The organism is Psychrobacillus sp. FSL K6-1464, assembly GCF_038003145.1.
Taxonomy (GTDB): domain Bacteria; phylum Bacillota; class Bacilli; order Bacillales_A; family Planococcaceae; genus Psychrobacillus; species Psychrobacillus psychrotolerans.
In genome coordinates this window covers 106,298-161,244 of record NZ_JBBOOP010000002.1, presented here as the reverse complement: position 1 = coordinate 161,244, position 54,947 = coordinate 106,298, and the positions used below count along the sequence as shown (strand labels likewise).

Sequence of the window (54,947 nt, the reverse complement as noted above, 5' to 3'; positions counted from 1 at the left end):
CAGCCACCGTGCAAAATCATCGAATAATCGAGGAAATAAAGTCAATTCAAGTAAGATTGATGAAATCTCCAGAAGAGCATCTTGCTATGACGAAAAAGGAGCAAATGCCTGCATAGCTGAGTCTATGGAGGCTAATTTTTTTTCAAAAAAATGAGACGGACATAGGAGCCCGCCTTTTACAACCCCATTTTTACCCGATACATCTTCTCTTGCTCTTCCAAGTGCCGTCGTTTGATCTTTCGATTCCCGTCAATAAACACGACATCTGGGTACGAATCCTTCAAAAAGGAGGTAATGGTCTTACTTCCCTTGAAACGTCTAACTGTTTTGTCTATTTTTTGCTTGCCTAAGAATTCTTTGGCACTTTGTTCAGAAGTGAACAAGAAACAAGTTGACTGTGTTGTTTCTCCAGCTCGACGATTCCAGATCCACATGCCTTTCCCTTCACTCAGATAATATACATGGTCGAGCTGCACCAACTTAATATAGAATTTGGCCGTCGCTAGTTCATGCTCATGTTTCGGAATTATGCGTTCGACATAGCCAAAAATGCCATTCGTTAATTGCACGCGAACTCCTTTTTGAGCAGAACCCCCTTTAAACTCCGCAATAAAACCGCTAGTCATGTCTTCTTTTTTATCAATTCTGATTTCCACCAACATGCCAATCTTCAGGTGTTTTTTATCTATACTCATACATTTTGCTCCTTTCCATTAAAGCTTCTATCTATCGTATGCAAATTTACAAAATTCACGGGTATTCGACGTGCTACCACTGCACTTTCGTTTTGCTTGCTGTTAGGACTGCATAGGATAAGTGAAAGGTGGAGTAAACGTGAAAAAGAATAAGAATGCAAAAAAAATATGGAAGATAATTGGCCTTTTACTAGTATTTATTGGTTTAGTTAGTTTTTTAACGCTGTGGTATCAAGTAAATCGATATGAAGAAGTTGAAATAGAGAAAACTAATGAAGCCCTAGGGATTAAAGAGATAAATGTACCGGTGCAAATCCCAGATGTTATTGATGTTGAAGGGGAAGAACCGTTACCAATATTACAAGTGGCGATATTTGGTCTCGATAATAGAGCTAACGAAACGCCTAGATCAGATGCTATTTTGGTTGCTCAATTCGATCAAGCTGCAGATGACGTGAAAATAATTTCGCTTATGCGGGATATGGACGTTCGGATTGATGGCCACGGAACGGACAAATTGAATCATGCCTATGCATATGGCGGACCGCAATTAGCAATAAAGACCATAAACCAAAACTTTGGCACCGCCATTAAAAACTATGTGGCGGTAGACTTTAAAGAAATGGCGAATGCTGTAGATGCGATAGGTGGCGTAACTGTAAATATCACGTCTGAAGAGAAAACGGAAATTAATAAGAATACAAACAATAAAATTGGACAACTTCTAAACGAAGGAGATGTATTACTAAACGGGGAGCAGGCGGTAACTTATGCAAGAATCCGTTCTATCGATAGCGACTTCAAACGTACAGAAAGACAGAGAAACCTAATGGAATCTCTTCTGACATCAATTAAAGGAGCAGATAAATTGGAACTCGTTCAATATTGGATGAAGATTGCACCAAATGTGGAACTCTCGATGTCGAAAGAGGAATTGCTAGACTACGGGATGGCCTATGTAACAGGTAATTATGGATTCAGTGAGAAACGTATACCGGAAGATGGTCATTGGAGCAGTGGGAGAAAAGAGAATGGGGCATGGATAATGAAAGTAGATGAATCCTATGTGCGTGATTCTATCAAGCATTTCTTTGGGCCTGCAAAAAAGCCGGGATTATTAGGTCCACAGGATATGAGATAAGGGGGAGCAATCCCTCTTTTTTTTTGTACATAAAAAAGACCCGAGCACACAACGGGTCTGTTTTTGTGTTATTTTCTCTTCGCAACCACGTAAGAATTCGCAATTAAGTCATGAAGAGCTCTCTTTTGAGAGTGGAAAGCAACCATCAGGTAGCCAATGTTGAGTATGATGCCAGAGAGGATCGAACCGATATAGCGGACGAAAGACTTTCTGTAAGTTAATCCTTCTCCTGCTTCGTCAACTACTTCGATACTCATCGCCATCTTCCCTAGTGTTCCTTTATGCTTAGAGCCAGTCATGAGCACGTAGTACGCACCAGTTATCAGGTAGCCAATCAGTAAATAAAGACCTAAGTAGGAATGCATATCCGTGTTGGTCGTGCCATAATTCATAGTGCCTTGACCTTGCATAAGGAATTTAGGCATTAGTGCAAATTGTAATAGCATGAGTGGAACCATAAGTACGAGGCCGTCGATAAAGTTAGCAACGAATCGAATCCAAAAACCTGCATAGTTCATTTGTTGTTCGTTCTCCTTTCAGTGTTTCTCTATAGTATTCAACTTGAAATGGTTTGATTCGAAAACTTCCTTGTTAATTTGTCGAACATTTCAGATATCTGAATAGAGACCAGAAATAGCGGAAATTTATCTATTTTTTTAAAAACTTTTTTTTCGACTGGTTGTTGTGTTTGTGAGGAGTTCGAACACATTTTGCAAGTTCTGATTCATTCGCATCAGTACGTTAATAAATGTATTTAAATGTGCCTTCAGTTGAATATAATAGACAGATTTAATGTTCAGGACATATACAAATGAACAGAAAGGCGGAAAAACAAATGAATGGTATTAAAGCGATGAAAATAGCGATGCAGACCTTGTTGGTCTTAAAGAAAGGTTCTTATAAAAATGAGAAGATGCAAGTCGTGGAGATTGCAAAAGAATTACAGGAAAGTGTGCGATCCACGGTACTTTACACTCCAGAAATATTAGATAACATGCTAGAACAAATCACACCAGGAGAGGCAAGAGAAACGATTTTGGAGATAACAAAAGAGACAACTTTGGAAGCATCTACTAGATTAGTTAACGAAGGGTATGCGAATATTGCTTGTTTAAACTTTGCAAATGCTCGTGTTCCTGGAGGCGGATTTTTAGCAGGAGGTTTAGCTCAAGAAGAGAGCCTCGCAAGAGCTTCTGGATTATTTCCCAGCATTGTAAAAAAGAAAGTGTTCTATGATGAAAACAAAAAAGGGAGAACAGCATTGTACACAGATCATGTGATCTACTCCCCAAACGTGCCGGTTTTCAGAAGGGATGACGGGTCATTTCTGGATAAGCCTTATTTGTTGTCGATTATAACATCACCAGCTGTCCATTCCGGGGTTATTCATCTATTAGAGAAATACCGAATTAATCAGATTGAGCCGGTGATGAAGAAGCGAATAATGAAAATATTGGGCTTGGCTAAGGAAGAGAAGCAAGATGCGATAATCTTAGGGGCATTTGGGTGTGGAGTTTTCAAGAATGACGTAGAGATGGTTGCTCGTTTGTTCAGAGAATGTTTAGAAGATGAACGATTCAAAAATCAATTCGAAAAAGTAGTTTTTGCTATTTATGAGGGCAATTCAAATCAACAATACACGACTTTTCAAAATGAATTCTTTCCAATAGAAACAGTAAACTAACTAGACAAACAATGGCGACTTCTCTGAGGTCGCTTTTTCCTGTATACTAGAGGCTACATCTATAAGGAGGATTATTATGATCCATTACATATCAAAAGATAGTATGAATACAGTGATTAACCAAATTATGATTGAACAAGAAGTAGAAAATAAAAATAAAAAAGATGGACACCCTATAAGATTGACAAGTATCGAAAAAATAGATGGTGGTTCTATCGGTTATGCAGAATTTTTGTTACTTTCCAAGAATAGGTCAAAATATAGTCTGTTGTTTTTAATCAGTCTAGAAGAGAACGATAGCAAGGGATATTATTTTGAGAAACATCGTTTTGACCACTTAAATGTACACGAATTACTAAAGACTGTTTTATCTTACTCAGCTACACTACCCTTTGAAGAATACTTCCAAGAGGAAATCGCTTTAAACTTTGCAAAACGCATTCATAATACCATTCAAAAAGATTTTCCGGATGAATATATGAATTCACCTTCGTTCTTTTTTGAACTTTATCATGAGTCTACGGTGATGGAGTCATGGAAAGAGTTTATTGAAAAAAAATAGAATAAGAAAAAGACCGAATGCAAGATATAACTTGTCAGACGGTCTTTTTTGTACTGTTTTATTAAGCTGCAACGTGCAGATGTTGTTGTAATATGGCATCTAACTCTTCACCAGACAACGTTTCTTTTTCTAACAACGCCATAGATACTTTTTCTAAAAGGGTTTTGTTTTTTGTTAACAGTTCGAAGGTTTTTAGAAATAAGTCTTCGGAGATTTTTCTTGCTTCCTCCACCATTCGTGTACCATCCATGTCTTGACCATTTTTAGTTAACAAGTCGATATTTAGCATCCCATACTCATTGCTCATCCCAAAATCAGTAATAATAGAGCGGATTCGACCTGTCGCCATGCGAATATCCTGCTGAGCACCAGTCGTTACTTCTTGTTCGTTTCCAAACAGTATTTGTTCCGCAGCTCTACCCGCATACAATACTTGAATTTCAGCAAGCAACTCACTTCTTGTATGGAGGCCCATTTTATTTGGTGTGAAGAAAGTAACTCCACCGGCTCCAGATGTAGAAGAAATAATCGTCACTTTCGGCACTTCATTTTTCGTCAATAATTTAGCAACAAGAGCATGTCCAGCTTCGTGCCATGCTACAAGTTTTAATTCATCTAAGTCACGACTCTTTTGGTTGTTACGTTTGTGACCTTTCATTACTAGCTTATAAAAAGCATCGTCAATATCTTCATTCATGATGACTTTTTGTTTCTTTGTGGTAGCAATAATAGCGGCTTCGTTCATAATTGCCTCTAAATGAGCACCTGCCAAACCGATCGTAATTTTTGCTATTTCTTCTAATTTCACCGATGGGTCCAATGGTTTATTTTTAGCATGTACTTTTAAAATATCTAACCGACTCTTTTGATCTGGCAGTCCAATAGATATATGCTTATCAAAACGTCCGGGACGCATGAAGGCGGCATCTAAATCATTTAAGCGATTAGTAGCACCGATAACGATGACCCCTTCACTGCTCGAGAATCCATCCATTTCTGCAAGAACAGCATTTAACGTTTGACGTTGTTCCGCATGCTGCTGTTGGTCTCGTGAACCACCAAGTGCATCAATCTCATCTATAAAGATAATTGATGGAGCTTTGGCTCTTGCTGCTGCAAATAACTCACGCACACGTTTTGCCCCAACTCCTACGTACATTTCCACAAAATCGGCTCCGGAAACGGAGAAGAATGGTACGCCGGCCTCACCTGCAATTGCTTTGGCTGTCAATGTTTTACCTGTGCCTGGTTCTCCGTATAGAATAACTCCTTTAGGTAGCTTTGCACCAAGTTGTTCAAAATCCTTTGGTTTTTTCAAGAAATCAACTAAGAATCGCATATCTTCTTTAGCTTCCTCATTTCCTGCAACTTGGTCAAACGTAATCTTTGGTGTAGAGGCAATGTCTACTGGCTTATTCCCCTTGCCTTTACCCATTCTTTTTTGCATATACATAAATCCAAAAATCAATAACCCCATAATGAAAACGGATTGAAAGAAAGACCACATCTGTTGACTAGCAATTTGTTCAGCTCTGCCATCAATTTCACTCACTTCTACACCAGCAAGGAGTAGCTGTTCTTTAAAATTATCACGTTTAGGATTATCAACTTTTACATACTTTCCTTTAGCCGTTTCTGCTGTGAATGTGCCACTGGCTAAATCGATCGATACTTCTTTGACCTTCTTATCTTCAACTAAATTAAGGAAGTCTGGATAGGACATATTTTCACTTTTTGCGTCGTTCGATACATCTATATAAATAGACAGCGTCATGGTAATGACGACAATAAATGCGACAATGGCTACGATGAGTTTGTTTTTCTTTTGCATAATGGATCCCCCTAAGTTTCTTCTGTATAGGATACATTATACACTAAATGTGTACTGTAGTCAACGACTATTTTTTATCATGGTCTGTATTACTTCCCTTTGTTGCTCTTTCATTGTAGAGGCACGTGTATACCCAAGTTGTTTAGCTCTTACCTCGTTTACTTCTGAACGCAACACTTGATAGTTCTTATAGCCAGACGGGCTACCATACTGAGCAGAGGCTTTTAGTACTCGTTCAATTGTTCTTGTAGATACCGGATAGTGTCCAGAAGACCCTTGTCTATAGAAGAGATAACGACATTTAGGGGCATCTATGAGAGTAGAATAATGCTGAAACAGCTCTAGTGTCATGTCTCTTAAGTGAATGGATCTACCCGCCTCTAAGTGGATTGTTTGTTCTTCAATTGCTGAAATCGTAATGCTGGAAAGTTCTTTTGGTGTTAGTCCAAATGATTTAGCTAATGAAACAACTAAAGCATTTCTAGCAACAAGCCATTTCTTTCTGTCACTTGCTTTTTCTTCAATACTCTTAGTCATGGAAGGAATAAGGATGGCATTCGGCGGAATGGGTATACGAGACTTTCTGTTTTTCGGCATAGATCTTATCTGAAGCTCTATGCCTTCGGCACCTCGACTCTCCGCAAATCGTAAAAAGGAATTGAGGGATGATAGAAATCGATTACAGGTTGAGGCGGACCTTCCTTCTGACAGCAAGCGAGAAAGGTATTCCGAAGCAGCTTGTTCTATCGACTTGTCTTCTAAGGAACCTAGAAAAGTGTGAAGGTCAAAATGGTAAGATTTTTGGGTGTTTTTCGAGCGACCTAGACGATCTAAATGGAGAATAAATGCAGGCAATAATTCATGCAATGTCATGCTCATCACTCCTTTTTCTATAGAATACCAAAACTGTGTCGAATGTCCACGCTGAACCTGCATATAATAGAACATCTCCAACAAAAAAGGACATCCTTGAGATGACATAAACAGAGATGGAGAAATGAAAAGGAGCGAAAGGAGGAACTTGCATGAAGTTCCTTGCGTACGGAGCTGTTGGCAGCATCGTATGGTTCGTGGTATTGGTTATGGTTGTTGCATCTGTATTTAAGGCCATAATCTCTTTAACGACTATCATCATGATGTTGGTCGCGGTCGGTATCCCTGTCTATGGGTTACTGAGAAATCACTTCCATTGGCAAATCGGATTGAAAGACTGCCTGGAACTCTATACGAATAGAGAAAAAAAGGGGAGCGGAAAAGCATGGCTGATTATTGTATGCGGTATGGCATTAGTAGTAAGCGATACTGGCACGATGGGATACTTAATCGGATGTGTTCTTCGAACTTTAGGATGGTCAATCTGTTTATATGTCATTTGGGAAGGCGTACGTCTCGTAAAAAAGGAGTTGCCTAGTGTGAAGGATTTATTCGTGAATGCTTGGTGATTCAGACAGTGAGTGAGGGGAAACCTTCCTCACTTTTTTTGTTCCACATACATCCGACATGTTTAATCGAATTTATAAAGAAATATTACATATGATAAATCAAAGAAACTGAAAGGAGGACTTACCCTTGTTAGTCAACCATCCCACACAAATGGAATATGACAGACAACAGGGACAGACGAACAAAGTGAACCCATTGATTTCTCTTTATGCACGCATGGAGGAATCGGGGAGCTTAATCGATATCGCAATATGCAAACATGAAATCGAAAAAATTCGTCTGCAAAAAGAAAAAGGGATGAAGAAACTGTAAAGTGACAAAACAATGGAAAGTTCTAACACTAAGAAGGAGGAAGTTTAAATGGAACAACAAGAGATTATCGTAGGGGATTACGTGGATTATGCATACAGCAAGAAGGTAAAATATCGTGGGTTTATTCGAGAAATCAAGGGAGACATATTAAAATTAGAGGTATGTCTAACAAAAAAAATTAATGAAGATAACATCACGGAGTTAGTAGAAGTTCTGAGAAATGATATTGTGCCCGTAAAAGTGGCAGCCTGACACCTTAATTGGTGTCTTTTTTTTATCGTTTCGAACAAAGTTGCATAAGATAGATCAAACAAATAAAAAGGAGGCTGTTATACATGAGTTATTCATGTGAGGCTACGTACCGTACAGGGTTAATATTTGCTTCTGAAAAGTGCACATTCACGATGTTGCAACCCAGAGTGTTCAAAGATGAAGTGACAGGATATTGTTTAGAAACAGGGAAAGATGCGATTTGGAAAAAGGGAGTGTTTCAGGAAGGGAAAAATTCTTTCCCTTTAGAAGAGAATCAAGAAAAGGAAGTATGGAAGTATAAAGAAACTGTAGAAGCTATACTTACTGCCTACAATCAACGCATGAAAAAGGAAACGGAGGACATTTTGATTTATCGTTCTTCCGAAGGAACCTTTTACGTAACGACTAAGACAGAAGAAGACATGGGTCGATATTCTCCACGGTTCTTACAAGGCTTTCATTATTTTTTGAAAATGAGATTAGAAGTAAACTATTCATTTGATGAAATTCAACGATTAATCGGACATGGATTAACGAACCGAATGGCAGGAGTAAAAGAGGAAGAACCATTCCGTGGTACTTTGGAGCAATTTTACGGTTTTATATTAAAAGATAAAGAAGCAGCATGACAGCAAAAAGAAAGAGGTCCGTCAAATGACGAGACCTCTTTTATTTTGGATAGTATTAAGTTAATACCAACACTTTTTCGTTTTGCATATGTCTCTCTCGAATGCTCTTACGAGCGAAAAGGACCTCTGTTGATACACACTCCATTGCTTCAATATGATGGCGGATGAAATGTCTGATTAGTCTAAGACGCATAGATTCTAATTCACCTTCATATCTAGCTACTTGGCCTGTAGCCTCGTCAACTAATGGATGAGAAGTTAATGACTCATGGTAGGTGTTGAGAAAATACATATACACATTTAGACGTTCCTTCGTTATTCCTGGTTCTTCTTGAATAATCCAAGCAATCAGTTCCTTTTTATGTCTCATTCTCATTTCCCCTTTTTTAGCTGATTAGTTTTCATTATGCAGTCACACAGCTACTCCAAAAAGAAGCAACTGAGACTGCTTGTCTATTACAGAATTTCCACATCGAATGAATGTTTTTCGAATTTCACTTGCTTTTCTTTCAGGTAATCTTCCCATTGACCCGTAAATTGTTCTTCCTCGAATTCCTCATCATACTTTTCATTCAAATCGCATATTTCTTTTTTAGTCAAGCCATAAATTATTCCTTCCCACATGTCTTCTTGTTCTCCATTACCGTACAAATCAATTTTCACGGTTAGTCCAGGAGCACGTTCCTCATGAAATGTTTGTTTCCACCAACCAGATGCGACAACTTCTATTTCTTCTGAATTAACAACTGTGTCGAGAAGCATTCCTTCTTGAGAACCTTCCTTAATCATTTTAGAAATATGTTCTATGCTGTTCTCCGTCATTTCTAACAAGGAAGTGTCCATTTCTTCTGAATGATGATGCCAGTATTCTATTTTTACTCCGTTTATAGTAATTGTTTTTTTGTTCATGATGTTTTCCCTCCAGTTTATTCTCTGTTATTCAAGTTATCTTCAAAAAGATTTCTACAGTTTGTTTCCTAACTGTATATGACAATTTAAACTCGCCATCCGTTGTAGGTGATGTAAGCGAGTTGCCTGAACTTTTGATACGTCTTTTCCGGCAGGTGATTTCTTCAACTCTTCTTCTAGCATTTTTTGAAACGACATTCCCGTTTCCCCCTTTGTATGATAGGTAGTTTAAATAGTGTTCGTAATTTCATCGGATTCGTCTTCAGAAAGGCTATAAAATCCTTCTGTTCCTAAATCGAGGGCTTCTTCTGTGGAAATAGTCCCTAAGAAGTTCACAAGCACGTATGGCTCCACCGTAACAGCAACAAGTTGATCATCATCATGATGTCGGACGTCGTAATAATGTAAATCCGGATCCTTTTCGTGATCTTTCACTCGTGTTGCAGACATTGAAACTACTTTTTTACCTTGTATTATCACTTCGTTTTCCAATATTGAACCTCCATTGCAGATTAACTGCTCCATTTTTATGTTATTCAGGGCATCTTATGCAAAAGAAAGTGGAGGTATAATAGTTTGAATATTCTGTTTATATTTTTATGGTCTTTAAAAGTGGACCAAACGGTTCTTTTTACTAGATTTCATTAATCCAAAAATATTTTAAGTGCATATGGAATGTGACCGGTTTAGTAGGGGATAGTATCTCGAAGGGGCATGCATTAGTTCTTCATCTGTTCTAAGAAGGATACTTAACTAATCCGCCTCTATTTGCTTTAAAACCCCTCGAGCACACAATGCGAGTATTTAGTAATAGGAGAGTGATACTATGGAGTATTAATAAATAGAATATTCTGACATAATGAACCAATAACCTATATACCGAAACGCCGCAGATTATTCCCTATTTCTTTCCGAAGGCGAGAGGGATGAATGTGATATGTGTAGGTTTATTTCAAAGCCCCTTGATTCAACTACGTAAACATGTCTTTCGATAGACTTTTCGCTTTGATGGGGGCTCTATTCTTAGTCGAACGCGTTTGTCGCGAGTTCAATTGAATAAAAAAGAGACCCTAGTCAGGGGTCTCTTAGCGATATGCTAAATGTCCGGTTACTTTGTCTAGTTCACGTACAAGCATCGTAGGATCTGTGATGTCATGAGCTAACAAAATGCTATTCAATTTACCACTCCATTTTTTTGGTAGTGTTACTTGAATGGCATAGCGTTTATTTCCGTTGATTCCGAATATCGGTATGGTATTGACAGACATACCTGCATCTCTAAGCGAATCTGCTACAGATGATACTTTTTCAATGTTACTTAAGTATATTTCTGCTTCTAATACACCAAGTTCGAGCATCCTGTCGATTCTATCACCTACATAAACCCCTGCAACTTTACCCAGGGAAAAGGCCACCAAGAACCAGAATCCATCACCTTCTGCAATTTGCTTGAGTGCAATAGCGAACACAAATGCGTCCATGAAAGTAACGATATAGGCAGGTTTTAATTGCCTTTTGGCAATAAAGATTGTTTTTAGTGTGCCGATAGAATTGGACAACATATTTAATAAAAATATCCCTATCAGCGGGATTAATAGTTCGAACATATATACCTTCTCCTTTTTAATTGAAAAAAGGGGTGTTCAATTGGAACGACCCCTTCGTTCTTAACCTCCAGTTTTTAAACCCAATGCTTGATTCATGGTCCAATCTAGCTTGTCGAGCACCGACTGACTCACGCTGCCAATTGGTTGCTTTCCAAGTCTTGCTTTTGATACCACTCGAATCTGCTCTGTCATTATTGAACCGTCAATGGAACAATTTTCATCCATTGTGTCTTCCGGCTTGATGCGAACATGGGAGAAAAATCTAGGTTGACGCTTGGTAATCGGCAAGATAACCGTTGTCGTCGCAACACGGTTCGTCTCATCATCTTGAATAATTAAACAAGGTCTTATTTTGTTCTCTTCTGAACCAACATTCTCTCCTAGATCAACTGTCCAAATCTCCCCACGCTTAGGTGCTTGGAACTGACGAATCTGTTTTTCTTTCAATGTAAGACTCATCATGCGGCTTGCCCAATTAATCATAGAAGTAAAGCGTTCATTTTCTTGCCCTTCTTTACTGAATCTTTCTACCTTTTCATTTACCATTTCCACTTCTTGCATGTTGAACCCTCCTTAATCTGTCAGTAATAACTGACTCCATTAGTGTTTAGAACATTCTATTCTATACAATTAGGAGGGTTTCAATAACAAACGTTTTATTGCACGAATACTTTACCGTTTTCTTCGCTGTACGAAATCTCTTGTTTTTCTAAATAGCGGATAATTGCACTAAGCTGACTGCTGTCTTGCAAACTATCTATCTGTCTATGTGATTCGATGACCCGCTCAAAATTCTTTGTGCCTCCAACAAGTTCTTCTATTAGTTGTGTAGTGAAGTCTACAGAATACTCGTTACGCTCTGCTGTTTCGTGAAAAACAACGGACATCCCTTGTTTGTCAAAAGCATTTTCTTGTTGCAAAAATTCTGTCTGAGCGATTTGTTTTTCACGTAAAGATTTTCTCAAGTGCGACTCTAAGCCAATTTTATTTGCTTGGTTTGCTCGGTACTGCTCAATGTAAGTTATGTTACTCATTGATTGAGTTACCATTGTATTGTTAGATACCTGAATGGACGTCAATAACAACTGGAGAGCAGTTGGCGAGTCGGCTGTTGCTGCTTTTTCATCAGCTACTACTTGTTCTTTTTCTTCATTTATTTGTTCCAACACCACCAGAGGAGTATCTTCTTTGTCAGGAGTTGATTGCAATAGACCAGAAACGGAAACTGCAAGCAACAGCATGAGTATTATTCCTCCTATGACAAATAGCCACATCTTATAGCTACTATAGAAAGTTTCTAATTTATCAAGGAATGTTAGTTTGGGTGATTCTTCCTCCTGTGTTTCTGTTTCCAAAGGTTCTGTATCTAGTTCTTTCTCTTCTTTTTCTTCTTCCACGGAATAGTGGTCATCTGCCTCCTGGAAATCTAGGAGGTCATCTTCTGGGGCAATATATTCTTTCTCGTCTTTCTCCATTCTCTTCACTCCTCTTTCTTAGTTTGTTTATCATATGGGAAAAGAGATTGCTTTATTATCTAAATCGGACGTGGTTGAACTCATAATTTCCTCTGATTCCCATACAATAACGAGAAGATGATAGAAAAGGAGAGAAATCTCACTTAAAAAGGAGTGTGTCAATATGACAATAGGGGTATTAGAGCTGCCGAAGGCAAAGGAAAATCAATTAAAGGCAAAAGGAATAGAAACCATGGAAGAATTAGTAGGATTCATACCAAGAAAGTACAAAGATTATCGAGCTCCAATGATGATCAGTCAGGTCAAATATGGTGAAGACGTTGCGGTAATTGGGAAAATAACTGGAAAGAAAAGCAGTCCGAAAACATCTTCTTTTCAGCTGGTTGATGAACAAGGGAAGAAATTTTCAGTGGTGTGGTTTGGAGCAGAATATATGCTGAAAAAATATGAAGAAGGAGATACGGTAATTGTCGGCGGGGTCATCGAATATGACAAGTTTAGTTATGGACCAAGATTTACGGTTCCCTTTCTATTTACAAAAGACTCACCATCTGCCCGTCGTATCTATCCGATTTACTCCAAGATTAAAGGAATGTCGGAAGAATATTTGACGAAAACCATACATTCAGCCTTGTCTGTACATGCTTGGTCGGAAACACTCGAACTTTCTGTGCGTACCAAGTTTCAGTTGATGGACGGAAAAAAGGCGATAGAAACACTTCATCGTCCGAAAGCGTTGGATGCAATTGAACATGCGAAAAAAACCAAGGTGTTTGAAGATCTCTTCACTTATGCAATGAAAATGGAAGAAAAAGACCGCACCTTAACTAAGGTGTCTCCGTACAGAGTAAAGGATATGGCTTTGTTTAATACGATTCATGATAAACTACCGTTTAATTTAACGGATGGACAAAAAGACGTTATTACAGAAGTTCACCGAAAATTAAAAGCAGGAGACCGAGTGGAAGCCCTTGTTCAAGGGGATGTTGGTTGTGGTAAGACCATTGTGGCGATATTATTAATGAGTATATTGGTGGGAAGCGGACACCAAGCAGCAATTATGGCTCCCACACAAGTGCTAGCAAAGCAACATTTTGAAGAAGTAGAACGAATCCTAACCGGTACACCTTATAAAGTAGCTTTTTTATCGGGAGACATGAAAGTAAGGGAAAAGAAGAAAGTAATCAAGGAAATTGCAGAAGGTGAAGTGCAGGTGATCGTGGGGACACATGCAGTTATTTCCAAAGATGTACGTTTTAAAAGCTTGGCTATGACGATTGTCGATGAAGAACATCGTTTTGGCGTGAAACAACGTGAAGCATTGAGAGAAAAAGCGAGAGCTGGCGTTCATCACATAGGTATGAGTGCAACTCCAATACCAAGAACGTTGGCATTTGCAGTCCTTGGTGAAGCGGTTGATGTGTTTTCTATTAAGTCAATGCCGAATGGTCGAAAACCCGTCCGTACTGTTAGATTAGAGACAGAAGAGCGAGCGTGGACTGGGGTTGTTGGTCAGGTCGAGAAAGGACACCAAGCATATGTAGTTTGTCCGCTAATTGACGAATCAGATGCCGAAGCCATGCAAGGAGTGAAATCTGTCGAAGAAACTTTTAAAGAGCTACAGGAACTTTCCAAAAAAGAACCTCTCCTTAAGGTGGAGATGATTTCAGGGAAAATGAAAGGTTCAGAAGTGGAAGAGGCCATTGGGCGGTTTACTAGAGGTGAAACGAATGTTTTGGTATCCACAACCATTATTGAAGTAGGAGTGAATGTGCCAAATGCGACAATTATTGTATTACGTAACGCAGAAAGATTCGGATTAGCACAGCTTCACCAACTGAGAGGACGCGTAGGACGTGGCGACAAAGCATCTTATTGTATTCTCCTTTCGAAAGCGGAGGGACAACGTAAACTAGATGTCATGACGAGAACGAATGATGGATTTGTCGTTGCAAGTGAAGATCTGGCTCTTCGAGGAACAGGAGATTTCATTGGGACCGAACAGAGTGGACAAAACCCTTATGTAGACCTTATTATTAACCATAGAGAATGGTACAATGCGATACGTGAAGAGGTACAGCAGGTATTTAATGACCCAAGACGTCTTCATTTTTATAGAATTCAGCAGGTACTTGGTTTTGAGGAGGATGCTTCGTGAAAGAGTTTAAGCCCACTGAAAAAGATGAAGAAGCGATGCTTTCGTTTACAATGGATGCGTTTAGAACTCCAGGTTTTTTCAAGCTCTCTCAAAAGGAGCAAATGGAAATCGCAATGGGGTATCTGAAACAATCACGTGTGACACCTATCAAGAAACAATCCAGTATGGATTGACATAAAGAGACCCCGTTCAATTGAACGAGGTCTTTTTTATTTTATTAAACAGCTACGGGTGCTTTTATGGCTGGATGATGATCATAATTTAGCAATGTGATGTCCGCAGGATTGAGCTTGTAGATATCTTCTAGCTCTCCTATATCTTCAGGCAAGACGAGGGTTGGAAGTTCTCGGACTTCTCTGCTCAACTGCTCATTCACTTGCGGCAGGTGATTCGAGTAGATATGAGAATCGCCGAATGTCACGACAAGTTCGCCAACTTCTAAACCGGTCCATTTTGCTAGGAAGTGTATCAGGAGTGCATAAGAAGGAAAATTGAAGGGCCCGCCAAGGAACAGGTCGCACGATCTTTGGTATAGCTGTCCGTCGAGTTTTCCATCTCTTACGTACAATTGAAACATTGTGTGACATGGGGGAAGGGCCATTTTGCCGTCCTGTACGTCTGCAACGTTCCACCCGTTTAAAATCAGTTGTCGGCTGTTCGGATTTCGTTTGATTTCCTTAATAATCCAAGCAATCTGGTCATATGTTCCCTCTTTTCCTTCCCAAGCACGCCATTGTTTTCCGTATACAGGTCCCAGTTCCCCGTATTGCTCCGAAAAGACATCATCTTTTAGGATCTTTTCGCAAAATAATGCCAGCTGCTCCTTATATTGCACTTCGAACTGTGGGTCTTCCGTCGCTCGCAAGCCGAAGTCAGTCATATCTGGACCCGTATAGTCGGTAGAGGCAACGTAACGCTTGAACGCCCATTCGTCCCAAATGTGATTGTTGTGCTGTAAGAGGAAGCGAATGTTGGTATCTCCTCGTAGGAACCATATCAATTCAGATACAACTAAACGGAAGGGTACACGTTTTGTAGTAACTACAGGAAAGCCCTTCTCTAAGTCAAATCGCAGTTGCCTTCCAAACAGGCTGAAAGTACTGACTCCAGTTCGATCTGCACGTGCATGTTCTTTGTCCCCCGACTGCAAATATGCCTCTATTTCTAGCGAATTCTCTTCCAGGACCTCTTTCAAAAGTGATAAATAGTTCTTCATTATGTGCTCCTCCTTTTATTATTCGAACCATCATATGTGTATTGATGAGAAATGATTCTACTTCTTCCCTACATGGCATAAATTCATCTGGCTTGCTTATAATAGTCAGTCGAATAAAAAAATGGAGATGCATATTAGCATCATATGGAGGACCTTAGATATGAATACGAAATGGATGGACGCAGGTAAAAAGGTAGCATTAATTATTGGAATGATTACAATATCAAATCAATTGGTGTCGATGGGTGAGAAAGTAGAAGAAGTTAAAACAATGGAGAAAACACCTGTTGTGGAAGCTCAGGTAGAAAAGGCATCGGTAGAACTAACAGAATCGACTATTTACCGTTCTGATATCCCTTTACCCAAAGAACAACAAGAATTTCTGCATGAGCGAACAGTAGAGTTAGGACTTGATTATGACAAAACACTCGCGATTATCAAGCATGAGAGTAAGTTTGATGCGAATGCAATAGGAGTAACTAATGATTACGGATTGTTTCAGATAAACCCGAACAATCATGAATGGTTAGCGTATGCAACGAAAACAAAGAATGACCCATTAGATCCTTTTGTAAATATCATATGGGGTACATTCATGCTGGATGACCTTTATGATAAATGGTCTGATGAAGGAATTAATGGACAAGAGTTAGATGAGTACGTTTGGAGCTCTTATAATAAGGGTGTTGGTGGGTTTAATCGTACCGGAAAAGCAACGGACTATATTAAAAAGGTGCGGGTGGCCATAGCTGAAGTAAAAATTCACGACGAAGGATAATTAAAAAGGAAAACTAATTAACCCTAATGAAAAATATAGGTAGAGTCATAACAGACAGGTTGAAGGGAGCACTTAGGTGCTTCCTTTTTTTTGTTCAGAAATGTAGAACTTTCGTTTTCTTATGTATTTCAAATCTGCTGCATAGAATAGGAAGCATCAATTGAAAAGGAGCAGTGTGCATGCAAATGAGGAGGCATAAGTTAGTTCCATGAACTTTAAGACACTTAAAAGGAGTGACGAGTGATGAAAAGGTATAGATACATCATGAGCGGCATTGCATTAGGGGACGGTAAAATTGGAAATTTTAGACTTATCGCAGGCAACAATATTAAACCTTCTTATAATGGGGAAGTGGCTCTTAGAGTAAACATACCGGAGGATTTAAAGATGAACAAGTATAGTTGCGACTCATATTCGACAACAGATGATCAGAGGACGCTTGATGAATTGGGATATGACGTATTAATTTGGCATAAAAAAGCAAAAAAGTGGAGAGTGCATAATAATTACAAAGGAACCAAACCTTGTGACATTCATCATCTTAGTCCCTACTACATGTAAGGATGACGATTTTGGATGGTGAAAAGTATTGAAACCGTAAAGCTGGTCGTCAATTACAACAAATATCTTGTAGACGTCGTTTAAGACGTCTTTTTCTTATTTCTTAGAGCCTTACTGCATAGAATAGGAAGCATCAATTAAAAAGGAGCAGTTTATTTGCAGATAAGGAGGAATCGAATGGAATGGTGGGGTGTTTATTTAAATGGAGAACGAACCGAAAGGTATCTGTCTTATGTATCGGAGGAAAGAGCAAGAGAGCTTAGTCAAGCATTGAATAGGCGTAACAGGACAAACAGAGAAGTTTTTTTCGAGCCGATGGAAATAAGGTTTTTATTAGACGAGAAGTATAAAGGGGAAAGAATTTATTAAGAAACACAGTCTGAGACAACATAAACAACGATCAAATTGTGCAACAAAGGCAAATGTTTGCAGCTGTTGACACAAAATGATTAGGAGGGAGGCTATTTAGTGTACAAATATGAAATTAATTTTTATACAGAAGATTATAAAATGAAAACTGAATGGACTAATAGTTGGTTTGCTTTTATGAAGCTAAGACTAACTACAAGATGGCACTCATATCGGATTAATCGACACTGAACAGATCGAACGCATACTGTGCAGTTGACATATAAAGGGAGGTAGGAAATAGCGTGAAACGATGTAATTTCTGTAACGGCTCAGGTAAAAAGTTCATCGGACTTATGGGTTTTGACCAAATCAAAGTACCTTGCAAAAAATGCAATGGTAAAGGGATGAAATAGAAAAGGAGAATGAAAATATTGAACAAAACAGAAGAATTAAAACCATGTCCATTTTGCGGTGGAATAGCAAAGATACTTGTTAGTGATGATGAAGGGAATGACAGAAACGAGGAATACGAACAAGAACCTTGGTCGGGGCTTTCCTTTAAAATCGTTCATACTTTTGATGGAAATGAGAGTTGTCCAATTGCGACTCACATAGGAGAAACAATCGGCTCAATTCTTTACGATAATCGTAAGGAATTAATTGGAAGATGGAATTTAAGACATTCCGAATAGCACACAGTTCGACCATACGTTGCAGTAGACACAAAAAGCGACATAAGGAGGCGTTAGTATGACTAAAAGCATGATTGATGAAGTAAAGGAATTATTAGCCTTAACTGAAACCGAATTAGATGAAATATTATTATCTGAGAAATACAATAAAGCAAATCTACGAGAGTTGGTAAGACGATGCTTACAAGTTGCAAATGAATATAAAATCGCCTTCGAGTACGAGATAAGTGAAGCCAAAAAAGAGACAGAAGAATCCTTAAAACGCTATAGCCGAGAGTAAAATTTTGTGTCACATTACGACCAAACGGTTCAACAAAAAAGAGGAACGATATTTCTAGGAAAGGTAAATAGGAAAGGATGTGAAGCAGTGGATAAACCATATTTTTTAATTTCAGCAACGTCTGGGAACACCCAATACCTGATTGATAGACGAATTCAAAAAGATAAGGATACAGAAGCCATGCGGAAGCGTGTGGCAAGTTCGGGTTGTACGCAACAGGAACTTACGCAAGAAGAACGAGATACACTTGTTGGAAGTCAAAAAGGACAGTGGATTTAGCAGCGGATATAGGACACAGATGAAACCATGCAATTCACTTTTCAGAGCAAAGGAAATAAACATATTTGGAAGAGACGTCCTTTAGGGGGGGTCTTTTTATTATGGCTTGGAACCAATCTGCATAGGATAAAGAGTGTTAACTAAAAAGGAGCGGTACTGCTGCATATTAGGAGGTTTTAAAATTGAATAAAAGAGAAGCATGTAGTTTTTTGCTTTCCATATTTCTACCTCCCATTATAGTTATAGGGTTGTACTTCTCCCTAGTCTTCTTAACGAAGTGACTACGTAGTAAAACACGAGATAATATAAAAACATGAGGGAGTGATTAGTATGAAATCAGAGAAAGAATTGATGGAAGACAAGTTGGCAGACATTAGGGATAATTTGTTTGATGAAAATGACTATGGATCCGATGAAGGACATAATTTGGTGGGGGCTTATGCTGGAAGTGCTTATGAAGTAGTCTGTGGAGTCGAAAGAAAACTCAAAAGACAACAACAAGAAATCTCAGAATTAAAAGAAATTTTGAATAAGAGACCCACAAAGACAATGACAATAATGGAACATATTCGAGAAGAGTCTCAATGCAACTATGCAGATATAATAGACTATTTGTCAGAATTGAATCAATGTGGGGATGAATTAAAGGCAAAATACCTTGGCGAATTAATTTGGCATATCCACAAGGAAGAACAAAAAGAACTTATAGGAAACAAATCGATAGAATAACTAAAAATATTAATTATAATATAGACGTCTCATGAGGCGTCTTTTCTTATTTCAAGATCGGAAGTAAACAAATCACAGAATGTCTTTTTGTAAAAAGAAAGGGAGCTGCATATGATGAAGGGAACAGATAATGCAGGTGCGATTATGTTCGCAAATGGTGTGTGGGCATCTATAGGATTATATAGGTGGAATAGAAAGGGGAATGAAAAATGGATTTAATGGATTTTATTAAGGTTAAAACAAGTGAATTAAAAGAGATTTATGGAAAAGTGGAGTATGCCTCGAATGAAAATGCAGTGTTGAGTAAGGATAGCGTCAGAACAGAGTTTTCGGCAAAGGAAACGCCATTAATTAAAGCAGGACAAGAAATTAACCTGTCTGAAATTAATGTGGTATCGGCCATAGCATTTGAACCTAATGGGACATTGTTAAGTTTTTATGTGACGCCCCCGAGAAAAAGGAAACCAATACTGAAAGAGTTTTACTTCCTATGGGATTAAGTTATTTTTTGTTGGATTAAGGAACGGTATAACTAATGAGGAGATGACTAAAGTTGAAAGAAACAAACCATGATTATCAAAATTGTTTAGTAGGGAACTATTACGACAGTGATTGCACAGGAAAATTTTCATCTTGGCAAGATTTTAAAGATACACATGCAGGGTTTTTGTCTAACGGATTTGATGATACCTATCATTTTGTTTTTCGATACGACATTTACAAACAGAATGATGAAGAATATACATTGGAATTATGTATGATGCTTCAGCGTAAAGGGATATACACTCATCTTTTCATCGAAAACATTGACCAGAATACTTTAGACGAAGAAGTTCAAGCATGGTTAAGAAGTCGAAGCGAGTATATAAAAACCCTATGGAAAGAAGTAATAGGTTAATACATTGTAGAACAAAAGGCATAATGAAATTTAGAGTTGATGGAGTGTATCAGATGGATAATATTTCAGTTTTACAGCTTCGTCCCTTTTCTAAAAGAGTTAGAAAGGAGCATGACCTTGTTTGAAATATCATTTCTGAAAAGATTATCACAGTTTTTTTGCAAGCATAACTACTTTGCTGTTGCTGTAACGGATTTTTATAAAGAACCTAGTAGTGATATTAATGAAACCGTTTCAATTTATAAGTGTGAAAAGTGTGAACATGTAAGGATATTCAAGAAAAATTAAACAAATTGAGATTGTTAGGAAGCACTTACCTGTGCTTTCTTTTTTTTAAAAAACAAGAGAGAGTGAATAAACAAACCAATAGACCTTTGTGAAAAGATAGTGTGCTGCATAAGATGTAAGGATTACAAAAAGAAGGAGCGAGGATCTCGCATAATTGCAGGTTTGGTATGAGACGACAAGTAATAAATAAAAAGGGGGATTATTGAATGAAAAACAAAACAACTAAAAAATTGACTAACGGTCACAAGGAAGTTCCTTTGTTTTACGTTACATTTGATTTGAACAAATATCTAGAAACAGGGGAAAAAGGTTCTTGCAATATAAGATTACATCCTTCGGTAAAAGAAGACGAGACAATTGTGGAAATATTAAAAGACTTAATTGAGCATATTCGAAAGAACTATGATATGGAAAGCTTGGTTAAGTAGTTTATTAATCGACTCAAGCGAAGAATGGAAGCACTATATGTGCTTTCTTTTTTTTGTAGGCAACATTCCGATCGTTAGTAAACAAACTAACTTTACTTCTTTGTGAAAAGAAAGGCTCCTGCATAAGATGTAAAGATTACAAATAGAAGGAGCGAACATAGTCGCAAGTAATTTGATATGGACATCGAAAGGGGAATATTAAAAATGGATAAACACAAGGCTCAGTTAAACTGGTATTACCAGCAGGAGAAAAAGCGAAAGGAAGCAAGGGAAAAAAATGACACAACCTTGATTAATCAGCGGATGCAAGAACTTCTGGGAAACGCTTGGCATAAACTGAGCGATGAAGAGAAGGAAGATTTTAAACCAGTTGTAAAGTGTATCGAAAGAAAACTTGTACAGTCTCCGTTATTTGGGATGCGTTACAGAGATAATTTCGAAAACTTGGATGTCGCTATTCTACAAGTCATTCTATTATCTATGATTGCACCGAATAGGAAACAAGAAATAGCTCGTTGGAAGGGCGAAATCTCGCGTGTTGACTTTCATTCAAATGTGCGATTTGTCCAATTAGAGCGTGAATTAAGCAGGATTTGATAATATTAAAATGAAAAGGTGGGTTTTTATATGGATTTTAAAGATAGTGGAAGAGCACAAGTTACATTGGACAATATGAAAGAAAATTTGGAGACAATCGAAGAGAGTATGAAATCCTCTGAAGATACTTCCTACTTGGTTAAAAAATTAGCGAATCAAGCAAATGAACTAGTAAAGCTATGTGAATAGGCATATCTTGTGACTATTAAAAGGAGGAGTTATGAATTGGAGAAAACAGAAAAGAACGCAGCGGTCATATCGAAGAGTAAATTAGTGACGAATAATCCATTAGTTTTAGTCGCACTACAAACAGGATTAGATGATGACTCCAATAAGAAATACAAAACTATCACTGTAGATTACCAAACACTTGAACATTATGTCTTTCGAGTTTCTACATTGTTTGATGATGTAGAGGGTTTTATGGCACACCACACATGGGAACAGGCAAAGGAAGTGGGAGAACTTCAAAAAACTATTAATTATGCAATACAGAGCTATGAGGTTCATTTCGAAACGGGAACACCTGTAAAAGTGTCAGCTAGTGTCTATCACGAAGAGAAGTCGTTACTTTCTGAAGAAGAAATTATTACAGAAGCGAAAGGTTATGTTGTCGAATTTTGTGGATTTTCTCCAGAAGTAGAGTATTCGATTCACGTTCTGCAAATTAAGGATGAATAACAGAATAATCGACAGGAGCAGCCGATGGTTGCTCTTTATTGTCGAAATTATTTGATATCTATTACTTGTATCGTTCAGTTATAATGGGAAGTAAGGGAAAGTAGTCTTAGGGGGTTATAGTGATGTTGTGGCTAATGATAACGGAATGGTTAATTCCAATTTGCATGGTTCTTATATTCGGTGTATTTTTAAGCTTTTGGAAAAAAGGACAACCGCCTATTTTGCTTGCCCTACTAGAATTTGTCGTGTTAGGAGCAGGTCATATAGCATCGAGAAGATATGCAACAGGAGTGGGCGTTTTAGTATCTTACTTTATTATTTTGTTTGCTGCAGCTTATGTTGATGTAATTGCAGACATACAGCTGAATGACAAATACATGATCACATTCATAATTGTGTCTTTGCTCTTTGTGTCATTTTATTCGGCACGGGCTGTAAAAGATAAGGCAGAAGAACAAAGGATGTACAGACGTATCAAGAAAAGAGATGCTTCTACAGTCAAATTATTGAAGAGTCGAGGGAGTCGAACTGTAACGGTGGGCACTTCTGGAGCTCTATATTCAGATGAACAAACAAGCCGCTTTTTTGATTACGATGGTGGTTTGTTAAATGACATGTTTAGGCAAGAAGAGGAGCAACGTATAGATCAGGAAACGAGAGACAATTTGGATAGAGATATGAATGACAATACAAATGATCATCATTATGATCACGATTATTAAATTGCGGTAAAAGGCACAGGACTTCATAGTCTGTGTCTTTTTTCTACATATAGAAGGCTGTCCTTTTATAATTGGTCAAGAAGGAAATTCAATGTGGAATATACACATTTCTATTAGAGGTTTTACATATGAAATGGACGATTAGTGCATATGATGGGAGGTAACTAACTAAAAAACTGGAGCAGGACAGCCTGCAATCAAAAGGAGAAGATAATATGTTTGAATTAACAGTCGAAAATGGAAAGTATACATTTATTAATAATAATGGAGTAGTATCTATTTTGCGATACGGGAAAGAATGGCGAAATGAAGCGGGTGACAAGGCTCTTCTTAGTTTGCTGCAATATGTAGAGGAGATGTCTAAATCGGAACTTGACAAATAAGGTTGGATTAACATCAAGAACCTTGGAAATGTTGTACGATAGAGGTATGGGTAAGATATTTTGATTATTGAGGTGTTTTAAAAAAGGCTTTGTTAAAGTTAATGGTTGATTTTGTATAGAAAAATGAGCTTGGAGAAGCATTTCCAAGCTCATTTTTTCCTGTCTATTTTTTACTAAAGCACCTCGTTAGTTGAAGTAGAAGACTCACAAACACTGACTATGGCATACTTTCAAATGAAACTTTCAACTCACTATCAAAATGAGACAAACTATTGGCTGGTTTAGTCGAAGAAGTACAATGAGAACCTATTAAATCGTGCCCCTTTGTGGCATCATCCACTAAGCCCCTATCCCTTCAAAATGGGTTTCTTCACCATTCTTAAAAACTTTCAGGTACTCATAGTCCCCTTTGACATTGATTTTGTACAACTTATATGTGTCTGCTTCCCCCTCAGAATTAGAAATGTCGTTCAGATAAATGTTAATCGAATTTTCATCTGTTTTGATATCTATATCTCCAAATTCTTTTCCATCATCCAAAAAATCTTGATTAAGATACAAATAGCGTTTTTTGGAATCGTTGTACATATAAATGCCAGTTCCTGTACCTTTTTCATCATTTTCTACATCCATAATAAAATTTTTCACAATGTCATTTGCCTTTTCTAAATTAATTTCTGAAATAGTTACTTTATTTCCTCCGCATCCTGTCAGAATACCGCAAACAATTAAAATTAGTAATAAAAATTGCTTCAAATTTATACAACTCCTTTGTTTGTTTTTACCGCAACCTTATCACAAGCTGTCCGAATCATGAACATAAGTTAAACAACACTCTTGAACTAACCTGTTGCTTTACTTTAATACGCCTGAAACAAATAGATGTTCCAACTTTATATAAATTCTCCATTTATAATAAGTAAAAATCCATTTGGCTTATTAAACTAAACTGCCGCTTTAGTTCAATAAGAAAAAAGAGTTGCCTAAGTAACACGATGATTTTTACTAAAGCACCCGTTAGCTTAATAAGTGCCTGCTACTAGCCATGCGATGCTCCACATAATAAGAGTAAACGATATTGTAAGCCAAACAGTATGAACCGTAGTTTTTTCTTCGTGTTTTACCTTTTTCAATATAGAAACCAAATTCAAACAAAATATAATGCAAAGGATAGGCATTAAAAACAATCCTATGTATGCAGATGCATAAGTCATATTCTCACTCCTTTGTAGTTGTTTATCATTGTTCAACTAAACTGCAACTTTACTTTAATACGTTCGAAACAAATAGATGTTCCAATTTTATATAAATTTTCCACTTAACATTTATAATAAGTAAGAATCCATTTGGCTTATTGAACTAAACTGCGGCGTTAGTTTAAGTGTACTAATTCACAAACTATAAATTTTGAATTAAAGTTGGGTCGGCACCAAACCAAGTTTGAACATCATTTTCTTCTGTCAATGGTTGAATCCAACAAACACCAAAATAAAATATTTTATTCGCAGTAGTGTTATATGTTTCATATTGAATTCCATTACTTAAATAATCCCCACTATAATCAATATCTATTGGGAAATCGGTAAATTCTCCTTCTACTCCAATTGTTAGTTTTATATCGTTTTGGTAAAAAGAAATCGCTTCAAGCCTTTCTCCACTTTCGATATCTCCCTTTACATCTATTGAAGGTATGCAGCATTTAATCACTTGATTCTTGATTTCACTTTTGTATTCATATTGAATTAAATACCTACCATTTACATCTTGACAATGCATTTCTAAATCTAATTTTTTCGCAGTAAATCCCACTTCTTTATCATTAACGAATAATTTAATAGCACCTAAAGGAGTTAATAACATTTAATCCCCCACTTTTTTTATATTTATCTTATTCAACTAAACTGCTTCGTTAGTTCAATAAGAAAAAAGGCTTTACTCCTTCTTGAAGTAAAGCACCCGTTACTTGAAGATGGATTACTAGACATTCAACCCTAAAAAGATATTTGCCTCATTTTTAATCGTTGATATTACTTGGCTTTCATTAAACTCTAAAGGTATATCACCATTACGTTGTTCATCAATCATTTCACTTATTTCATACCACTCCATCAAATCATCAGGATAATCTAAATCCGAAGCAACAATTCGATAAATCTTATAAGCAAAATCAAATGTAAATGAATGATTATTTTCTTTAATAATTTTATTTGCTAGATGACCTATATAGGCTCTAGCACAAATCTCGAAGGTTGGTTTCTGTATTTCCAACTCATTTAATGCTCTATTAAAATACTCTTCCACTTCGAAAATACTTTCACCATTTAAAAATGAAGAAATTATATTTACAGATGGTGATGACACATCGTTTTCTAATAAGTTAATCGACCAATTTACATAGTCCTTAGTTATTACAGTTCCCTTTTGTATTTTATAAAATAAAGCATTTGTTTGCACTATATCAACCACCTTATAGGTTCTTTTCCTACAATCAGAATAAAATCCTTATTCAACTAAACTGCCGCGTTAGTTTAAGTGAAGCCTTTCACAATCTTACGTTTATTTTAACATAAATATCCAGTGCCAATACTTAATAGGGAAACACATTTTCCACTTTCATTAACGATTAATCAACCTTTACTTTTAACAGAGCCTTCGTATACCCTACGTCTGTTTAAAATAAACTCAATTCAACTGGATATTTATGTTAAAATGAAAACGAGTTTGTGAAGAAGAAATTAAGTAATTAAGCGTTTTTTTATTTTAAGAAAAAGTCCCATACAGGTATGAAAAAGAGTGTAGTTCATTGAAGGGGGAACATATAATGAAACTTAGTCAAATTATATCTTTTACAATCAGTGTATTCTTTTCAATAGTTTTACTCATTTTTTGTTTTTTGAGGAAACTATTATTAACTACCTATACACCAGTCACTTATAGCATGGAAGAGTTGAAATCATTCATTTTTTTAGCAGCATTAACAACTTTGTTTTTCGTATTAACCCTGATATTTGCGTCAAAAATACAATTGATAGTAATGACGGTTATTTATTGGATTTTATTTATTCCAAATTTCATAGCATATATAAAGAGAAATATTAATTTCCTAGATTACGAAATGCTTAAATTCCTAGATGAAACGATGTTAGTAATATATTTATTTCCTTGTATTTTAGGAATAATTTTATTAGTAATTCATAAATCAGATTATAAATTGGATCGGAAATAAGCACCGTATCATTCTTAAAATGCGATGTAAGGGTGTTATCAATTTGTTCCATTAGAATCCTACCTGAACCGACCTTTGTGAACACGCCCTTAAGAGGCGTGTTTTTTTGCTTAAAAAACTAAATAATATACTCGAAAAAACTAAATTCACTAACTATTAAGACATTTATCAAAATTTATCAAGGTTACTATAATACAAAAAGAAAGGAGGACAATATGCTACTTTTTCTATTCTTCATCACCGTAGTCTTGTGTGTCATTCTAGAAGATAAAGGCTTTACCTATAACAAAACTGAACACCAGCTTGAAGCTGAAAGTAGATTGAACTATTCTTGTTAATGGACATCATAGATTATGAGCCTTGTCTCCGAAGATAAAGGCTTTTTTTATGGACCTATTATTATTTCGCCGAAAAAAGAACCGCAGCTTATATTAAGTCGGCTTATTTTTATCATTTCCAATCGGTTCTGGTTCACTTTCGTGAAATTCATAAAACTGTTTTCTACATATCATTAGAATTTCTTCATAACTTAGGTCCTTGTGAGAACTCGGCATTTGTTCCCATCGTTTAATAGTTTCTTCATAATCGACAAGAAAGGCGTTTTTTTCCTCTGAAAACTTTTTGTTCCGACGGATATTCCCTATTAATAGATAAATACTTAAAAAATTAATTAACAAAATATAGCTAAATTCTTGGAGAATAATAGGAATAATAAGTGCTAGTGAGACAAGAGAGATAGAAATAATTGTAGTCTTCCATGCTTTGCGTTTCTTCCTATCTATAAATTGTGCATACTCTAATAAAAATTCCCTATTTACTTTGATAAATTTTTTGAATTGCCAGTGAGGGTTCAAAATGCTTCCTCCTTTTAGTTATATTAGTGGAACTATATACTATTTAAAGAAAAATATCATCCACTTATTATTCTTATCGGTCAGCAGTTCGTTTTTTTTCCAGAATCAAACAAATATCAGTAATTTACAAGGCAAATCGGTCTAAAGTCTTACTAAGCGAATCATATTGTCATGCTTCTACTATAATAGAATGTTCAAAAAGAAAGAGGATAGTCAATAGACTTAAGGAGGAATAACTTTGGGATTTACAATAGAAAAGGTATATACCGAGAAATATATATTCACAAATGTTCATCGTAATTATATAAAGTATAAGGAATTCCGTAAGTACAGGAAAGACTTGGATTCTTGCAATCTTTGTGACACGAATTTTAAAGCCGAAGATAATTTACATCTTGCTTTTTTGGAAACTCATAAAAACCAATTGATCTGTGATGCATGTGCAGACAAAGTGGAAGAAGGGATAGAGGCAAATTGACAAAGGACATTGAATGGTTGAAAGGGTTGAAAGAAGGAGATAAGGTTGCCACGCAAAACGCATTGGGGTGGAGTAGGAATAGCGTTTACCGAGTACATGTGATTGTAAAAGTAACTCCCTCTGGAAGAATAAACTTAAACAGTGGGGAAGTCATTGATCCAATAACGGGAATGACTCGAGGAGAGAATAATAAAAAAATCTTACCTATTACACCAGAAATCGAAGCGAATATTCAGCATCAAAGGAATGTGTCTATGATTAAATCGCATCTTTCAAAAGTGGATTTATACTCTCAAGACTTGGATAAGATACAGAAATTATCGAAATTCATGGAAGATTTAGGGTTAACCGAAAAGGCAGAGACCAATAGATAGACTAAACTTGTGTTATAAAGGAGAGAGAGTATTGAGTAATGTAATTAAAGAAGTTGTCCAAATAGCAAGAAGAGATTATATTTGTGATGATTGTCGAAAACCTATTACTAAAAGAACTAAATATAATTACCTGTTCGGTTCAGCTTTTGTTGGAGAAAAGCCTTATAGTATTAGGGTTTGTCAAAAATGTAAACCAATTAGTTCATAGTTTGATAAACTCTATGAAATTGTAAGCTACGAGAATATATAACTAATATGCATGAAATAAAAGAGAAGCAGCAGCCGAAGAGGGCTAACTGCTTCTTTTCTATTTTTCGACATGAGATAATTCGACACTTGCGGCCGGACCACTTGCTTCTCTGAGATTTGCGGTTGCTTTGTAATGACCTGGACTCAAATTGAAAGGGAACACAAATCTAATTTTTTCACCTGATTCCATGATCACCTGCGTATATTCCTTGTTTTGAGATGGGATGCTGTATACAGACTCTCCAGTTGCATCTATAATCTCAATGTTTACCATACTAGGATCTGTCATTAAGGCAATATCTTCCGGAGTTGTATTTTGAACAAGATAGACGAACTTTGTTATTTCTTCTTCTTTTTCTACAAGCAATTCCCCTTTAATAGCAGGTTCTTCTTTTATAGCTTCAGGACCAACAGGAATTTTTTCCACTTGCACATTTTCAATCTTGGGTATATTTATTTTCTTCTCTTTAGGTTCTTCATGATTTGCCCAAACATATAACAATACTAGAGTAGCGATAAACAATGAACCCGGTATCAATATGAATAACTTTGTCATTGGTTTCATATAAGACTTTTACCTTCCATCGCAATAGGATATTCTACAAAGTCCCCAGGGGCAATTTCTTCTTGTGAATTCGTTATGTGGTAACTGCTAAAGGCAATGATTACGATTATTACTGATGAGAAAATCCAAAATTTCATGTCGTTCACTCCTATTTGTTTTTGTATTCTACGTACTGGTTGTCTTTCCTATGCCATTTAGTTAGTCGAGCAGTGTCGGACGCATCTGACTTATCGAAGAAATCAACACTGCATAAGATAAGGTAAAGAGAGGATGAGCAGCATTGAAAACAATCAAAGAGAGATTAGTAGAACATATGCTAAATAGCCAATCAAAGCCAAGGCTTCAGACAGAGATTATGGGCCAGATGAAAATGCGTAAAGACGCAAAGAAACTATTCCGTAAAGCAATCAATGATTTGACTGATATTGGTTTCTTAACTCGAAATATGAAAAACCGAATTAGCTTAACTAAAACAAAGCCATGGTTTGTGGGAACTGTTTATCCAGGGAGCAACGGAACTCTTCACATATTAACGGATTCTGGCTTGACGCACGGGAAACCATCGGCAGGGAAGTTTCAAAATGGAGACCGAGTTTTGTATGGACTCACCAGTCAGGGGAACGTAACGCATCTGGAAATTCTAACTAGTGCAATACAAACGTTCCGGGGAACTTTCTTGCGTTCTGTCGAGAAAAGTTATTTTGTGCCTGAAGAAGGAGGAGCGACAGAAATGGAAATCGTAAACCCACCTGAACAAGCTAAACATTTAGACATTGTGCATTGTTGTAAGCTGTCGGACGGTAGGTTCAAAGTAGTGAAAGTGTTAGGCTCTACATCTCACGGGACCCTTTCACCAGATGACATTTGTGAGGAACGAGGCATTCCGATTGAATTTCCTTCAAAAGTGTTGAAAGATGCAAAGAAATTGCGTGTTGATATTCAATCAGAAGAAAGACGTCGCCTTGATTTAAGAAATGAACTTATCTACACAATTGATGGTGCAGATGCAAAAGATTTAGATGATGCGATTTCTATTGAGAAGTTAGATAACGGTATGTTTCGACTAGGCGTACACATCGCAGATGTGAGTCATTTCGTACAAGAAGATTCAACAATAGATAAAGAGGCATTTTATCGTGGGACTTCCGTTTATTTCCCAGGACATAATGTGCCAATGTTGCCTAGAATATTATCGGATAAGCTATGCAGTCTGGAAGAAGGAATCGACAAATTGACAATGTCGGTGTTTTTAGACATCGATGAGTGGGGAAATGTGCAGAAACACACCTTCCACAAATCAATTATTCGGTCGAAGGCTAGACTGATCTATGATGATGTTTCGGACTACTTAGAAGGTGCGGAAAAATGTCCAGACTTTGAAGTAGAAGGACTTGTAGAAAATCTTACAATCGCTCACCAATTAGCGACAATTCTCGAAAGCAGAAGAAGGTTGAGAGGGGCTATACGTTTCCAAAATAAGAAGCCGAGCGTTCAAGTTGATAGTGAGACAATTGATGTGAGACCCGAGGAGAAGAGAGTCGCAAATCGAATCATTGAATCTTTCATGGTTGCTGCTAATGAAGCTGTTGGAAAAATTGCATTGGAACATGAGGTTCCCTTTTTATTTCGTACACATCCAGTACCGCATGAACATCGGTTAGAAAGGCTGGAGAAATACTTGAACAGTAAAGGGTATGTAGTCGATCTTACAGAGCCTTCTTCTAAATCTATACAGTCTATCCTTTCCGAGATGCGAGAAACAGAGCATGAAATTGCGGCAGAACAACTACTATTGGAGTCCATGTTACCAGCTAGTTACGAAGCGGAAGTGGCTGATCACTTTGGATTGGGTTCGGAAGCCTATTCCCATTTCACTAGTCCAATCAGACGCTATCCAGATCTTGTCTGTCATCGAGTGTTGTCTGCGATTCTAGAAAATACACTTTTAGATAAAAAGAAAGAGGAATGGTCGAGTCGTTTCGATGAAATCGCCTCCCGTTCATCCAACAGAGAACGAATTGCGGAAGTAGCTGAGAAAGAAGTGCTCGATTCGCTTATCAAGGAATGGGGAGAGCAGCATATGGGGGTCGTATTTTTAGGACAAGTAATGTCCCTCATGGACGGCGAGATCAGTGTCCAACTAGAAAACGCAGCGACCGGCTATATTCTGGATCACAACATTGTTCACGATAGTACAGATGAGACCGTGTCGTTCGGAACAGAACGCTATAGCTTAGGAGAAAAGCTGTACATTTGTCTACAAGGCGTAGGAGAAGATGGATTAATATTCAAAGTAGTCACAAAGCTTAAAGGAGGGCTTACATGAGTCAAACAATTGAATTCGAATGGATGGAGGATGAAGGGAGACACCGAGTTAAAGTAAAAACGAAAAAAAGAGGATGTCTATTTTATCAGGAGGAAGAGGAGCTTGTTGTCTCCTTTTCTGATCTGGAGCAGTTCGACTTAATTGATTTTCCTAACACTGCAAGAATCACTCGTTTTGTAACATGGAAAGAAGCAAGAATAACTCTTGGCGATGTCAAAGAGTTACTGGAGTTGTTGGATTCTATGCGAGAAAGCAAAATCGTTCGGTATCGATGGGTTCACCGTCCACAAGGAAGAAAAGTTCCATATTTGATTAATCCGAGGCTTCTTGGAACGCTGTACAACGCAGCGTATTCACTAGTTCTGCACGGTAGTCTTGTCCGAGACGATATTCGAGACATGTATATCACTGTTCAACAACGTACGAAAGACAAAAAGTAATTGGTCCTTACCGCTATGCATACGATAAAGAAAATAGAGGGAGTGTCGCATATGTGGTTCAAAAAGAAAAGGATTGTAATGAAGAGATTTCCATTAAGTCAATTAAAAAAAGCTGAATTTGCTGCTTTCTTAATAGAAACTGGACCATCTTTTAAGGGGGATAAATATTCTATCAAAGTTGGGCTAGGGCTAGCTAAATTCACTTATCATCCAACGGATTATGTGGTGGAATGGCCATCTGTGGGGACGCTCGAATATGCGTATGCCAGCAAGGATTTATCAGATGAAGTATTCCGAGACATATTGGAGATTTGCCGACAGAGCTAAACAGCAATGAAATATTGCATAGGTTCCTTTAGGTTCATTGAGTTTGAAAGCTCCCTACTTCCTGCCATATCAATAGTTGAAGTGGGGAAAACTCAAAATGAAGGCACATAGTAAGAAGCCATGCAAAGAACAGAAATAATTAATACATCGTAACAAACGCTAATGGCTAAGTTGGGAATTACATTCATCATCTTTTTCATCAAGATAATCACACCTTTCTGTTAGTTTTACAATATATAGGGATAAAAATAAAATGAAACACTATATCTAGTTCTTGTTCTCATCATAACGTGGATTGGTAATTAAGTCAATTATATTTGACAGTGATACATGTCTTATGTTGTTCGGTTGAGGACAAAAGCTTGAGAAAGGAGAGCAGAAAATGGAAGAAAGAAAACTGTTTAGTGCAGAAGATCAAACTCCAGGAGTAATACCGAATGTTGAACAAGCTCACTGGAGAAAACAAGATAAGAAAATAGAACAAATACGTTTCTATTCCGTTAAACATGCCTACATAGGGATGCTTGTGTCATTGGGAATTGGAATGTTGGGTTCTATTATCCGACTGGATTTAATGGGAATCATTTCAATGGTTTTTGCATTGGGGTTGTGTATCGCTACTCTTAAGTACCGTAGAAAGAATGTTTCTGAAAGATGGCAAACACATTCGAAAAATATGGGTACAATCATACGAGTTGCAATTCAATCAAGCGACTTAGACATTTTCTCCGTGAATCGTAAGCAATTTATTCATTGGGGTCTTGGCACAATGTTAATCGGAACAGTAATATTCGTCCCACTATTCCCTGCAGTAGGTTCTCTGGCTCAACTGGTAGGGGTAGTTCTTATTCTGTGCGGATTACTGTTGTGTCATTCGCGAAGAGACAACGTGGGTCTAGAAGGTGCTATCGCGTCTTTATCAATAGGTCTTGTGTTTTCCTCTGGATGGGCAACAGCCATTGGTCATGGAGAACCTATCGCCTTGGCAGTATTGTCTAGTCTGGTTCTTAGATGGTGGAAGCAATCAATCAAGCTGAGAATGACATAAAACAAAGAGAAGGGGCCATGTGGCACCCTTCTTATTTATTGTCCAGTGATTTTACCTGATCGAAATGACTCTGGTAATTTTCTAATCCTTCTGCCCCTATGGTCATCAATCGAACGATTCCTTCAGTATCTATATAATAGAAGGTAGGCGTGTAGATTGCTCCATACACATCTGATATAGCATAATCACCCTTGCCAATTAAAGGTATTACTCCTGGCGTTTCTTCTATTGTAGATAAGTGTTCAAGAACAGTATCTTTTGACTCTCTGTCATACACCTGCAATAACACGGCGTCCGGGTTGTTTTTTGCAAATTGTTCTATAGTATCTTGGACTTCAATGCAATAAGGACATATAGTACTAGCAAATTCAATCACTATACGTTTCCCGACGAAATCTTTTAGAGAGACATCTCTTCCATTTGAATCTTCTAAAGTAAAATCTTTAAATGGTTGATCGATAACTCCTTTCATAGCATCTTCTACTTCTTTCTCTCCATAGATTTCTGCGTAGTCGATTCCAAGTCCTCCGGCTGTTTCTAAAGGTTGTGTATTTGTTGATGTAGATTCGTTTTTATCTATGCTTTGCATAGTGTAATCTATTTGATTGGCTTTTTGTTCGCAACCAAACAGAACGAGACTCGACATCGCTATACCTAATATCAATGCATTTAATTGGCGTTTGTTTTTCAATAATTTCATCTCCTTTTCTTCTATTCTATTCATCAAAAAAAGAACTAATCGTTATTCCGTTTCGAATGAGTAGGGACCATTTTATATTTCATTTAGATGACAACTGTGTCAAACGTGTAACGTTAAACGCGGTACTAGATGTGTTTTGTCAAATGGTGCATAGGATAACTCGAAAAGGAGTGAGAAAAACAATGAAGAGAAGTCAAAAGGAGAAGTCGAAAACACTGAACATTCACAGAAGAAGTGCCTTCATCTTGAGTGCAGGACTGTTTTCCTTGTTTATCACACAGTTAGCGTTAGCATCTGAACTGGGAACAGAAGAAAAAGAAGAACCTAAGAAAACAGTCGTCATCCATGACTATGATGCCAAGTATGACGAATTGACCTTGGAAACAGAAGAACTAGAATCCATGAAGCTAGAAAAGTATAAATTACAAGTTGCAGAAGAAAAAGCTGAGGCAAAACGAGCGGCAGAAGAAAAGAAAGTTGCTGAAGAGAAACGAATCGCTGAAGAAAAGCGAGTTGCGGCAGAAAAGTTAGCGAACGAGCAGAAGAGAATAGCGAAAGAGAAGAAGGTAGAAGAAGCAAAAAAAGCTAATATAGCTAAGGAGAAAGCCGAGGCAAAAAGAAAAGACATACAGAAACAGAGTAAGTCTGCTGTGAAATCCGCGTCTGCAAGTACGTTTACGGCAACCTATTTTACGGCAACCTGTAAGGGTTGTTCTGGAATAACGGCTGGAGGAACGAATATCCGCTCAACCATCTATAAAGACGGGTACCGTATTATTGCCGTTGATCCATCGGTTATTCCACTAGGAACACTTGTGAGCGTGTCAACACCGAACGGGACCTTCACAGCAATCGCAGATGATGTAGGAGGAGCAATAAAAGGACAAAAAGTCGATATTCTAGTTGGAAGTACCCAAGAGGCAATTCAGCTCGGTAGGCAACAAGTCGTGTTGACAATTTTAAGTAAATAAAATACCGCCCTAGACAACAGGCGGCACAACGGAGGAGCTTTGCTCCTCTTCTTTTTTTGTTTTACGTTCGTGTATGTTCGGAGAAAAACATTTAGAACATACAGGTTTTAAAAGTATTTTATTAATCCAAAGACAACCGACGACGAAGACAATCCCTGCTAAGTAATGCCAGGTATACGTAAGGATTCCGCCCCCAATCACGTAAAGAATCAAGTTTAAAATGCTAAGTCGATGAACACTTCGCACATATTCTCCGCAGTCTTCACATTTAAAACTGCTACTAGCTACAGTGTTTGCTGTTCTAGCCTGTACATACTTCTTTAGTAGGAAATTCCTCACAGTTAGCTCACCATCTCTTCCAAAAATTTTGTGTATTGTTGTGTGATATTGTATACAATAGTAGACACTTTAAACAGTGGTAAATTGTCGAACAAAGTAAATCAAAGTCATAAAAATAGGGAAGTTACTACAATACGTTGAGCATAAACTGTTAATTTAAAGTTTATGAATGTTGATGTGTCAGTGTTTTAAGGATGTAGTGGTCGAGTGTTAGCAATCTTAAAAGCGACTTAAAATCATTCGACAATCTTTTTATTTAAAAGCTTGACTTTGTACACTGTATGAAATATTATAAAGGTACAGATAGAAACAATGAACTAGTGTCATTCGTAGGTATAATTTCGTGCAAAAAGCTGAGCCAAAATGAAGCACTTGAACTTGTCAGCAGTGAATAGGCTATGGTATCATTAAAAAAGGGAACGAATGTTCTAAAAAACTGGGGGAAAAGAAATGTTTAATAAAGAGATAACAAACTTACTAGTGGTAAAAGAAGATAAAATGTACGAAGTTGTTAGAGCTGCATATGAATTAAAAACAATGAAAAGTGGTCATGTAAGCTCGTGTGATATGTTTGAATCAGAAGAAGGAGAAACGCTTGTGGAATTCAAAACACAAACAGGCATGAATACCCTTCCGGTGAAAGAATTGTTTGAAGAAATATCAAGTATTTTGTCAAAAGACTGTGGTGGAAGAAAGATTCACTCATACAAGTCACTTGAAATTGATGATTATTTTGATCAACATGTGTTTTTTGTTGCTTAATTACGGTTCAGACTACCCAAAGGTGGTCTTTTTTTTTGTTAAAAATTTGATTTTTGTCACCGTGATAATTAATGATGCTTATTGATTAACGACAGTTCTAATTTCTTCCGGGTTAAATGCATATCATGGGACAGAAAGACAAAAAAGGTCAGGAAACTCCTGAAGCTGAAAAGGTGGAATCTATATGTTGGTAAAAGTACTTAGTATGAGTCGAGCAAATTTGTATAGGACAGTAAAGAAAGCATGTATTATCCGTATCGGGGATATGGAAAGTGATTTCCGACCTCTAGAACAGGAATACGTAAAAGAATGTACACTGTGCTTTTATGATGTGGAACCTAGCACAACTCTTCCAAGTAATTGGAATTGGTTTAATAAGGAGCAAGGAGAAAAGGTTTTGACGTTCTTTAAGAGCTTTAATAATGAGGAGGAACTAATCATACACTGTCATGCAGGAGTCAGTAGGAGTCCAGCTATTGCACTTTCATATGCTTGGTATGTAAATGATTTAATATTAGAGAAGGCAATACTAGAAGGTAAATATGCACCAAATGCACAAGTATTAAAAGTAATGGGCAAACTTCTTGGCGTGTATAAGGATAAAAAAGACTATATTCACTCTTGTTCTAGACTTAGCGATACAAACTATTAAGGGGGCAAATAATTAATAAAGTGTTTTTAAGGATGAATAAATTATTTCTAAGAGAGCTGATAGTTCATGCTCTTTTTTTGTTGAAATATTATAAAGTCCTGAAGTTCTTCTCTTATAGTTTATTTTTTCCTTGCATAAGATAGAAGAAGACTTTTAAGGGAGGTTTTAATTGTGAACCAATTTTGGATACAAATCATTGTTTTTTTAGCATATGTCTCATCTTTTGTGATTTTATTTACTTCATTCATATCTTTGGCTGCTTGTCACGCAAATCCACAGGGTCGAAGTGTAGCACTTAGTCGAATTCTATATGGAATTATGCAATTAGGTGTGTCTAGCTATTTTATGGAATTTTATTTCTCCATATGGTTTTGGCTTCCATTTGCTTTAATAATGGCAATAGTGATGTTCTCCTTTATATATTGGGCTTCTTTGTTCGTAAGAACTAGATTAGAACTCTTATTTAACAAGAAGTGAAAAAAGTAATGAAAGAAATGAAACCAACGATAGATGATTAGGAAATGGGCTTGCTGTATAAACAGCAGTTTTTTTGTAGAAATTGTTCCATCTGCATATGATGCAAAGTAACAATCTAAAAGGTATTGTAAACCAATAATTAAAAAGGAGTGGTGGTATGGAATCCGTTGAGTATTTTGAGCAGGAAATTCTACCGAGTCCTACATCGGACGAAATTGAGGAAATGTGGCAATGTTTTATGCATCAAGAAATTGAACGGAATAAAAATTTGATTTCAGTAATGGGAGATGCCGAGGAACTAGATCGGCTATTTCAGGAGAATGCTATTATCTTATCCAAAATGGAAAAAGTGAGAGATAGCAGCGGAGAGTATTTCTGTGAAGAAGACCAAGCGATTTATGAATCTTTACAAAAAGATATCTTACTTCCGATTATTGAACGTATGAAAGAACTTGGAGAGTTTTATTGGATTCGCTTCAATGATAATTTTGTTAAACACCATTAATCACTTTAAGTATTAATGAATTTCAAAGGGATATAAACAATATCACAAACATTAAAAGGAGGAGTTATTATGTTAGAAGAAGGCACAGTAGTTTATGTTGATCAAGCGGGTTCTGGTTTCAGAAAAATCGAAGGATATTCCGGTACGATAATAAGTCCGGAGGATGCTTTGAGTTATGAGAAGGCTGGTACTACTATAGAAGGTTTAGATACTAACGAAGAAGGAGTCTTTTTCATTGAAATAGACAGCTCAATTTTTGAAGATGATGAAGGAGAAAACAGTGAAATGGATGATGAAGAACGAGAAGAAGAGTATGATTCCGGTAGTATTTGGGCTGTAAGACAAGATGAAGAAACGTCCTTTGTTGTTCAATCAAACGAAGAGCCAAATAACTATGGATTAAACGAGATTTCTGTGACAGAATTGAAGGAATTAGTTGGTGAAAATAATTTTGAAATGATCCTTGTTCCATCTGAACAACCCATCTCTAAAAGTTTATATTTTGACGATTCAGAAGTGTGTGGGTGGCTGACGTTGAAACAAGGTGAAAAAGAATATCTGTTTTATGTATATCAAAGAAGTTCTAATGCAAAAGTCAATGAACCTCATGTATATTTAAAAGAACGATTGACGGGCGAAGAACTAAAAAAACAGCTAGTGAACATTTCAGAAGAACGCGGCTTAGATAGAGAGTGAATTATATCAATTAACAAGATGAAGTCAAGCCCTTTGGGTTTGGCTTTTCAATTTAGAAGGGATTGGTGAATTGATGACGAAAGTGTCTTCAGAAAAATGCTATCATGGAACGGAAAAAGTTCGCGAGGGGTCAGAAAAACAATTGCTTGAACGAGATGGAAGGCTCGTGAATCTTAGGATATTTGATTCTAGATTAACTACTCCAGTGATTAAAAAGTTATTACGTTTCAAAATAACTAGGTTGAGTGGTCTTCTCAAAATGGATGAAGATGGCTTAATGATAATGGCTTATCATCACCGGCTGAGAAGGAAGGAAATACATCAGATAAAGGAATATATACACGCATATTTTCCCGAAAGATTCTCCGAAGAATTTGTCTTATTGCCAGAAACTGCACTTGCGTAATAAATATAACGCATCAGAAGTCCTTTAGGGGACTTTTTTTATGTGCAAAAAAAAACATGTCGTTAGACATGTCCTCTTCTTCTTAATTCAAATCTTTATCTGTGGAATAACGTTCGCCTTCAGTGTCTTGAATAATCCTTTTTCCTATGCGTTTAAGCTTGATATCCACACCTTCTCCTGTGATATGGTATTCATCACCGCTCGTTTTGACTTTATACTTTTCTATTATCCATTCTGACTTAGTACCTGCATTAACCAGGTCATTTTCGTCCATAAAAGGTTTAATTTTTTGGCTGTTTACCCTGATTGTCAGTTTGTCATCAAAGAATGATAAGGAGTTGTCCATATTATTTTCGCTTTGGAAAATTACATTCTTCAGATGCTCTTCTTTCGCAGGAAATTCGATGCCCTCTTCACAAGCGACGAGCAAAGTTAAAAGAGTCAAAATGACAAGTGCCCAGATATATTTGATTTTTTTTGACATGGTAACTGTACCTCCTTTTTTGTATTCATACTACATAATACGCAACAAGCTCCGAAAAGATTCATATTTAACAGAATATTGAAATCGTTCGTAATCGTTCGACAATTAAAGCATATAAAAAGATTAGTATAAATGGTATAAATATATTGTACTACAAATAAAGGTTGTAGAAACCTAAAACAGGGGGAATTTGGATGTTGAGAAAAGCTTTATATCTTATTATGGCCATGTGTGTATTTGGAAGTGTAATGGGAACTACTGCTTCCGCAAGCAATACGGTGGGTTCAACCAATGAAATTAATGAAAAGAATCTAATTGAAACGAATGCAGAAATAACAAGGATTTGGAAAACGGGAGTAGCAAAAACAACCAACGGTGGACAAGCTCCACCACTAACAATCTGGTTTACACAATCTGGTTTTGGTGGGCATCTGACACAATATGACAAAAAGACGTTTCCTGGATACAGCGTCGCGTACTACGAAGGCTACTTGTATAATATGAATAACCCAATTCCATTACCAACTGTAGTAAAACCTGAAAATTTATTACTGTTAGATGAGGCGATGAATGCACAAGCGGATACAATGACTTATGCTGTAACATTGAAAAAATTAGATGTTGTTGAGTTTCCTCAAACACTATGGAAAGAAGTGAACGGATATGCTGGTTATTTAACTTTGGCCACGCTAGAGTATAATCGTGATGGTTATTGGTATGGTGTCTATAAGGGGACTTTACGTAAAGGTCCATATGGAAGCAATCAAATAGAAGAAGAAAAATAAACTCTTATTAGGAGTCTCCATTCTGGGGGCTCTTTTTTGGTTTCTCAAACTTTCTTCGACTTATCGAACAGCTTTGACTTGCATATAACAGTATGAATCACAAATTCATGGAGGTCGCATCGACCATATAAAAAGGAGGAAGCAAAAATGCAGTCAATTAAATTAATCAGTTTGTTCGTAGAAGGGTTTCGTGGGTTTGAGAATTCAGTAACATTCGAATTCTCGGAAGGGCTAACGGAATTTAGAGGAGTCAATGGAGAAGGAAAGACTACCATAGGTGAGGCAATTGCATGGGCTATGACGGGGAAAGGACTTGGGGGAAGCGTAAAGAACCTAAACATTAAAAACATAAACGTTAGTAAAGCTCGCGTTGTTTTAAAGTTTGAAAGTGATGGACGTGAAAGAGAAATCGAACGAAGATTGACGACATCTACACGCATTAAGGTAGACGGTGTCGAAGTAGCACAAAAAACAGTAGAGGAAGAATTTAATTCACTATTGTTCCTGATGTTATTCAATCCAATGATCTTTTTGACTCTTACAGAAGGACCAGCTCGTTCAATGATTACGAAGTTGTTCTCGGAAGCTTCCTTAGACGATGTGTTAAATACAATGACGTCAGAAGAACAAGAGTTTCTAAGAAAAGAAACTTTTAACGTCAATGACACGAATAGTTATCTAACGGCATTAACAAAGAAGCGTAAAAATGCTGAGGACGAATTGAAACATATGGAGGGGTACATTCAAAAAGTATCGGAGCCTATCATAATTAAAGAAGTAGAAGTGGTGTCTAACGACCGTATTAATGCGATTCGAGAAAAAATCGAAGAAGTGATCAAAGATAAAGCGAAGAATGACAAACCTGCTGAGTCTGAAGCACAAAAAAGAGAAATTGAATCCAATATACGTGAGGTGAAATCTCGTGCATATTCCGGTGCTGTCGAAGTGGGAGAATTAAATAAAGATGTCAAACGTGTTGAAGTCGAACTTGCACATCTAGATAGATTGAAACCAGACACAAAAAAGACAGACTCCCTTCATTCAGAACGAAATATGATGCTTCAAAAGTATCGCTATGAAAAAGATAAGCTTGCGGAACTCGATAAAGAAATAACTTCTTTAGATGCAGCGACATGTTCTGCATGTGGACAAAAAACACCGCCTGCTCACATTGAAAAGCGTCGAAAAGAAATAGAGGCAAGCAAAGCGATTATCGATAAAGATCTACTCGAGATGGTCGAAAGCGGTAAAGCAATTAAGGAAGAAATCGAGAAAACGGACAAAGCGAATCTCATAATAGAGAAAAACTTCGAAAAAGAGCTTTTAGAAAAACGCAAAGTTCTAAAAGCTGAATTGGATGATGTTTTGAAGAAGTTGAAGACTCATGAAGAAAAACGCACACAGTTCCAAAAATCAATAGAGGAAGAGTTGTCTAAACTTGTAGAACGCAAAAAGCTTTTAGAAGCTGATGCAGCAAATAACAAAACGAGTGGTGCTAATTATGAGGAACAACTGATTTCACTCAAACAAGAACTTGTGAAGGAAGAAGAACGCTTCACTGCTGCTAAAAAACTAGAAACAGAAGCAGAAATAGCGAAGAAACAAGAAGCAAAACGAGCAGAAGATCTTCAGGCACTTATTGTGAAACGGGAGGAGCAAGAAAAGTCGATGGAGCACATGGCTAATCAAGCTTTCCATATGAAGCAATTCGTGTTGGCGAAAACGACCATCCTAAATGCAGAGATCTCGAAGCATCTAAAACGAGTATCGATCGAATTGGAATCCGTAAATCAAACTTCTGGAGAAGTTCGTGCATGTTTCAACGTTCTTTATGATGATAAGCCTGTACATGTATGTTCATTATCAGAGCAAATGCGTGCTGGCATGGAAATAGTAGACATGATTAGCAATATCAAAGGATATAAATATCCCCTCTTTGTGGACAATGCAGAAAGTATTATTGGTTATGATTGCGGTGTGGAACAACGTATTGAAGTCCGTGTGATGAAGGGCGAATCGTTGATGTCTCAAGCAAAAGTAGGAACAGCACCATCGCGTGTTCAGCCAACTTCCGCATAATACTTGACAACGGATGGATAATAGTGTATACTATAGTATATAAACCAAAACAATTTCAGGGGGAATGCCAAATGGCAACAACAGTGAAGAAGTTAAACCAAGCAGAGATCATTAACATTTTGAACGAGAAGCAATTTTCGTACATTGCGAAAGTGGAAGGAACAGCAATCGAGTTTCAATTCGGTCTGTTGCAGCAAGTAAATGATAAGGTCGAAAAACATCGTCTATCAATTAAGCAAGATGGAACGGTCTCCGTTGCAGGTGTTGACAAGGAAATGAACGAAGTAGAATTTAAAGAATGGCTAGATAGAGTCATTGCTTACAAGAAAAAACAAGAAGAAATAGCAGAGTTGTTCAAAGAAATTATTTAAACAGCTCAACTAAAGGAGAGGGGAAACCCTCTCTTTTCTATACATAGGATTCAAACAGGACAACTTTATTGGTTGAACATACTGAGTCCCTTAAATAAAGGGGGAAGGAATAATGAGTAAAATAGTCGAAATGATTAAGCAAGAAAAAAAGCGGTTAGTAGAAATGAATGATGTTACGAGGCTAATACTGGACAATATCTCTGTCATGCTGGGATTGCAAATTGTTTCGATGAAGAAAATGGACTTAAGTACCTGTGTGATCGCAACAAAAGGAGATGTTAATTATGAATTCTCTTTAGAATTAAATGACTGGGAAGTATTTCAGCCGTTCTCTCAGCTAATCGTTGTTCAGAACGTGTCCAGAGGAGAAGAAAGGTTAGTAGGTCCTTGGTATGTATCCATTCAGAATCTTTCTGATAGTCCCAATTTTATTTTCACTGATTCATTTGATGAAATAAAGAATAGAGCAGAAAAGGATGGCTTTAAGGTCAGTTTTGAGAGGGTTGAACAGCTGCTTCTACTAAACGAAATCCCCTTTGAAGTTTCTACTGAGGGAGAACACATGATCAAAGGCGAAGGCTTCCGATTAATTCAAGGCTTCTCTAACACAATCCAAGTAGAGATTTATAAAGTTTGTAATTCTTTTCAAGTAATAATAGGAGAAGAACTAGATAAACAGGAAGAGTCGTTGTCATCTATTGTGAAGTTTATAAAAGCAGCCCTTTCTGGCCGGGTGATTGTCGGCAAGCATAACCTTATGGAACTGCTTAAGGCTGCTCAAGAAAACAAATGGGATACTTTGCTTCAAACACGACCAGATATGTCTAGGGCAGGTTATGTGTGCCAACCTTTCGTTTTAAACGGCAAGGAGATTCCTTTTGAGATAGAGCTTACTGAAGCGTCAAAGGAGCAGGTATTAATACAGATAAGCTACATACCAACTACCGATTGTTTCCTTATGGAGGCGAATTATATGTTGAGAAGAGAATCCGAAGAGTTCGCTGACATTCCCAACCTTATAGCAAAAATAAAAGAACTTGCTCAGTGTATTAAAGAATAATTATAAAGATGTTGAGTGGGTACATGATAGAAGGAGGTGGCATATTGTTCAAATCAAAAATGAAAGAGGAAGAAAGATTGCCTAGCGGTATAAAACCGTACGAATACAAACGTGTAAATTTTTTAAATGCCTTTCGTCAGATGGGTTTTTCTTTTTTAGAGGATGAACCGTCCCTCTTAGTGGAAAAAGTGTTGTCAGTGGATCCTGATTGGATAGGGCATGCTAACTACGAAGCCTATGGACATAGAGATTTCCATGAACCAGAGTTTTATAGATCTAATGCAACAGAGGTCCCGTGTTTAGAAGGAGAATGGATTGTCGTATGTTATAACAGGGAGTGCAAAAGAATAGAAGGAAACGATACGCGTTACTGGAGCGAATGGCATAAGTATTATGTTTGTCAAATAGACTTCTCCAAAAGCTATCTTTTTAGAATAGTTGAAGAATTCGAGCATATCTATGATGCCTTTAATTATTTATATGAGAATAAATTAGTTGCAATTGTGAAAAGTGAGGGAAAATATAAGCAACAAATCGTCGCGACCAAAGCAAATAATATATTAGCTGTACTGGGAGATTATGAAAATGAAGAGGAAGTATTTAGTTATGATGAGCTCCTCAAATTTTTCAGTCAGCATGCTGAGAAAAGCGAGAAAATTAAAGAGTTATTAAGTTTGTATAATGAAAATAAACCATCCAATTGCGATGAAAGTCCAGAACATAGAGACGAATTAAAACGTATCAGAATAAGACGGTTTTTGTCAGATGAACCTTATCGACTTGCTGGATGGGATACAAAATTCACAATTAAGGAATATTTATCGTTCGTTCGGAAGTTCAAAGAAAATTACTTGTGGAATTTGTAGAATGTCATATAGATTTCTCGAGGATTTTCTCCGTGTTAGTAGGAGTTAACCCCCTGGAAGACCTAAATGGGTCTTTCACTTACATAATAATAAACTGCTTGAAACAGAGCAGTCGCAATTAAAATGAAAATAGAACACTCGAAAATTAAGGAATAGCAGGAGGAGTACAAAATGAGAATACGACCCGATGAGATATTATTTGACCTGGAATCATATGCAATTCATGTAGAGTCAGAAAGACAAAGATTATTTGGTGATTCCGGACCAGAAGAAATTCTATCCCGTGCATCTAATGATCACCAAGCATTTCGCTGGGCAACGATGTATGCTGTGCTCGGCAATGTGTCTGGGGACATATGGGAAAAGCACCTGGGTATCGTGAATGCTTACCTTGCTAGTTCAGAAGGGACGGAAGCATTTCGTGAATCAATGAAAAAACAATTAAATCAGAAACAGGGACAGGCAACTGCGTATCAAGTCCGCACATTCTGGAAAGACATGACAATCTACCGCCTACTGACGTGGAAAAGAATTTTAAAAGAAAATAAGTGAGCGATTGAAAGACATTCTTTTGCATAAGATACACCAAACGAAACGTAAATGGAATCGCTTTAGCGATACGTCAGGAGGGTGATAGAAGATGGAAAAGGATGAAATAGTAATGAACTTAACACTTGCTGCAGAATACCTGCCAGAGTCGTTAAGGAGTCATCGAGACGTGCTTATCGTAGGTGGAGCAGCAATGGTGCTAGATGGTTGCACATCTAAGATTACGTATGATATAGATGTGATTTACGGTGTAGAGGATGCGGCGGAACACTTTGAAATGTTTTCAATTGGAGACGCTGCTAAAGAAGTATGTCATCTTCCTAAGGGTTACGAGGAGAGAATGGTTAAAGTAGGAGAGTTTGAGAACGGAGTAACTTATTGGAGATTATCAAAACTAGATATTATCCATACTAAATTACAAAGAAATGATAATAAAGATAAACAGGATTTGCAAAGGTCTGGTTGGTTAGACCTTATTGACTGGAGTACACTTTTGGACATTTGTAGAGATGAAGCTGAAACAAATCCTTTTTTTAGAGGAAATGTAGAAAGATTCTTTGGTGACAACTACTTATTTAATGGGTGGGCGGCATAGCCGTTCTCCCACAAGTATTGTTTACTCAGTTGACTTTATTTACAGATCATTGTTGACTACAGTTCATGAGATGACGTATACTATAGGTAACAGATAAACTGGAAGGGGTTATTAAAATGGAAGAATCTAAATACTTAGAAATACATAAAGAGAAAATGATTGCCTTTGGGCAAATGATTAAGGAAAAGAGAAACGAACTAGGAGTTTCGCTAGATAATGTTGCTAAAGAAACGGGTATAGGGAAGGCGTACTTGTCGAGAATTGAAAGAGGAGACAGAGGAAACCCATCATTTATCATTGTTTATGAGCTTTGTAGATACTTCAATATCGACATGTCGAATATACTTAGCAATCCTGCAGCTTAAGGCGTTCCTTCTGGAGCGTCTTTTTCATTGGAAAGAACCTACCTGCATATACTAAAGAAAGAACAAAAAATATGGAGCGATAGGTTCGCAACTGGAGGATTTTTATGAGTAGACTGGACGAAGATATCTTAGATGCGTTAAGAATTTCACATTCCCCACAGAAGCGAGTGCGTTTAATCCTAATGAAAGATCCTTACCAACCGGTTCCACCTGGGACAGAGGGTACTGTAGAAAGTGTGGATGATATGGGAACAGTTCAAGTAAGGTGGGATACTGGTTCAGGTCTAGGACTTATTTACGGAGAAGATGAATGGATTGTTATTACTTAATAGTAGCAAGATACTGTCTTCTCCTTCTTCATAATAGTGGAAGGGAGAGGCATTGTAGGATAAACTAATAAAATAACAAGGAAACACATAGAATAGTCTGAGGAACATATATAAGGATACGCGTGACGTAGGCTTTTAAAGTCAATACATGATAAGGTGGGATGAATAGACATGAGGAATCGTTCAAAGGAAGGTCATTTAACAAATAAAATGAATGAGCTTGTTTCGTTTAATACGAAGATCGAGAATGATATAAAATGTTTAATGGATCAAAAGAGAGACGAAGGTGACATGGAGATTGGACTTTTTCTTTTATCATTCATCGTCCATGATATGGTGGAGAATTTTATGCCTAAATTAAGTAGAATGGAAAAGCTTTTACATGATGCAGAGTGGTATTTAGGGTATTACGGCGTACTTTCCCCAGAGACGTATCCGGAACGTCTTAGTGAAGCACGAACCGTTGATTTTAGGATATACCTGACAAGTCAAGAAAGAAAAGAAGCGATGATCCAATTTTGCGAAGAACAAAAGATGACTCAACAATATGGAGAACATCCCTGAACTAATGGGTGTTCTTTTTTTTATGCAAAAACGGATTATCCGACACTTTAGTATTGAAAATAAAATTTCTGCTCCAACTCATATACATACCTCAATACACACCCACCCCAGTCATCAAGTAGTAAAGGAGTATGGTTCTGCATAAAATGCACCGTACACACTAAAAAGGAGAAACCTAAACGTTTCAATTAAACTGGAGGGAATATGTATGGTAATCATGCAGCGTGAGGAAAGTCAATTGAATATATTTGAGGTAGTTAAAGAGAAAAGGGAATTTGAATTAGAAATGGAACTCATAGATTTGCAAAAAGTTGTGCCAGGTGTTGATTATAAAGGATACTCTGTTCATGCAAGATCTACAAATTATTACGGTGCAGACGGAGAAGTATATACCATTCATTGTACATGTGGTTTTATCAGATCGAATAGAGTTTATTCTGAGTGGTCACCTAGTATTGCGAAGAAAATGACTGAGTATAGAGAATCTGAAGATGCAAACAGTTACCATCTGCAAATACGAGAAGCTAGAGGACTAATGAAATCCATTCAAGAGGTTCTTGTCGAGCACAAAAAAGAATGCGACAACAAAAAATTGCATCATGGTACTCTTAAAGATTATGTTTTTAAGGAAAAGAAGGCTACCACTAAATATTGCTCCTACTTCACTTTAGATAAGTTTGATGAGGAATTTCTAAGATTGCGTCGTTATGATTTGCAATTTAGTTTCAGTGGATACGATGTAATTTTTGAAACAGCCCCAAAATTCCAAGTCTATATTGGAAAAACAGGATTTGAAAACCTGCTCATCGGAAGAAGATACAAATCGGAATATAAGTTTACAGAGGTAGAAGCGGCGTTTAATACACTGGATGAAATATTTGAAAAAGGAATATCTACAGATAAATTGGTGATTTCAGAGGATGTGAAAAAACACGACTTGTGGAGTAAAACAGGACTTGGTGATTTCTCAGATCATTTAAATTCGGTGAGAGGTTTTGAACCTTCTTTATATGGTTATACCATGGCAAAAAAACTTATAAAATATATGCATCAATTTCATTTGTATCCAGTTATAGAAAGGATATGGAAAGCAGGACTTTACGCTTATGCATGTGACGCCATTAATAAGCATACGGAGATAAAAGAATCGATTCAAGCAGAGTTACTATTGCCAAAACCAATTATCAAGCACATCAAGACGCTTGATGCAGAGAGTATTAAGCATATCAGAGAATTGAATAAAAAAGGTGGAATGACAGAAAAAGAGGCTCAAATGGTCATCGGCCAACGTTTAAACAGTCAGACACTTAATAAAATGGTCGAGTTGACTGAGATGGGCAATTACACGTGTCGAGAGTTGTTCCAATATGCAGATCGTGCTTGGCATTCTCAAGCAATAGAAACGGGAAGGGTCGTCCTTATGCTTAGAGATTATGTCAATATGAATATCATGATGAATGCTGAATATGAAAAGTTTCCAAAGTCGCTTATTCGAGAACATGATGTGACAGCTAGGGATTTTAAGTTTGTGAAGGATGACCTATTAAATGAACAGTACGAAAAATCAAGATTTCCTGAAGTAGAAAATCAATTTAGTTACGAAAATAAAGAGTTCTTAATTCGTGCTCCAAAAAATCTCGAAGAAATTGCAATAGAGGGCAGTGCATTGAGTCACTGTGTAGCATCTTATGCGGATCGAGTAGCACAGGGGACGACAACCATACTGTTGGTAAGAAAAAAAGGAGAAGTAGAAAAGCCGTGGGTAACTATAGAAGTGTCTAGTTCCAATACTATAGTACAAGCAAGAGGGAAGCATAATGCTCATTACACGGTTGTTGGTGGAGCTCCACTGAAGTCATTCATTGAAGAGTGGAAAAAGTTGAAGAAAGTTAGCTAAGAGAGGGGGCATTTCGCCTTCTCTTTTTTATTGCACTTCCTTCGAGTGATGGACATTCTTCCGACTGCATACCATAGAAGGAATGAATAAAAAGGAGAGCACTAGCTCATATAAGGAGGAGTTAAGATGGTTACACTTAACAGGGATAAAAAAGAAATACTAGAAGATAAAGGTATGACTAAAAAGGAAATGGTTATAGAATTACCTGAAGTAAATTCTTTGGAGATATTTGGGAAATTTTATGGCTTAACTGGGCTAAGAGTTTACGGAAGTGGGATGAGAAATGAATACACATTTCACTGCCCGTGTGGAGCGAAGTCGTTTAGATCCAACTCAACAACATGGTCACCTGAAATTTCTCGCAAGTACAAAGAATTACTATTGCTTGTGAAAGATGGAAAAGGAGAACAATATAAGAAACAGACTGCTTTAAATGAGTATAGTAAATCAATTTCTAATAAATTTCTTCATTATCTGAAACCCCATAACAAAGATTGTGTCCATCGATATCAAGATGAGTCTGGATATAACAGAACCGAATTCTTACAATCAAACAAGCGAACAATAACCTATGGTTCGCATGTAACAATGGATGTGTATGATGAGGAATTAATCGTTATTCGTCGTTATGATCTGCGATATGTGATATACAATAAGACGGTGCAATTCGTGTTAGTTCCAAGAGGGCAAATTTATATGTCTTCTGAAGGAGTTCAAAAAGTTATCACAGTCATTAATGGGCAATATGGTATTAAGTATACAGATAAAGGAAAAAATGATGCAGAAGCAATTAAGTTAATGTCCACAGGAAGAACGACATGGACATTCGAAGAGTTTTATAGATCAGACCTCGAAAATCATGCGGCTTATAACAGGACTGGATTAAAAGAACTTGTTGAAGGAACTGAAAAGACTAAAAGGTCTTTGGTTACGATGCAAACTTGTGTAATGTATATGAATTATAGAAGAGATAATCCAGCAGCGGAGAGTTTTTTGAAAATGGATATGTTTAATTTCGTGATGGACAAGATGAAAAATGGTGAAAAACTTAGTGAGTCAGTCAAAGAGGAAATCTCTTTGCCCCGACCTATAATGAAGCACTTAAAAACACTTGACTCGATGGAAATTGAATATTTAAAAACGATGCATGAAGTTGGCACCTTAAATGAAGAAGAAGCACAGTACCTTGTTGGTATGCATGACCGTAAGTATTCACTGAGTTTATTTGCGGAAATCGCAATGAATTCGAATTACACATCAAGAGAACTGATTGATTACATGCAGCGAATATATGACCAGCAAGCAATTGAAGTAACATCGGCTCTAGTATTGTTAAGGGATTATGAGTCAATGGCAAAACAAATGAACATGCAAGTAGAAAAGCGTCCAAGAAGTTTAAAACTGGTTCATGATATTCTGGTCAGAGATTTCAGTATGGTAGAAGATGAAATTCTCGCTGATCAGTATCAACAGTTAAAAGAAAGACTCGAAAAAAAATACAGGTATGAAAATAGCCAGTTTGAGATACGTCCTCCATACTCACTGGAAGAAATATCAATAGAAGGACGAAGGCTGAAACATTGCGTGTCCTCTTATGCCAAAAGTGTTGCGAATGGGAATACAACCATTTTGTTTGCACGTAGAAAAGAATCACCTGATAAACCATGGATAACTATAGAGGTGAATAACGGAATTCTGACACAGGCAAGAGGTAAAATGAATTTAGATTACAGGAAAATTGTGGATAAAGATTTCCTTTCCTTTTTCCAGAAATGGAGAGAAAATAAAAATGTTGGATAACGGGGGGAATTTCCCCTCGTTTTTTTTAATTTCTTTAAGTACAATGGAGGAAGAAATAATTACTTTTAGGAATATTGCTACTATTGACAAAAGCATTTAATGTTGTATACTATAGTAGAAATATAACTTTGGTCTTAGTAAACTCGCAAGCAATAGGACTTCATTCCTTTAGTCAAAAAAATGACAAAAAGAACAATATATTTATAAACCTTGTCAAAAAAACGATATACATAAAACAATAATTAATGTAAAATATAATTTACAAGTTACATTCTAGAATTGAGGTGAAAATAGTTTGCGAGATGTCAATCTATGTGCTTCCACTTTAATTGATGCTGTCAGCGTGGCTAGTGCTTTGCCGCAACCGGGAAACCTGCAACTAAATGATCAAGTCAACCTGATTAGAAGAAGAGGTCTTATGAAAAAGCTGGTTCAAATAATTTATGAAGGAAAAAAAATTCCTGAAATAATGGAGACGGAAATTGAGAAAGGTGCAACAGACCTTACTGAGACAGCCACTTGTTATTTTGATCAGATTGGTCCTGGAGTACGTTTTAGTCAAAAAGCTGATTATTTTTACCATTTTGTTTTGCTCCATGAGGAAAAGCGATACAAGTTGACATTTCCAATATTTGAACAGAACATAGAAGCTTTATTGGTAGGAGCTATTTGGGCGACGGAACCAGAAAAATTCTTGCAACTGTCAGAATACTCGATAACAATAGAATCTAATAATACAAAAAGGCCAAAGAAGTATTTGATGACTCCAAACGAAAAACGTATCACCTTACGTCCTGAGTTGTTCATTTTATTTTTGGAACTTGAAGATAAAGCTATGTATGGTTTAATGGATAGAAATATTAAGCGAGCAGAGAGCTATATATGTAATGATGATGATGGTGATTTTAAAGATGATTTATATCTGTTGCTTAATTGGTCAATTGCTTACAATGATGTGGTTAGCAGTAACCAACATTCCGGTATAGACAATTATGATTTAGATATTTTTTATAACTTTGAACAGTTTAAATCTTGGGCAATTCAAAATGGTTATGTTAGAGGTGCCAGGCTAGAGCAAGTAGATTTGCTGAAACCAGTTTCCCCTAGTAATTATGAGTGGATCGACCCAAATTTAGTTTTTCCGAAAGCTTCTTTGATAGAAAAGAAAGCGTCATTCCGACCGACAAGATATTATGCAAACATAGATTATACAAAGTTTGAGCCATTCGCAGTGCAAATGAGCATAGAGGTAACCCATGATGGGAAAACACAATCTATTAGAGAATGGAGTGAAGAGACTGGTTTACGTATTGACTTATTATATAATCGATACCTTATGAACAAATCCTCCTTTTTAGACCCTGATGTTAAAAGGATGCATGAGTGGCCGATTAATTACGAAGGTGAGACTCTTTCTGTTCGTGAATGGGCTAATAGATTAAATATCCCTGAGACAACGATTATAAATCGAATAAAATTGGGATGGGAAGCAGAAAGGCTGTTACAACAGGTAAAAAAATAAAAAGAGACGGAAAGAACCAGCGTGAGGGTTCGTACCGTCTCTTTTTATTATTTCCGCTCTAAGAGATAGATTACTTCACCTTTTTGAATACTTCCAGCATCTTTTCCTTGGTTTGCATAGGGGAAAAGCGATACCGCATCAGCAACATATTTACCATTGTTTAATTCGCGTTGTAACAACCATACACTTTGACCTTCGTCGACTACATGAGCGACTACTTCGTAATCATTCAATTGATTATACGAATTCTTCTCAGCAGCATTTGCAAACACTTGACCTAAGCTACCTGCATGTTGCACGTCAGAAACGACCATTCCCATAAAAAACGCCATAAATAAACCCGTTACTATCCAAATCTTTCTCAATTACGCCAGCTCCCTTTTTAATTAGCGAGTATTCTCGCACCTTTTTTCATTCATTGGCGTAATATATGCAAAAACATCCCTTTTGATAAGGTTTGGAAGTAAACCAGACTAAATTATTCAGATATAGAATATTGCTTATGAGAATTTTTCGACAAAACACATTTCTTTCCTTCATCATAACAGAACAAGTGTTCTGTAGTCAATAGAGTTTTCATTTGGTTCGCTTTTATACGCTATTCTTTTTCGAATGGAATTTTGTATAACTCATACAATGAAGTATAGAAAAGGGGGAGTTATGTTTGCATACAAAAGGAAATTGGAAGGTCTTTGAAACCTTCTCCTATATCATAGGGGGAACAGTATTGTTTGTTTACTTGATTTTGGTAGGAAGTGGAACATTAGACAATAAAGATAGAGTCAAGAAGCCAATGACTGAGTACAATCCAGTAGCAGTAGCAGAGGAAAACTCTATGTTTTATATTAATTTCATAATGAGCGATTCTATTAGTAATATTTTAACTGCAGGCGTTTACAAACCATCTAACTTATCAGAAAGAAACATATTGCTACAAGCAATGATTGCTGAAAGAAATAACTTAAAAGTTCTGCAAGACAGAGCTACCGACCGTCTAGATCAAACAATCGAAAAAGTCATTAAACTAGCTGCCATTACAGAGGTTCATTTGATTGATGGCGACCGTAAAGACGAAGTGGAAAATGCTTATAAGATTTTGCAACAAGATATAAAAGAACTTAAGGAGGACATTTCAAATGAAACCATTTCATAAAACATTACTATTTCTCATCGCAGTCGTGCTGGTTTTTGTTAGTTTGTATTTTGCAAATGGTTATCAAGAAAATCCATACGAGGACATCACCTTAGAAGAGGTATTGTATATAGGGAAAGTGACAGACCAGATATTATTAGTGGGCGAGATTAACTCACTGGCTATAAAGAATGGAACGTTAACCAATGTATATGGAAAAGAAATTCGTAAAGAAAAAGATTGGAAGGATGAAACCCAAAAGTGGTTTGATATCACAAAGGAACAGGCTTCCATAGAATTAACTGCTCCTACAGAACGTTTTAAACCACTTGAAAAAAAGTACAAGAAGGTTATGAATAAGTATCTAGATGATGTAGAATTAATGGAGAAAGTCATTTTTCAACAAGATAAAGAAGCAAAAATTAGTTTCTTGCATGGACAATCAAATGTATCCTTTTTGGTTCAAGAAGTTCACACAGAGATGAAAAAGTTTAAGCAATAACAGCATAGGCCCTTAACAGGTTTTTTTTGCTTCATAAAGAACTTACAGTTTGTTTGCTTTTCAGTAAATATAGTGTCGTAAATGTTATTATAATTCTTCGGAAAGAAAAAGCCCTCTCTTAAGAACGGAAATGTTCTAAAGGGAGGGCGAAATGTTCATTTGTTACTAGAAGCAATCATATCTACAAAATTATGCATGATATCCATTAGATATATTTCTATATCGTCATAAAGTTCGAAAACAATATCTCTTTGTTTTTGAGGCTCTAATTCAAAAGTAATATTTGAATTTAACTGGTCAACAATGTTCGCAAGTTTTGACTCTTCAATAAGAAAGCAATCTCTATGTCTATAATTGGCGTCACCATCTACTCGTTGCGGGTATTCTACGATTTGGTCAAAAACTATTTGGCAAAGGTTTCTCAGATGTAACAGATAAGCTTCTCGTGTCTCCAGAAGGATTGATTTCTTCAACTGCAGAAGATACTCGTTTTTTAAGAACTCTTGGTACGATAGATTTACAACCTTGTAAATTCGTTGATTGATTTCCTCTCGTTTGCTTAATCCATCTCTCATTCGATTCAACGAGTTAGAGAAGGAAGGTGAAGCAATTCTAATACAATTTGCGACACTTCCCATAATGCGTGATTGTACAAGCTTATCCAACTTTTCTAGAATGTTCTTCGAAAGTTCCACTACGTTTTTGTCTAAATAGGAATGAGCAAATACATCTGCATCACTACTATATTTTGCTTCGACATATTCATCGAAAAATTCCTCAACTTCTGCTAAATACGTGTAACATCTTTCCACAATAACCATTCCTCTCAAGTTAAATGTGAAAATGACAAATTTTGTTCATGGGTTATGTATGTAGGTAGTTTACTATCTTGATATGAATTAGATAAGTGATGAATAGGAACATGCTTGTTATTTTCACTATATGTATCGGAGAATTAATAAAGAAGTTTAGAGGCAAGAAGATTAGAACAAAAAAAGTGGAGTTAAGACCACTCCACAAATGAAGGTATTCTCAATAATCCGTTTTTGGTCAAGTTTCTATATTTAATTT

Annotated in this window: 78 protein-coding genes (2 of these 78 running past the window's edge); 54 read left to right on the top strand and 24 right to left on the bottom strand. The window is 36.8% G+C overall.

Annotated features, from left to right (window positions below; translation table 11 throughout):
• Positions 1-116: the end of a hypothetical protein gene (locus tag MKX39_RS20860; RefSeq protein WP_340765115.1), read on the top strand. The gene continues 559 nt to the left of window position 1, outside the view; only the last 116 of its 675 coding nucleotides appear in the window; its start codon lies off the left edge, out of view; the stop codon is at positions 114-116.
• Between the two features lie 60 nt (positions 117-176).
• Here the strand turns inward: MKX39_RS20860 and MKX39_RS20855 are convergent, their stop codons facing one another.
• Entirely contained in the window at positions 177-695 is a 519-nt protein-coding gene (locus tag MKX39_RS20855; protein WP_340765113.1) for a hypothetical protein, read from the bottom strand.
• A 139-nt stretch (positions 696-834) separates the two neighbouring features.
• On the opposite strand from MKX39_RS20855, the gene MKX39_RS20850 reads away from it, so the two are divergent.
• Positions 835-1,836 (top strand): LCP family protein, encoded by a 1,002-nt coding sequence (locus MKX39_RS20850; protein ID WP_340771769.1) that lies wholly within the window; start codon positions 835-837, stop codon positions 1,834-1,836.
• 68 nt (positions 1,837-1,904) lie between these two features.
• Here the strand turns inward: MKX39_RS20850 and MKX39_RS20845 are convergent, their stop codons facing one another.
• Positions 1,905-2,354 carry an RDD family protein gene (locus MKX39_RS20845; protein WP_340765109.1) on the bottom strand — a complete coding sequence of 150 codons (450 nt, stop codon included), beginning with the start codon at positions 2,352-2,354 and terminating at the stop codon, positions 1,905-1,907.
• A 317-nt stretch (positions 2,355-2,671) separates the two neighbouring features.
• On the opposite strand from MKX39_RS20845, the gene MKX39_RS20840 reads away from it, so the two are divergent.
• Positions 2,672-3,520 carry a TIGR02452 family protein gene (locus tag MKX39_RS20840; RefSeq protein ID WP_340765107.1) on the top strand — a complete coding sequence of 283 codons (849 nt, stop codon included), beginning with the start codon at positions 2,672-2,674 and terminating at the stop codon, positions 3,518-3,520.
• A gap of 76 nt (positions 3,521-3,596) precedes the next feature.
• On the top strand, positions 3,597-4,082 hold the full coding sequence (locus MKX39_RS20835) for a hypothetical protein (RefSeq protein ID WP_340765105.1): 486 nt from the start codon (positions 3,597-3,599) through the stop codon (positions 4,080-4,082).
• A gap of 61 nt (positions 4,083-4,143) precedes the next feature.
• On the opposite strand, the gene MKX39_RS20830 is transcribed toward MKX39_RS20835, so the two are convergent.
• Together MKX39_RS20830 and MKX39_RS20825 are read right to left on the bottom strand one after the other, a co-directional pair.
• A complete protein-coding gene (locus MKX39_RS20830; protein WP_340771767.1) occupies positions 4,144-5,913 on the bottom strand; it encodes an ATP-dependent metallopeptidase FtsH/Yme1/Tma family protein in 1,770 nt (589 codons plus the stop codon).
• 60 nt (positions 5,914-5,973) lie between these two features.
• The gene (locus MKX39_RS20825) at positions 5,974-6,786 is read right to left on the bottom strand and encodes a tyrosine-type recombinase/integrase (RefSeq protein ID WP_340771765.1); all 813 of its coding nucleotides are present in this window, start codon (positions 6,784-6,786) and stop codon (positions 5,974-5,976) included.
• A 152-nt stretch (positions 6,787-6,938) separates the two neighbouring features.
• On the opposite strand from MKX39_RS20825, the gene MKX39_RS20820 reads away from it, so the two are divergent.
• The 4 genes from MKX39_RS20820 to MKX39_RS20805 all read left to right on the top strand — a co-directional run bounded on the left by MKX39_RS20820 (position 6,939) and on the right by MKX39_RS20805 (position 8,549).
• Complete coding sequence (locus tag MKX39_RS20820) at positions 6,939-7,355, top strand: hypothetical protein (RefSeq protein WP_340765098.1); 417 nt, start codon at positions 6,939-6,941, stop codon at positions 7,353-7,355.
• Positions 7,356-7,482: 127 nt separating this feature from the next.
• Positions 7,483-7,668, top strand: a complete 186-nt coding sequence (locus tag MKX39_RS20815) for a hypothetical protein (RefSeq protein WP_340765097.1) — start codon at positions 7,483-7,485, stop codon at positions 7,666-7,668.
• A gap of 48 nt (positions 7,669-7,716) precedes the next feature.
• Positions 7,717-7,920, top strand: a complete 204-nt coding sequence (locus MKX39_RS20810; protein ID WP_340765095.1) for a hypothetical protein — start codon at positions 7,717-7,719, stop codon at positions 7,918-7,920.
• A gap of 83 nt (positions 7,921-8,003) precedes the next feature.
• Positions 8,004-8,549 (top strand): hypothetical protein, encoded by a 546-nt coding sequence (locus tag MKX39_RS20805; protein WP_340765093.1) that lies wholly within the window; start codon positions 8,004-8,006, stop codon positions 8,547-8,549.
• A gap of 55 nt (positions 8,550-8,604) precedes the next feature.
• Here the strand turns inward: MKX39_RS20805 and MKX39_RS20800 are convergent, their stop codons facing one another.
• The 7 genes from MKX39_RS20800 to MKX39_RS20770 form a co-directional block, all read right to left on the bottom strand.
• A complete protein-coding gene (locus MKX39_RS20800; RefSeq protein ID WP_340765091.1) occupies positions 8,605-8,919 on the bottom strand; it encodes a hypothetical protein in 315 nt (104 codons plus the stop codon).
• Positions 8,920-9,005: 86 nt separating this feature from the next.
• A complete protein-coding gene (locus MKX39_RS20795) occupies positions 9,006-9,458 on the bottom strand; it encodes a hypothetical protein (protein ID WP_340765089.1) in 453 nt (150 codons plus the stop codon).
• Positions 9,459-9,512: 54 nt separating this feature from the next.
• Positions 9,513-9,656 (bottom strand): hypothetical protein, encoded by a 144-nt coding sequence (locus tag MKX39_RS20790; RefSeq protein ID WP_340765087.1) that lies wholly within the window; start codon positions 9,654-9,656, stop codon positions 9,513-9,515.
• A gap of 30 nt (positions 9,657-9,686) precedes the next feature.
• On the bottom strand, positions 9,687-9,950 hold the full coding sequence (locus tag MKX39_RS20785) for an LPD28 domain-containing protein (RefSeq protein ID WP_340765084.1): 264 nt from the start codon (positions 9,948-9,950) through the stop codon (positions 9,687-9,689).
• Between the two features lie 593 nt (positions 9,951-10,543).
• Positions 10,544-11,065 carry a DUF5698 domain-containing protein gene (locus tag MKX39_RS20780; RefSeq protein ID WP_340765082.1) on the bottom strand — a complete coding sequence of 174 codons (522 nt, stop codon included), beginning with the start codon at positions 11,063-11,065 and terminating at the stop codon, positions 10,544-10,546.
• Positions 11,066-11,125: 60 nt separating this feature from the next.
• Positions 11,126-11,626 carry a type II toxin-antitoxin system PemK/MazF family toxin gene (locus MKX39_RS20775; RefSeq protein ID WP_340765079.1) on the bottom strand — a complete coding sequence of 167 codons (501 nt, stop codon included), beginning with the start codon at positions 11,624-11,626 and terminating at the stop codon, positions 11,126-11,128.
• A gap of 95 nt (positions 11,627-11,721) precedes the next feature.
• On the bottom strand, positions 11,722-12,540 hold the full coding sequence (locus MKX39_RS20770; RefSeq protein WP_340765078.1) for a hypothetical protein: 819 nt from the start codon (positions 12,538-12,540) through the stop codon (positions 11,722-11,724).
• Between the two features lie 163 nt (positions 12,541-12,703).
• On the opposite strand from MKX39_RS20770, the gene MKX39_RS20765 reads away from it, so the two are divergent.
• Positions 12,704-14,698, top strand: a complete 1,995-nt coding sequence (locus tag MKX39_RS20765; protein WP_340771762.1) for an ATP-dependent DNA helicase RecG — start codon at positions 12,704-12,706, stop codon at positions 14,696-14,698.
• Positions 14,695-14,871 (top strand): hypothetical protein, encoded by a 177-nt coding sequence (locus MKX39_RS20760; protein ID WP_340765073.1) that lies wholly within the window; start codon positions 14,695-14,697, stop codon positions 14,869-14,871. Before MKX39_RS20765 ends, MKX39_RS20760 begins: the two co-directional genes overlap by 4 nt.
• A 44-nt stretch (positions 14,872-14,915) precedes the next feature.
• On the opposite strand, the gene MKX39_RS20755 is transcribed toward MKX39_RS20760, so the two are convergent.
• Positions 14,916-15,914: a thymidylate synthase gene (locus MKX39_RS20755; RefSeq protein WP_340771759.1), complete on the bottom strand. Its 999-nt coding sequence runs from the start codon at positions 15,912-15,914 to the stop codon at positions 14,916-14,918.
• 160 nt (positions 15,915-16,074) lie between these two features.
• On the opposite strand from MKX39_RS20755, the gene MKX39_RS20750 reads away from it, so the two are divergent.
• The 15 genes from MKX39_RS20750 (at position 16,075) to MKX39_RS20680 (ending at position 23,581) form a co-directional block, all read left to right on the top strand.
• Complete coding sequence (locus MKX39_RS20750) at positions 16,075-16,692, top strand: transglycosylase SLT domain-containing protein (protein ID WP_340765069.1); 618 nt, start codon at positions 16,075-16,077, stop codon at positions 16,690-16,692.
• Positions 16,693-16,935: 243 nt separating this feature from the next.
• Complete coding sequence (locus tag MKX39_RS20745) at positions 16,936-17,253, top strand: hypothetical protein (RefSeq protein WP_340765067.1); 318 nt, start codon at positions 16,936-16,938, stop codon at positions 17,251-17,253.
• Between the two features lie 177 nt (positions 17,254-17,430).
• Positions 17,431-17,622 carry a hypothetical protein gene (locus tag MKX39_RS20740; protein WP_340765065.1) on the top strand — a complete coding sequence of 64 codons (192 nt, stop codon included), beginning with the start codon at positions 17,431-17,433 and terminating at the stop codon, positions 17,620-17,622.
• Between the two features lie 413 nt (positions 17,623-18,035).
• Entirely contained in the window at positions 18,036-18,296 is a 261-nt protein-coding gene (locus tag MKX39_RS20735) for a hypothetical protein (protein WP_340771756.1), read from the top strand.
• A gap of 58 nt (positions 18,297-18,354) precedes the next feature.
• Positions 18,355-18,576: a hypothetical protein gene (locus MKX39_RS20730; RefSeq protein WP_340765059.1), complete on the top strand. Its 222-nt coding sequence runs from the start codon at positions 18,355-18,357 to the stop codon at positions 18,574-18,576.
• 87 nt (positions 18,577-18,663) lie between these two features.
• A complete protein-coding gene (locus MKX39_RS20725; protein WP_340765057.1) occupies positions 18,664-18,855 on the top strand; it encodes a hypothetical protein in 192 nt (63 codons plus the stop codon).
• A 330-nt stretch (positions 18,856-19,185) separates the two neighbouring features.
• Positions 19,186-19,584 carry a hypothetical protein gene (locus tag MKX39_RS20720; RefSeq protein ID WP_340771754.1) on the top strand — a complete coding sequence of 133 codons (399 nt, stop codon included), beginning with the start codon at positions 19,186-19,188 and terminating at the stop codon, positions 19,582-19,584.
• A 209-nt stretch (positions 19,585-19,793) separates the two neighbouring features.
• Positions 19,794-20,084: a hypothetical protein gene (locus MKX39_RS20715; RefSeq protein ID WP_340771751.1), complete on the top strand. Its 291-nt coding sequence runs from the start codon at positions 19,794-19,796 to the stop codon at positions 20,082-20,084.
• 53 nt (positions 20,085-20,137) lie between these two features.
• Positions 20,138-20,482, top strand: coding sequence for a hypothetical protein (locus MKX39_RS20710; protein ID WP_340765052.1), 345 nt, complete (start codon positions 20,138-20,140; stop codon positions 20,480-20,482).
• 494 nt (positions 20,483-20,976) lie between these two features.
• The gene (locus MKX39_RS20705) at positions 20,977-21,198 is read left to right on the top strand and encodes a hypothetical protein (RefSeq protein WP_340765049.1); all 222 of its coding nucleotides are present in this window, start codon (positions 20,977-20,979) and stop codon (positions 21,196-21,198) included.
• A gap of 204 nt (positions 21,199-21,402) precedes the next feature.
• Positions 21,403-21,795 carry a hypothetical protein gene (locus tag MKX39_RS20700; RefSeq protein ID WP_340765048.1) on the top strand — a complete coding sequence of 131 codons (393 nt, stop codon included), beginning with the start codon at positions 21,403-21,405 and terminating at the stop codon, positions 21,793-21,795.
• 30 nt (positions 21,796-21,825) lie between these two features.
• Complete coding sequence (locus tag MKX39_RS20695; RefSeq protein ID WP_340765046.1) at positions 21,826-21,984, top strand: hypothetical protein; 159 nt, start codon at positions 21,826-21,828, stop codon at positions 21,982-21,984.
• Between the two features lie 36 nt (positions 21,985-22,020).
• Positions 22,021-22,476, top strand: a complete 456-nt coding sequence (locus tag MKX39_RS20690; RefSeq protein ID WP_340765043.1) for a hypothetical protein — start codon at positions 22,021-22,023, stop codon at positions 22,474-22,476.
• A 122-nt stretch (positions 22,477-22,598) separates the two neighbouring features.
• Complete coding sequence (locus MKX39_RS20685) at positions 22,599-23,198, top strand: hypothetical protein (RefSeq protein ID WP_340765042.1); 600 nt, start codon at positions 22,599-22,601, stop codon at positions 23,196-23,198.
• Between the two features lie 215 nt (positions 23,199-23,413).
• Entirely contained in the window at positions 23,414-23,581 is a 168-nt protein-coding gene (locus tag MKX39_RS20680; protein WP_340765040.1) for a hypothetical protein, read from the top strand.
• 339 nt (positions 23,582-23,920) lie between these two features.
• On the opposite strand, the gene MKX39_RS20675 is transcribed toward MKX39_RS20680, so the two are convergent.
• From MKX39_RS20675 to MKX39_RS20660, 4 genes are all read right to left on the bottom strand, one after another.
• Positions 23,921-24,337, bottom strand: coding sequence for a hypothetical protein (locus tag MKX39_RS20675; RefSeq protein WP_340771749.1), 417 nt, complete (start codon positions 24,335-24,337; stop codon positions 23,921-23,923).
• A 266-nt stretch (positions 24,338-24,603) separates the two neighbouring features.
• Positions 24,604-24,795, bottom strand: a complete 192-nt coding sequence (locus tag MKX39_RS20670) for a hypothetical protein (protein ID WP_340770131.1) — start codon at positions 24,793-24,795, stop codon at positions 24,604-24,606.
• 184 nt (positions 24,796-24,979) lie between these two features.
• Positions 24,980-25,441, bottom strand: coding sequence for a hypothetical protein (locus tag MKX39_RS20665; protein WP_340771748.1), 462 nt, complete (start codon positions 25,439-25,441; stop codon positions 24,980-24,982).
• A 117-nt stretch (positions 25,442-25,558) separates the two neighbouring features.
• Complete coding sequence (locus MKX39_RS20660; RefSeq protein ID WP_340771745.1) at positions 25,559-26,035, bottom strand: hypothetical protein; 477 nt, start codon at positions 26,033-26,035, stop codon at positions 25,559-25,561.
• A gap of 367 nt (positions 26,036-26,402) precedes the next feature.
• Between MKX39_RS20660 and MKX39_RS20655 the strand changes: the two genes are divergently transcribed.
• Positions 26,403-26,807: a hypothetical protein gene (locus tag MKX39_RS20655; protein ID WP_340765619.1), complete on the top strand. Its 405-nt coding sequence runs from the start codon at positions 26,403-26,405 to the stop codon at positions 26,805-26,807.
• 431 nt (positions 26,808-27,238) lie between these two features.
• Here the strand turns inward: MKX39_RS20655 and MKX39_RS20650 are convergent, their stop codons facing one another.
• A complete protein-coding gene (locus MKX39_RS20650; protein WP_340765036.1) occupies positions 27,239-27,661 on the bottom strand; it encodes a hypothetical protein in 423 nt (140 codons plus the stop codon).
• A 238-nt stretch (positions 27,662-27,899) separates the two neighbouring features.
• Here MKX39_RS20650 and MKX39_RS20645 point away from each other — a divergent pair, with 238 nt between their 5' ends.
• Entirely contained in the window at positions 27,900-28,139 is a 240-nt protein-coding gene (locus MKX39_RS20645) for a hypothetical protein (protein WP_340765034.1), read from the top strand.
• Positions 28,136-28,513, top strand: a complete 378-nt coding sequence (locus MKX39_RS20640; protein WP_340771742.1) for a hypothetical protein — start codon at positions 28,136-28,138, stop codon at positions 28,511-28,513. Before MKX39_RS20645 ends, MKX39_RS20640 begins: the two co-directional genes overlap by 4 nt.
• 307 nt (positions 28,514-28,820) lie before the next feature.
• Here the strand turns inward: MKX39_RS20640 and MKX39_RS20635 are convergent, their stop codons facing one another.
• Both MKX39_RS20635 and MKX39_RS20630 read right to left on the bottom strand, forming a co-directional pair.
• A complete protein-coding gene (locus MKX39_RS20635; protein WP_340771740.1) occupies positions 28,821-29,327 on the bottom strand; it encodes a hypothetical protein in 507 nt (168 codons plus the stop codon).
• Positions 29,324-29,464 carry a hypothetical protein gene (locus MKX39_RS20630; RefSeq protein ID WP_340771739.1) on the bottom strand — a complete coding sequence of 47 codons (141 nt, stop codon included), beginning with the start codon at positions 29,462-29,464 and terminating at the stop codon, positions 29,324-29,326. Before MKX39_RS20630 ends, MKX39_RS20635 begins: the two co-directional genes overlap by 4 nt.
• 143 nt (positions 29,465-29,607) lie before the next feature.
• Here MKX39_RS20630 and MKX39_RS20625 point away from each other — a divergent pair, with 143 nt between their 5' ends.
• The 4 genes from MKX39_RS20625 (at position 29,608) to MKX39_RS20610 (ending at position 33,468) form a co-directional block, all read left to right on the top strand.
• A complete protein-coding gene (locus MKX39_RS20625) occupies positions 29,608-31,653 on the top strand; it encodes a ribonuclease R family protein (protein WP_340771737.1) in 2,046 nt (681 codons plus the stop codon).
• Complete coding sequence (locus MKX39_RS20620) at positions 31,650-32,093, top strand: hypothetical protein (RefSeq protein ID WP_340765024.1); 444 nt, start codon at positions 31,650-31,652, stop codon at positions 32,091-32,093. The genes MKX39_RS20625 and MKX39_RS20620 overlap by 4 nt, the downstream gene beginning before the upstream one ends.
• 51 nt (positions 32,094-32,144) lie before the next feature.
• Positions 32,145-32,420, top strand: coding sequence for a hypothetical protein (locus MKX39_RS20615; RefSeq protein ID WP_340771735.1), 276 nt, complete (start codon positions 32,145-32,147; stop codon positions 32,418-32,420).
• Between the two features lie 382 nt (positions 32,421-32,802).
• A complete protein-coding gene (locus tag MKX39_RS20610; protein ID WP_340765021.1) occupies positions 32,803-33,468 on the top strand; it encodes a hypothetical protein in 666 nt (221 codons plus the stop codon).
• A 31-nt stretch (positions 33,469-33,499) separates the two neighbouring features.
• Here the strand turns inward: MKX39_RS20610 and MKX39_RS20605 are convergent, their stop codons facing one another.
• Positions 33,500-34,159: a TlpA family protein disulfide reductase gene (locus MKX39_RS20605; protein ID WP_340765019.1), complete on the bottom strand. Its 660-nt coding sequence runs from the start codon at positions 34,157-34,159 to the stop codon at positions 33,500-33,502.
• A 191-nt stretch (positions 34,160-34,350) separates the two neighbouring features.
• Between MKX39_RS20605 and MKX39_RS20600 the strand changes: the two genes are divergently transcribed.
• The 7 genes from MKX39_RS20600 (at position 34,351) to MKX39_RS20570 (ending at position 38,976) form a co-directional block, all read left to right on the top strand.
• Positions 34,351-35,139, top strand: coding sequence for a 3D domain-containing protein (locus MKX39_RS20600; RefSeq protein WP_340771732.1), 789 nt, complete (start codon positions 34,351-34,353; stop codon positions 35,137-35,139).
• 789 nt (positions 35,140-35,928) lie between these two features.
• Positions 35,929-36,240: a hypothetical protein gene (locus MKX39_RS20595; RefSeq protein WP_340765015.1), complete on the top strand. Its 312-nt coding sequence runs from the start codon at positions 35,929-35,931 to the stop codon at positions 36,238-36,240.
• Positions 36,241-36,424: 184 nt separating this feature from the next.
• Positions 36,425-36,892 carry a hypothetical protein gene (locus MKX39_RS20590; protein WP_340771729.1) on the top strand — a complete coding sequence of 156 codons (468 nt, stop codon included), beginning with the start codon at positions 36,425-36,427 and terminating at the stop codon, positions 36,890-36,892.
• A gap of 171 nt (positions 36,893-37,063) precedes the next feature.
• Entirely contained in the window at positions 37,064-37,369 is a 306-nt protein-coding gene (locus tag MKX39_RS20585; protein ID WP_340765011.1) for a hypothetical protein, read from the top strand.
• A 157-nt stretch (positions 37,370-37,526) separates the two neighbouring features.
• Positions 37,527-37,874: a hypothetical protein gene (locus MKX39_RS20580; RefSeq protein ID WP_340765009.1), complete on the top strand. Its 348-nt coding sequence runs from the start codon at positions 37,527-37,529 to the stop codon at positions 37,872-37,874.
• Positions 37,875-37,943: 69 nt separating this feature from the next.
• A complete protein-coding gene (locus MKX39_RS20575; protein WP_340771726.1) occupies positions 37,944-38,570 on the top strand; it encodes a hypothetical protein in 627 nt (208 codons plus the stop codon).
• A 70-nt stretch (positions 38,571-38,640) separates the two neighbouring features.
• Positions 38,641-38,976 (top strand): hypothetical protein, encoded by a 336-nt coding sequence (locus MKX39_RS20570; protein WP_340771724.1) that lies wholly within the window; start codon positions 38,641-38,643, stop codon positions 38,974-38,976.
• An 82-nt stretch (positions 38,977-39,058) separates the two neighbouring features.
• Here MKX39_RS20570 and MKX39_RS20565 read toward each other — a convergent pair whose 3' ends face one another.
• Positions 39,059-39,460, bottom strand: coding sequence for a hypothetical protein (locus tag MKX39_RS20565; RefSeq protein ID WP_340765003.1), 402 nt, complete (start codon positions 39,458-39,460; stop codon positions 39,059-39,061).
• A gap of 194 nt (positions 39,461-39,654) precedes the next feature.
• On the opposite strand from MKX39_RS20565, the gene MKX39_RS20560 reads away from it, so the two are divergent.
• The 13 genes from MKX39_RS20560 (at position 39,655) to MKX39_RS20500 (ending at position 52,242) form a co-directional block, all read left to right on the top strand.
• Positions 39,655-40,245, top strand: coding sequence for a hypothetical protein (locus MKX39_RS20560; protein WP_340765001.1), 591 nt, complete (start codon positions 39,655-39,657; stop codon positions 40,243-40,245).
• 147 nt (positions 40,246-40,392) lie between these two features.
• Complete coding sequence (locus MKX39_RS20555; protein ID WP_340771722.1) at positions 40,393-42,324, top strand: AAA family ATPase; 1,932 nt, start codon at positions 40,393-40,395, stop codon at positions 42,322-42,324.
• 71 nt (positions 42,325-42,395) lie between these two features.
• The gene (locus MKX39_RS20550; protein ID WP_340764997.1) at positions 42,396-42,695 is read left to right on the top strand and encodes a hypothetical protein; all 300 of its coding nucleotides are present in this window, start codon (positions 42,396-42,398) and stop codon (positions 42,693-42,695) included.
• 112 nt (positions 42,696-42,807) lie between these two features.
• Positions 42,808-43,755, top strand: a complete 948-nt coding sequence (locus MKX39_RS20545; protein WP_340771720.1) for a hypothetical protein — start codon at positions 42,808-42,810, stop codon at positions 43,753-43,755.
• Positions 43,756-43,799: 44 nt separating this feature from the next.
• Positions 43,800-44,621, top strand: a complete 822-nt coding sequence (locus MKX39_RS20540; RefSeq protein WP_340771718.1) for a hypothetical protein — start codon at positions 43,800-43,802, stop codon at positions 44,619-44,621.
• A 171-nt stretch (positions 44,622-44,792) separates the two neighbouring features.
• The gene (locus MKX39_RS20535) at positions 44,793-45,173 is read left to right on the top strand and encodes a hypothetical protein (protein WP_340764991.1); all 381 of its coding nucleotides are present in this window, start codon (positions 44,793-44,795) and stop codon (positions 45,171-45,173) included.
• An 88-nt stretch (positions 45,174-45,261) separates the two neighbouring features.
• Positions 45,262-45,765 carry a DUF6036 family nucleotidyltransferase gene (locus MKX39_RS20530; protein WP_340764989.1) on the top strand — a complete coding sequence of 168 codons (504 nt, stop codon included), beginning with the start codon at positions 45,262-45,264 and terminating at the stop codon, positions 45,763-45,765.
• A 116-nt stretch (positions 45,766-45,881) separates the two neighbouring features.
• Positions 45,882-46,130, top strand: coding sequence for a helix-turn-helix domain-containing protein (locus MKX39_RS20525; RefSeq protein ID WP_340771716.1), 249 nt, complete (start codon positions 45,882-45,884; stop codon positions 46,128-46,130).
• Between the two features lie 104 nt (positions 46,131-46,234).
• Positions 46,235-46,459 (top strand): DUF4314 domain-containing protein, encoded by a 225-nt coding sequence (locus tag MKX39_RS20520; protein ID WP_340764985.1) that lies wholly within the window; start codon positions 46,235-46,237, stop codon positions 46,457-46,459.
• Positions 46,460-46,630: 171 nt separating this feature from the next.
• Positions 46,631-47,023, top strand: coding sequence for a hypothetical protein (locus tag MKX39_RS20515; RefSeq protein ID WP_340764984.1), 393 nt, complete (start codon positions 46,631-46,633; stop codon positions 47,021-47,023).
• A 208-nt stretch (positions 47,024-47,231) separates the two neighbouring features.
• On the top strand, positions 47,232-48,920 hold the full coding sequence (locus MKX39_RS20510) for a PcfJ domain-containing protein (protein WP_340771715.1): 1,689 nt from the start codon (positions 47,232-47,234) through the stop codon (positions 48,918-48,920).
• Positions 48,921-49,046: 126 nt separating this feature from the next.
• Complete coding sequence (locus tag MKX39_RS20505; protein WP_340771710.1) at positions 49,047-50,720, top strand: PcfJ domain-containing protein; 1,674 nt, start codon at positions 49,047-49,049, stop codon at positions 50,718-50,720.
• A 295-nt stretch (positions 50,721-51,015) separates the two neighbouring features.
• A complete protein-coding gene (locus MKX39_RS20500) occupies positions 51,016-52,242 on the top strand; it encodes a hypothetical protein (RefSeq protein WP_340771709.1) in 1,227 nt (408 codons plus the stop codon).
• Between the two features lie 47 nt (positions 52,243-52,289).
• On the opposite strand, the gene MKX39_RS20495 is transcribed toward MKX39_RS20500, so the two are convergent.
• Positions 52,290-52,607, bottom strand: a complete 318-nt coding sequence (locus MKX39_RS20495) for a hypothetical protein (RefSeq protein WP_340771707.1) — start codon at positions 52,605-52,607, stop codon at positions 52,290-52,292.
• Positions 52,608-52,906: 299 nt separating this feature from the next.
• Here MKX39_RS20495 and MKX39_RS20490 point away from each other — a divergent pair, with 299 nt between their 5' ends.
• Together MKX39_RS20490 and MKX39_RS20485 are read left to right on the top strand one after the other, a co-directional pair.
• Positions 52,907-53,395: a hypothetical protein gene (locus tag MKX39_RS20490; RefSeq protein WP_340764975.1), complete on the top strand. Its 489-nt coding sequence runs from the start codon at positions 52,907-52,909 to the stop codon at positions 53,393-53,395.
• Complete coding sequence (locus MKX39_RS20485; RefSeq protein WP_340771706.1) at positions 53,379-53,876, top strand: hypothetical protein; 498 nt, start codon at positions 53,379-53,381, stop codon at positions 53,874-53,876. Before MKX39_RS20490 ends, MKX39_RS20485 begins: the two co-directional genes overlap by 17 nt.
• Positions 53,877-54,031: 155 nt before the next feature.
• Here MKX39_RS20485 and MKX39_RS20480 read toward each other — a convergent pair whose 3' ends face one another.
• Positions 54,032-54,688 carry a hypothetical protein gene (locus MKX39_RS20480; protein WP_340764972.1) on the bottom strand — a complete coding sequence of 219 codons (657 nt, stop codon included), beginning with the start codon at positions 54,686-54,688 and terminating at the stop codon, positions 54,032-54,034.
• Positions 54,689-54,879: 191 nt separating this feature from the next.
• Positions 54,880-54,947, bottom strand: partial view of an ATP-dependent DNA ligase gene (locus MKX39_RS20475; RefSeq protein WP_340771704.1) — the final stretch only. The gene runs 754 nt beyond the window's last position; only the last 68 of its 822 coding nucleotides appear in the window; its start codon lies off the right edge, out of view; it ends in the stop codon at positions 54,880-54,882.

Excerpts from the sequence above, each read along its gene's own strand:
- MKX39_RS20545 (WP_340771720.1), top strand. The coding sequence starts at position 42,808 with ATGAGTAAAATAGTCGAAATGATTAAGCAAGAAAAAAAGCGGTTAGTA.
- MKX39_RS20620 (WP_340765024.1), top strand. The coding sequence starts at position 31,650 with ATGAGTCAAACAATTGAATTCGAATGGATGGAGGATGAAGGGAGACAC.
- MKX39_RS20755 (WP_340771759.1), bottom strand. The coding sequence starts at position 15,914 with ATGAAGAACTATTTATCACTTTTGAAAGAGGTCCTGGAAGAGAATTCG.
- MKX39_RS20715 (WP_340771751.1), top strand. The coding sequence starts at position 19,794 with ATGGATTTAATGGATTTTATTAAGGTTAAAACAAGTGAATTAAAAGAG.
- MKX39_RS20535 (WP_340764991.1), top strand. The coding sequence starts at position 44,793 with ATGAGAATACGACCCGATGAGATATTATTTGACCTGGAATCATATGCA.
- MKX39_RS20665 (WP_340771748.1), bottom strand. The coding sequence starts at position 25,441 with ATGTTATTAACTCCTTTAGGTGCTATTAAATTATTCGTTAATGATAAA.
- MKX39_RS20560 (WP_340765001.1), top strand. The coding sequence starts at position 39,655 with ATGTTGAGAAAAGCTTTATATCTTATTATGGCCATGTGTGTATTTGGA.
- MKX39_RS20590 (WP_340771729.1), top strand. The coding sequence starts at position 36,425 with ATGTTGGTAAAAGTACTTAGTATGAGTCGAGCAAATTTGTATAGGACA.
- MKX39_RS20820 (WP_340765098.1), top strand. The coding sequence starts at position 6,939 with ATGAAGTTCCTTGCGTACGGAGCTGTTGGCAGCATCGTATGGTTCGTG.
- MKX39_RS20705 (WP_340765049.1), top strand. The coding sequence starts at position 20,977 with ATGAAAAACAAAACAACTAAAAAATTGACTAACGGTCACAAGGAAGTT.
- MKX39_RS20695 (WP_340765046.1), top strand. The coding sequence starts at position 21,826 with ATGGATTTTAAAGATAGTGGAAGAGCACAAGTTACATTGGACAATATG.
- MKX39_RS20580 (WP_340765009.1), top strand. The coding sequence starts at position 37,527 with ATGGAATCCGTTGAGTATTTTGAGCAGGAAATTCTACCGAGTCCTACA.
- MKX39_RS20555 (WP_340771722.1), top strand. The coding sequence starts at position 40,393 with ATGCAGTCAATTAAATTAATCAGTTTGTTCGTAGAAGGGTTTCGTGGG.
- MKX39_RS20800 (WP_340765091.1), bottom strand. The coding sequence starts at position 8,919 with ATGAGACATAAAAAGGAACTGATTGCTTGGATTATTCAAGAAGAACCA.
- MKX39_RS20825 (WP_340771765.1), bottom strand. The coding sequence starts at position 6,786 with ATGACATTGCATGAATTATTGCCTGCATTTATTCTCCATTTAGATCGT.
- MKX39_RS20795 (WP_340765089.1), bottom strand. The coding sequence starts at position 9,458 with ATGAACAAAAAAACAATTACTATAAACGGAGTAAAAATAGAATACTGG.
- MKX39_RS20740 (WP_340765065.1), top strand. The coding sequence starts at position 17,431 with ATGGAATGGTGGGGTGTTTATTTAAATGGAGAACGAACCGAAAGGTAT.
- MKX39_RS20530 (WP_340764989.1), top strand. The coding sequence starts at position 45,262 with ATGGAAAAGGATGAAATAGTAATGAACTTAACACTTGCTGCAGAATAC.
- MKX39_RS20790 (WP_340765087.1), bottom strand. The coding sequence starts at position 9,656 with ATGTCGTTTCAAAAAATGCTAGAAGAAGAGTTGAAGAAATCACCTGCC.
- MKX39_RS20805 (WP_340765093.1), top strand. The coding sequence starts at position 8,004 with ATGAGTTATTCATGTGAGGCTACGTACCGTACAGGGTTAATATTTGCT.
- MKX39_RS20770 (WP_340765078.1), bottom strand. The coding sequence starts at position 12,540 with ATGGAGAAAGACGAGAAAGAATATATTGCCCCAGAAGATGACCTCCTA.
- MKX39_RS20775 (WP_340765079.1), bottom strand. The coding sequence starts at position 11,626 with ATGCAAGAAGTGGAAATGGTAAATGAAAAGGTAGAAAGATTCAGTAAA.
- MKX39_RS20830 (WP_340771767.1), bottom strand. The coding sequence starts at position 5,913 with ATGCAAAAGAAAAACAAACTCATCGTAGCCATTGTCGCATTTATTGTC.
- MKX39_RS20855 (WP_340765113.1), bottom strand. The coding sequence starts at position 695 with ATGAGTATAGATAAAAAACACCTGAAGATTGGCATGTTGGTGGAAATC.
- MKX39_RS20595 (WP_340765015.1), top strand. The coding sequence starts at position 35,929 with ATGTTTAATAAAGAGATAACAAACTTACTAGTGGTAAAAGAAGATAAA.
- MKX39_RS20600 (WP_340771732.1), top strand. The coding sequence starts at position 34,351 with ATGAAGAGAAGTCAAAAGGAGAAGTCGAAAACACTGAACATTCACAGA.
- MKX39_RS20610 (WP_340765021.1), top strand. The coding sequence starts at position 32,803 with ATGGAAGAAAGAAAACTGTTTAGTGCAGAAGATCAAACTCCAGGAGTA.
- MKX39_RS20615 (WP_340771735.1), top strand. The coding sequence starts at position 32,145 with ATGTGGTTCAAAAAGAAAAGGATTGTAATGAAGAGATTTCCATTAAGT.
- MKX39_RS20520 (WP_340764985.1), top strand. The coding sequence starts at position 46,235 with ATGAGTAGACTGGACGAAGATATCTTAGATGCGTTAAGAATTTCACAT.
- MKX39_RS20720 (WP_340771754.1), top strand. The coding sequence starts at position 19,186 with ATGAAATCAGAGAAAGAATTGATGGAAGACAAGTTGGCAGACATTAGG.
- MKX39_RS20565 (WP_340765003.1), bottom strand. The coding sequence starts at position 39,460 with ATGTCAAAAAAAATCAAATATATCTGGGCACTTGTCATTTTGACTCTT.
- MKX39_RS20630 (WP_340771739.1), bottom strand. The coding sequence starts at position 29,464 with ATGAAATTTTGGATTTTCTCATCAGTAATAATCGTAATCATTGCCTTT.
- MKX39_RS20505 (WP_340771710.1), top strand. The coding sequence starts at position 49,047 with ATGGTTACACTTAACAGGGATAAAAAAGAAATACTAGAAGATAAAGGT.
- MKX39_RS20575 (WP_340771726.1), top strand. The coding sequence starts at position 37,944 with ATGTTAGAAGAAGGCACAGTAGTTTATGTTGATCAAGCGGGTTCTGGT.
- MKX39_RS20550 (WP_340764997.1), top strand. The coding sequence starts at position 42,396 with ATGGCAACAACAGTGAAGAAGTTAAACCAAGCAGAGATCATTAACATT.
- MKX39_RS20765 (WP_340771762.1), top strand. The coding sequence starts at position 12,704 with ATGACAATAGGGGTATTAGAGCTGCCGAAGGCAAAGGAAAATCAATTA.
- MKX39_RS20510 (WP_340771715.1), top strand. The coding sequence starts at position 47,232 with ATGGTAATCATGCAGCGTGAGGAAAGTCAATTGAATATATTTGAGGTA.
- MKX39_RS20655 (WP_340765619.1), top strand. The coding sequence starts at position 26,403 with ATGAAACTTAGTCAAATTATATCTTTTACAATCAGTGTATTCTTTTCA.
- MKX39_RS20840 (WP_340765107.1), top strand. The coding sequence starts at position 2,672 with ATGAATGGTATTAAAGCGATGAAAATAGCGATGCAGACCTTGTTGGTC.
- MKX39_RS20845 (WP_340765109.1), bottom strand. The coding sequence starts at position 2,354 with ATGAACTATGCAGGTTTTTGGATTCGATTCGTTGCTAACTTTATCGAC.
- MKX39_RS20780 (WP_340765082.1), bottom strand. The coding sequence starts at position 11,065 with ATGTTCGAACTATTAATCCCGCTGATAGGGATATTTTTATTAAATATG.
- MKX39_RS20670 (WP_340770131.1), bottom strand. The coding sequence starts at position 24,795 with ATGACTTATGCATCTGCATACATAGGATTGTTTTTAATGCCTATCCTT.
- MKX39_RS20680 (WP_340765040.1), top strand. The coding sequence starts at position 23,414 with ATGTTTGAATTAACAGTCGAAAATGGAAAGTATACATTTATTAATAAT.
- MKX39_RS20635 (WP_340771740.1), bottom strand. The coding sequence starts at position 29,327 with ATGAAACCAATGACAAAGTTATTCATATTGATACCGGGTTCATTGTTT.
- MKX39_RS20485 (WP_340771706.1), top strand. The coding sequence starts at position 53,379 with ATGAAACCATTTCATAAAACATTACTATTTCTCATCGCAGTCGTGCTG.
- MKX39_RS20700 (WP_340765048.1), top strand. The coding sequence starts at position 21,403 with ATGGATAAACACAAGGCTCAGTTAAACTGGTATTACCAGCAGGAGAAA.
- MKX39_RS20525 (WP_340771716.1), top strand. The coding sequence starts at position 45,882 with ATGGAAGAATCTAAATACTTAGAAATACATAAAGAGAAAATGATTGCC.
- MKX39_RS20685 (WP_340765042.1), top strand. The coding sequence starts at position 22,599 with ATGTTGTGGCTAATGATAACGGAATGGTTAATTCCAATTTGCATGGTT.
- MKX39_RS20810 (WP_340765095.1), top strand. The coding sequence starts at position 7,717 with ATGGAACAACAAGAGATTATCGTAGGGGATTACGTGGATTATGCATAC.
- MKX39_RS20745 (WP_340765067.1), top strand. The coding sequence starts at position 16,936 with ATGAAAAGGTATAGATACATCATGAGCGGCATTGCATTAGGGGACGGT.
- MKX39_RS20750 (WP_340765069.1), top strand. The coding sequence starts at position 16,075 with ATGAATACGAAATGGATGGACGCAGGTAAAAAGGTAGCATTAATTATT.
- MKX39_RS20835 (WP_340765105.1), top strand. The coding sequence starts at position 3,597 with ATGATCCATTACATATCAAAAGATAGTATGAATACAGTGATTAACCAA.
- MKX39_RS20730 (WP_340765059.1), top strand. The coding sequence starts at position 18,355 with ATGACTAAAAGCATGATTGATGAAGTAAAGGAATTATTAGCCTTAACT.
- MKX39_RS20515 (WP_340764984.1), top strand. The coding sequence starts at position 46,631 with ATGAGGAATCGTTCAAAGGAAGGTCATTTAACAAATAAAATGAATGAG.